Genomic DNA, 57,671 nt, shown 5'->3' on the forward strand with positions numbered 1-57,671 from the left:
TGACGGAGGAGAGGGTATTCTTCTAGTATCCTCTACCATCTATGGACCTCTTCACATCCCGGACGATCTCCCAGGTCGCCAGCGACTACTTCTACTGGATCTTTATCGGAATACTCCTGGTAAACCTCTCCCAGCGNCGTCACGGCATGAAGGCCCACAAAAAACGGCTCGCCACGTTTTTCTATGCCCTCACGGCCATGATCCTCTATTTTGGCGGGGTAACCATCGTCCGCTACGGAGGAAACGATCTCTGGTTTGTCGCCCTCGCGGTGACGGCGGTGCTGCTCCTGGGGGTCTTCCGGGCCCACACCATGCCCTTTACCTGGCGCTGCGTAAAAACGGGCAANCGCCTGGACACCCAGACCTTCCTCTACCGCGACTCCAACACCTTGCCCGAGGCAGAGGATACCACCGAAACCGGCGACGCGCCCCGGGACGGTTCCGAGCCCTGACCGGCCCTAGCCCGAGGAGGAGATAATCTCCCGGGGCTTGCTGCCGTTCTGGGGCCCCACGAGCCCCATGCGCTCCATCTCCTCCACCATTCGGGCGGCCCGGTTGTACCCGACCTTCAGGCGTCGCTGGAGGTAGCTCGCCGAGGCTTTCCGCGAGGTGGTGACGACCTCGATCGCCCGCTCCATGAGCGGGTCCTCGAGGACATCCGTCTCCAGATCGTCGTCATCGTCGTCGATAAAGATCTCGTCGTCGATGTAGTCGGGCTCGCCGAACTCCTTCACCTCCACCACCACCCGTTCCACCTCGTCCTCCGAGAGAAACGCCCCCTGCATNCGCACGGGGAAGGGGTCGGCCGCCGAGGTATAGAGCATATCNCCCCGACCGAGGAGCTTCTCTGCCCCCATGGAATCCAGGATGATNCGGGAGTCCACCTTGCTGGCCACCATGAAGGCGATCCGGGCGGGAATNTTCGCCTTGATCAGCCCCGTGATCACGTCNGTGGAGGGCCGCTGGGTGGCAAGGACCAGATGAATNCCCACGGCCCGGGACATGGCGGTGAGACGGGCCACGGTGCTTTCCAGCTCCTTGCCGCTGGTGGACATGAGATCGGCAAACTCATCGATGATCACCACGATGTAGGGGAGTTTCTCGGTGGCCATGTTCTTGCGCTTGATCTTGCTGTTGTATCCCCCGATATCGCGGGCTCCCATGCTATCCAGGAGCGCGTAGCGGCGCTCCATCTCGTAGATCAGGTATTGCAACGCCTGGAAGGCCCGCTTGGGATCGGTGATCACCGGCGTGAGCAGGTGGGGAATGTCGTTATAGAACTTCAACTCCACGATCTTGGGGTCGATCAGGATGAGTTTCACCTCCGAGGGGGGACGGCGGTAGAGCACGGAACAGATGATGGAGTTCACGCACACCGATTTTCCGCTCCCCGTGGCACCGGCGATGAGAAGATGGGGTGTCTTTGCCAGATCCACGATCTGGGCCTCGCCGGAGATATCCTTTCCCAGGGCGATGGGAATGGTCAGGGCGTCGCCGAAGAACTCATCGTCCAGGAGCAACTCGGCAAAGGAGACCAGGTGGCGCTGNCGGTTGGGTATTTCGATACCCACGGCGTGCTTTCCCGGGATGGGCGCCACGATACGGACGCTGGACGCGGCCAGTCTGAGGGCGATGTTGTCCGAGAGGTTGGTGATCTTGGCGAGTTTGACCCCCGGAGCGGGGAGTATCTCGAACATGGTGATCACCGGACCCTTGCGAATCCCCGTCACCTCGGCGCGGATTCCGAACTCCTCCAGGGTCACCCGCAGAACTTCGGCGGCGTCGCGGGTGTTATCGTCGATCTCCCAGTAGCGGCCATCGCCGTATTGCCGGAGCACTCCCTCCACGGGGAGGAAGTAGCGGCGTCCCCCGGNGGATCGCTCGGGGACGGTGCCCGGGGCGGAGAGGGGGTCGAATTCCGGGTCCTCGTCGTGTTCTTCCGGTTCTTCCTGGTAGAACGGCTCTTCCTGGTCGAACACTTCCTCCTGGTCGAAGGGTTCTTCGATACGGGCGATGGCGTCATCGTTGTCATCCGCGCTGTCGTGTTCTTCCTGGTCGAAGGGGCGATGGCGTCATCGTTGTCATCCGCGCTGTCGTTATAGGCGCTATCATCATCGGTGTCGTCATAGGCGCCATCATCGTCTGCGTCAGACTCGAGAGCGACCTCCCGGAGGAAATCGTCGCCGGGGTCATACGCNCTGTAGTGGTACCCGGAGGGGACTTCCTCCTGATCGGGCTCGCCTTCGATACGGTCGAGAGCGTCATCCGCCGCCGGGGGAACAGGGGCGCGCCGGCGATTCCTGAGGAAGAGGAGGAGGGGCGACTCCTCTCTCGCTTCCTGATTCTCCGGTTCAATGGGCTCTTCTCCCCCGGTTTCGTCCTCCCGATCCTCGCCAGCCTCGAAGGGCGAAACGCCCCGGGGCGGATCTTCTCCCGGAAGGGCCTCAGAATACGTTCTTTCTTCCTCGGGCGAGACCCACCGCCGGAGTTCTCCCAGGGCACGCGGAAAGTCCTCCTCGTCCCCTCCNACAAAAGGAGGGGGACCAAGAAGAATCCTTCGGGCCTCGTCGCCCTCCCCCGAAACAGCTTCTTCGGAATCGCTTTCCCCCGAATCGGAATCCCCCGGGTCCTCTGCCCGAGCCCGAAGGGGTTCGCGGCTCTCCTGCGGTTCGGGAGGAGGGGGAAGCACAGCCCGGTACCGGACCGTGTCTTCCCCGACGGAAGAGGGATCGGCTCCCGTCACGCGCCGCACGTAGAGCCACACCTGCACATAGGCGACTCCCTGGAAGAGCAGCAGAAGGCTCGTCACGAGGAGGGCCCCCCGGAGGGAGAAGCCCGCCACCAAGAGATCGATCAGCACCCCTCCCTGCGCGGGTATTCCGGGCCCGGGGCCTCCGGGAATCATCCCCCCCTGCGCNAGAAGCCGCACCATGGTTGCCACGGTGAGGACCGGTATGTGAAGAAGGTTCACCAGAAGCGTACCCCACCAGGTGAGGGACTTTCCCGACAGGGCCAGCCCCGCCAGAANCAGCAGATACGCAGGAACCCACCANGCCAGAAGATGAAACGAACGGAACAGCAGCCGCCCCGGCCCGGAAAAGCCGCCCGCTATGGCACCAGCGGGATCGACTATCGTTATAACCAGCAACATCGCCACCAGCGCAGCAGAAATCCCGAGAAAGAGACCTGTGATAATGCTGCCCGATCGGCTATTGGATCTTCCTTCCACGCGTACCCCTCCGAACTCATGTATCGGCATAAATTGCAACAGGCTTAGGGATGCCGGGAAAGAGCCCTGCCTGCTCCTACCGGAGCAGAGGCATCTCGGCCGGGTCGGTGCCATCGAGGAGATACTGATACCAGGCCGAGGAGACAGCGATTCTGCGGAGATACCAGCGAGTCTCCACAAAGGGGATCGCCTCTACCAGGAGCTCCGGCGGAAGATCGCCAAAGAGNGCCTGCCACCCCCGGCCGCGACCGGGCCCGGCGTTGTACGATGCTACCTGAAGAATCAGATTGTCGGGAACCATGGTTTTCAGCAGGTTCAGGTAATAGGCACCCATCTGCAGATTGGTAGAAACCCGTTCCAGGTTGAACGGCTGCGGCCAGCCCATACGGCGGGCGATATCGTCCCCCGAGGCGGGCATAATCTGGGAAAGCCCCAGGGCGCCCACGGGCGAGCGGGCACGGGGATTGAAGTGGCTCTCTTCCCGGACGAGTCCGTAGAAGACCGCTGCGGAAACCCCCTCCTGGGCGGCGGCGGACTCGATCTCCACCGAGAAGGGCCTGGGATAGAGAAGGGCTATCTCGCGCTCCCCCACAGGAAGATTCCCCCGGGCAACGGCCCTGCGGGCCAGCCCCAGGGCCGTCGAGGCGTGACCCAGACGGGAAAACTGCGAAGCCAGGGCCAGCGCCGGCTCTGCCTCGCCCGGATCCAGCGCGATCGCCATGGCCAGATTCCCCGCCACCTCGTGCTGACCCGAAGCGAGGATCGCTGCGGCGTGCTCCAGATCTCCCGAGAGCATCCCTCCCGAGGGCGTTTCCCCCGAAAGGGTCTCTCCCGAAAGAAGCGTGCCCGATGCGGAGAGCTCCCCCGACCGTCCCGAGAGACGCCTGGCCAGCAGCCCGTAATAATCCGTGGGCGACAACTCCAGGGCAATATCGAGACGATCCCCGCCGCCCCCCGGCAGTTCGAGAAAGCCCTGGCGAGCCGCCAGAACGGTNAGAACCGCCAGATGAGCCCGGGCGTGAAGCGCCCCGGCGGGAAGAGCCTGGTAGACCTCCTCCAATTCTTCCCACCGGCGGGCCCGGACAACCCCGGGGGCCANCCTGTCCAGGGCGGTGCGGAAGGCCTGGGGCTCCGCACCCCACTGCTTCAGNGCCTCCACCACCTCGGGCAGGGGAGCCCCCTCACGAATGGCCCGGGAGAGCCAGCTCTCGATCATGGCCTGATCGGCCTCATCCATGAAGGAGGCCATCTCCTCCCGGGAAGGAGCGTAGTGAGCCTGAGCCCGGGCNACTTCCCGCCCGATCTCCGCCCTGGTGTCCCCGGGGAGAGCCTCGCCCCGGACCTGGAACTCCCNCTTCAGGCGGACGAGCCACTGCCGGGTAGCCTGGCCCCCCTCACCCGAAGCAGCCTGCGTGAGGGAGGCCAGCACCCCCGGCGCCTCGTGGAGAATGCCGGCGAGCCAGGCCGGGTCGATCCTGCGAAAGAGCCGCTGCGCCTCGTCGTACTCCTCCAAAGCGGTACGGTACACCGCCTCCAGAAGCGCCCCCTCGTCCCGGGAAAAGCCCCTGAACCGGGAATCCCGGTAGTAGCGGAAGAGGTAGAGCCGGGAATGGATCGAATGTGCAGGAATCTCGAGAAAGGCCTGAAGAAACAGATCGTTGCTCCCCTCCTCCAGATGATGACCCGCCACGGCCCTCCAGAGAAGGCGCTCCGCCCCGAGGTCACCGGGGCTGTACTGCCCGCCCCGGGAGCCCCCCTCTGCCCGCGGCAGGAAGAGCGATCGGGGCATCTCATCGGTGAAGGCCAGCAGCTCCCGGTACTTCTCCTGCCGGTATAGGGCCTCGCCAAGGCGGAACCAGAGGTCCCGGTTTTCGGGCTCGAGCTCCAGACCCCGGGCGGCGTAGCCCTCCGACGCCAGCCATCGNCGCCGGGCGGCGGCAAGACGCGCCAGACGCAGGGCGCTCCGCCCCGCCCAGGAGGGCTCCCCCCTCTCGAGTTCCCACCGGTAGACCCGACGGGCGGTCTCCTGCAGGTCCCGGGCCTCGTAACCGCGCCCCAGGACGTAGGGAAAGGAGGGGTCGAGCCCCCGGATCTCCTCCACCAGCGCTTCCGTGGGGACCAGGGTGTCCAGAATATGCCCCTCCCCGAAGGCCAGCCGCTCCATAAGCGCCCGCCCCGACAGCCCCTGGGGGGTACCTTCGCTCCCGGGAAGGAGATCCCCCGTCCCGCAGGAGGAGAGGGAAATCGCTACAGTCACAGCCACACCCAGGGACAGAACCACAGCCCGAAGGCCCGAAACAAGCGATCCGGAGAAAGAGGCCCCGGACCTGGAAGCGCGAGAAAGAAGGTTGGTCATGACCCGAGACTACCGGAAAAGGCCGCTCCGGCGGAAGACGCTTCGCCGGGGAAAGCCCGGCGCGTTCCGCTTCGGGAAATCAGGCCCCGGAAAATCCCCCCCGGGAACGACAACCCCGGCGAGTCCCGCCCCGGCACGAAGGGGTCCGGGCACGAAGAGGACCACCGAGGCGGCCCGGAGGTCGGGGGCGATCCTTCCACCCAGGAAGGTCATGAAGCCGTAGGCCCCGAGCGCGAGAAGACTGAGGGTAATGAGAAGGATCGCCACGAGCACCGTCCAGTGGAAGGNCCGGGGCGGGTCTGAATCACCGCAGGAAAGGGNACTCTCTGCGGCGAGAGAACACTCCATCCGTTGCACCCGGCCGCCCCCCCCATCGAGACAGGCCGTAAGCACCCCCTGCTGATCTATCCCCAGAAGGAGCTCCAGGGGAGCATCGTCACCGGAGAAGGGCCCCTCCAGGATCAGCTCCCCCAGGACGTCCTCGTCTGATCCCTGGCGCCGGACGACAGCGACCCGCGCCCCGGGCTGATCGGTCTGTGCCGGGGTAAGGACCACNCGCTTTCGGCGGCGATCACCCTGGGAGAGAACGGGAAAAAACGAACCATCGGCAAGCTGGATTCCTATTTGGGTCACGGCGAATGCTCCTGCCTTTTACGCTATGTTTTTCCCCGGGCTTTGTCAATGTTCACCGCCCCCCCTGGCGAGGCCCTTCCCCTTCAGGGAGCACGGGACTGGTCGTTGACAGCAGGGCTACCCCTCACTGATAATGGGAAAATGCCGTTGCCGGTTTTGATCGTTCTGATGGTTCTGGGTGTTATGGGTCTCGCCCTTCTCTACTGGTACGCCTTTGGCCGTTCCGACGTGGAGGAGAAGCAGAGAAATCAGCCGAGGAAAGACCGGTCCACCCTCCTGAGGCAGGCCAACAAGCAGCTCGCGGCGAACCCGCGGGATCACAAGGCGCTCCTCACCCTGGCGGATATCTACTTCGCCGACCAGGCCTGGGAGAAGGCCATGAAGACCTACGGGATTCTGGTGGGGCTCTGCGCCACCAACCAGGATATCGAGGAATGGTTCGTNACGACCCGCTACGCCCTGGCTGCACTGCAGCTCAAAATGCCCGAGGAAGCCTACAAGTCCCTTATGGTGGCCCGCACCCTCAAGGCGGACTCCTTCGACATCAATACCAACCTGGGCTACCTGGAACACCGGCGGGGCAACCACGAGCGGGCCGCCCAGCTCCTGAATCAGGCGCACCAGGACTCCCCCGATCATATCCCCACACGCCGCTACNTGGGGCGGGCGCTCTTCAAGCTCAACCGGTATCAGGACGCGGGACGCCACCTGAAGGCTGTGATAGACCAGGATCCGAGCGACAAGGAATCCCTCTTCTACCTNGGTCAGGTCTACTCGGAACTGGGCCGGAGCGATCAGGCCCTGATCATTTTCACTCACCTGAGGCCCGATCCCGCACTGGGCCCCAACTCGGCCCTCTACGCAGGAACGATCCGTCTGGCAAAACGGGAATCTGACAAGGCTGCCCTGGACTTTGAGCTGGGCCTCCGCCACGAGAACATCCCCGAACAGGTGGAGCTGGAACTGCGCTACCGCCTGGCCCAGGTCTATACCAGCCAGCAGGAACTGGGCCGGGCCCTGACCCAGCTCACCGAGATAAACAAGAAGAACCCTGGCTACAAGGACGTGGCGAGCCAGATNGCCCGAAGCAAGGAACTACACAGCAACAAGAACCTCCAGACCTATCTGATATCCTCGACGAGTGAGTTTTCTGCGCTCTGCCGGAGGATGGTGAACACCTTCTTCAAGAACGCCACCATCAAGATCACCGATATCGCCATGCACAAGAACGACTACGCCGATATCCTGGCCGAGGTCGAGACCGCCCGGTGGGAGGACATCATCCTCTTCCGCTTCATCCGGGGCTCCGGTCAGGTGGGGGAACTGGTGGTGCGGGACCTCAACGCCCGCCTCAAGGAGACCCATTCGGGGCGGGGGTTCTGCATAACGGCGGGGACCTATTCNGAATCGGCGGTGCACTTTGTAGAGGCCCGACTCATCGATCTCTTGGACAAGGATCAGCTCTTGGAGATATTCAACCGCCTGGAGTAGAAACCCGATCAGAACCCAGGGTGCCCGCGCCGGGGCGCGTTATCCTGAGGACTCTATCCTGAAGACCAGCAAGGATCGCTCCCGCTCCAGAAAAGGCACAGTCACCCCCTGGACCTCCTCCAGAACCGTTCCGGGAAAGGCCCGGATCACCCGGGCGTCTTCGCGAGCAGTCTCGAGACGCCCCTTCCAGGCCACCACGGTGGTTCCCGCCGGGAAGACCCTCACCAGCCCCTTGAGCGTTTCCGGTGTGGTTTGCTGGTACGCCCGGAAGACCACCACCGGAGGAGGCCCCTCGCGGAGAAGCGCCTCCAGGGCCGGCCCCGGCCGCTCGGCATCGGCCTGAAGCACCTCCAGAGCCGGGACCCCCAGGGGAGCGATAACCCCCCGGAGGAACCGGACCCGCCGCTCCCGCCGCTCCACCAGACAACACCGGTCCAGGAGGCCCTCCAGGAGAACCGCCAGGGGTATCCCCGGAAGACCGGCGCCTGACCCCAGATCGCAGACGACCCGGGAGCCTCCCTGATCCAGCGCATCACGGACCCGGGGGACACCGGCGGCGCTGTCCAGCACGTGCCGGATCGCGAGCATCTCGGGGTCCGCCGCGTCCTCCCGGGAGACGAGCCCGAAGAGAGGGTTCAGGCGGTAGAGCTCCTGGAGGTACCGCGAGAGCTGCTCCAGGGTTCGCCGGGAATCACCCTGCTCGGGGAGCCCCGGTATGGCCGCGAGCCCCCGGGCCAGGAGATCTTCCACGGATTCCGTCATGCCGCAGAACTCCCTTTTCGCCGGGGATCGAGCATCACCATGAGGACGGTGATGTCGGAATTGCGAATGCCCGGAATCCGTGAAGCCTGCCCCACCGAGAGAGGCCGCAGGGTGGAGAACTTTTCCCTGGCCTCGTTGGAGATCCCCTTCACCAGGGAATAGTCGTAGTCGGGGGGAATCCGGAGCGACTCCAGCCGGCGAAAGCGGTGAACCATCTTCTCCTCCCGCGCCACGTAGCCCTCGTACTTCACGTCCAGCTCGACCTGGCGGAGCCATTCCGGGGGGATATCCCGGGACAGATCCTCCAGGAAGGGCAGGAGCATATCCAGGGAGACCCGGGGGTTCTTGAGAATCTGGTGCAGGCTCTTGCCCTGCTGTCCCTGGAGCACCTCCAGGGAGGGCTCGTCGCGGTCGCGGAGAAACCGCTGCTGCAAGGCCCCGGTGATACTCGCCAGGGTTTTCCGCTTCTCCTGGAAACGCTGCCAGGCCCCCTGGTCGTGCATGCCCAGGCTGTGGGCCAGCTCAAAGAGCCGCATATCGCTGGAATCGTGGCGCAAATTCATCCGGTGCTCTGCCCGGGAGGTGAACATCCGGTAGGGTTCCTTCGTACCCAGGGTCACCAGATCGTCGATCATCACCCCGATATACGCCCGGGACCGATCCAGAAGAAGGGGTTCCTCCCCCGCCAGGGTCCGGGCCGCGTTGATCCCCGCCACCAGGCCCTGACCGGCGGCCTCCTCGTAGCCGCTGGTTCCGTTGGTCTGGCCCGCCAGGTAGAGCCCGGGGAGCATCTTGGCCTCCAGGGTGGGGTAGAGCTGGGAGGGATCGATATGGTCGTATTCCACGGCGTAGCCTGGCCGAACCACCTGGGCCTTTTCGAGGCCCGGAATGGTATGGATGAATTCGCGCTGAACCTCTTCGGGAAGGGAGCTGCTGATCCCGTTCAGGTAGAGCTCGCCCGTGGAACGCCCTTCGGGTTCAATAAATATCTGGTGTCGGTCGCGGTCGGGAAACTTTACCACCTTGTCCTCGATGGAGGGGCAGTAGCGCGGCCCCAGCCCCACGATATCCCCCGAATAGAGGGGGGACCGATCGAGGTTCTCCGAGATAACCCGGTGCGTCTCGGCGGTGGTATAGGTGATGTAGCACTGAACCTGTTCCCGGGTGATACGGCTGTGGCTGTAGGAAAAGGGGATGATCTCGTCGTCGCCGAACTGGGGTTCGACCCTGGAATAGTCCACGGAATCGGCCATGATCCGGGCGGGGGTCCCCGTTTTCATGCGGCCCAGCCGGAACCCCACCGATGCCAGGGCCTTGTCGAGACCGTAACTGGCCGGTTCACCCAGACGCCCCCCCTCGGCCTGGTAGGACCCCACGAAGATGCGCCCCCTGAGGAAGGTCCCCGTGGTGACCACCACGACCCGGGCCTGAATCCGGTTTCCCCGCTCGGTTATCACCCCGGCGAGTCGGCTTCCTCCGGGCGTGTAGAGAAGATCCACCACGGTGTCCTGCAGGAGCGACACCCCCGGTTCATCCTCCAGGGCCCGTTTTGCCGCGATCTGGTAGGCCTGTTTGTCGGCCTGGGCCCGGGGCGCCTGCACGGCCGGCCCCCTGCTCCGGTTCAGCACCCGGAACTGAATCATGGTCTCGTCGATCAGACGGGCCATGCGCCCGCCGAGCGCATCGATCTCCCGAACCATATTCCCCTTGGCGAGGCCCCCTATGGCGGGGTTACAACTGAGTTTTCCTATGGTATCGAGATTCTGGGTGATCATGACCACGGGGAAGCCCAGGCGGGCGATCGCCAGGGCCGCCTCGATTCCGGCGTGGCCTCCCCCGACTACAACGGCATCCACTTTCATAGGCGGGAAATCTACCATTCATGGGTGTTTTGGTCTACTTTCCCACGCAGAACTGCTGAAAAACCGCGTCGAGGATATCTGCCGAGGTGACCTCTCCGGTGATCTCCCCCAGGGCGTGGATCGCCTCCTGCACGTCCAGGCTCAGCACATCCACGGGCATCTCTTCCTGGATCCCCCGCTCGACCTCGAAAAGCGCCTGGGCGGCCCGTTCCAGCAGGTCCCGCTGGCGGAGAGAATCGATCACGGGGCTCCCCTCCCGGTACCGCCCTTCCGGAGTCACCTGGCGCCGGACTTCCTCCAGAAGGGCCTCGATTCCCTGGAGCGTCCGGGCGCTCACGGGGAAAAATCCCTCGGGAGCGGGCAGACAGGCCCCATCGTCGGCCTTGTTCCACACCGGAACACAGGGAGGCCCCTCCCCCGTCGCTGCCCGGGCGAGGCGCTCCGTCTCCTCCCCCGTGACCCCCCGGGTGCCATCCACGAGGTACAGAACCAGGTCGGCAGATTCCAGAAGCTGGCCGGTACGGCGAATTCCCTCACCCTCGAGGATCTCCCGGGTCTCGCGCAGCCCCGCCGTGTCGAAGATTCGCAGGGGGATCCCCCCCAGATCGAGGGAGCTCTCGATATAATCCCGGGTTGTACCGGGGATGTCGCTCACAATCGCCCGGTCTTCCTTCAGGAGGGCGTTAAAGAGAGAGGACTTTCCGGCGTTTGTCTTTCCCGCCAGGGCGATGGTCACTCCCTCCTGGTAGAGTTTTCCCGCGCTGTAGGAGGCCGCCAGCTGGAGCAACCCCTCCCGAAGTCGAGCCACTTCTTCCCGGTCCAGGGGGATCTGACCGGTCTCCTCCTCGGGATAGTCCAGTTGCAGGGCGATCCCCGCCATCACCCCCACGAGGCGATCCTTGAAACGGTTCACCTCGGCCTCGACGCTCCCGCCCAGACGTCCCAGGGCAAGTCCGTGACCCCGGGCGGTGCGGGACGAGACGATCTCCTGAACCGCTTCAGCCCGGGTAAGATCGACCTTGCCCGCCAGAAAGGCCCGGAGCGTGAACTCTCCCGGCTCGGCCCGGCGGAACCCGCTGCGAAAGAGCAGCGCCAGGATTTCCTGAACCCCGGGAACACTGCCGTGACAGAAAAGTTCCACCGCCTCTTCTCCGGTATAACTGCGGGGAGCGCGAAAGATACCCAGCATGAGATCATCGAGAAGGCGCCCCGATTGGGGGTCGCGCAGCTGGGCCCGGCGGATCCGGCCCCCGGGGCACCGGGCAAGCGACTCGGGCCTGTCCGTGAGGGCCGCCACGGCGGCGACGCAACCGGGACCGGAGGTACGAATCACGGCCAGGGCCGAGGACCCCAGCGGTGTAGCCAGGGCAGCGATCAGATCGTTTTCCTGAGAGATGATGTTGCTGTTCACGGGGCCATTCTCCCCCAGAAGGAGATATTACGGAAGCCCCGGGGTGCTCTCAGGGGAGCTGGGGAGCCAGCTGCCGCGCAGCGCGCCTCCCGGCAGAGAGGAAGGCCGAGCGGATCGTGTTCCGCGCGTCCCGCCCCGAGACACGCTCTTCCAGGTGCACCCGGGCCAGCTCCCGGTCTCTTCGCATATCGTAGGCCGTCACCTCCAGAGAAATAACCACCGTAACCCCCTCGCTCTCGTCAAAGCGGAGGATCGAGGCCGTTCCCAGGACGATCCGCTCCGCCGAGGAGAGAATCTCGAAGGGCAGGAGATCATAGAGATCGGCGATGGTGACTTCCGGCATATCCGAAAGGGCCCGGACCGTGGAGGAGGGGAGGTCGGTGGAAACGAGGGTGAACCCCTCTTCCTGAAACTGCTGGGTCGCTCCCCGGGCAGATTCCCGGGAGGGCATGGGCAGGCCCGCGATATCCCGATCGATCATGATGATCGCCGTGGGTATTTCGGCGGCTCCCGAATCAACCCGCAGGCGCACCTCGGCGGTGAGACGCGCTTCCAGAGCCTGAAGCAGGGTACGTTCGGGATGCTCCCCCTCGGGATCCTCCCCCACCTCCTCGTGCCAGCGTTGCAGGGCCACGTCCACCGCTTCGGGGCGAAAGAGGACGGTGGTCGTCCCCGCCAGGGAGGGCTCGGGTATCCTGAAGGAACCAACTCCGGAACTCCCCGTATCGACCGATGCCCGCTGCCGTGAGACCCGTCCGTCCAGGGGGGGCTCCCGGAGAAGCACCGCCAGGGGAACCCCGGGCAGATCTTTTCCCAGGTTCTGATCGGAGAGCCGCACCAGCAGGGGTTGCTCCAGTGGCCTGCCCAGGGCGGTGCGCACCTCACCGGGCGTCGCCGTCATGGTCAGCCGGGCCGCTGCCGCGAGGGCCCGCTCGAGCCGAACCATCCGCTCCTCCCGGGATGGGGGGACGGGACCTTTCANGAGCGCCTCCACCAGCTCCAGGGCATCCTGCTCGCGGGAAGGNTCCTCATCGTCTGCCTTCCGGCGCTCCTGATCCGGGTCACCCCCCGGGTCNGCCTCCTGCANGGCGAGGCGGTTGGCGATGCGGTCCAGATCGGANCGGATGTCCTCTTCCTGGTACAGCAAAAGNAGAAATCGCTCGTGNCTTCCGTCGGCCCGGATCGCCCGGAACGAGTCCTGCCGGAGCAGNTGGTGGCGCCGCTCCCGGGAGAGCAGCAGGAGCACCTCCCCCTCCCGATCGGTGAGCCCCCGCGCCCGGGGGTCAAAACGGGCCACAAGAATCTGGAGGATCTGGTCCTCGATATCCCGATATACGGCCTGGGTGGCGGCGCCCCGGGTCTCCCCCGCGCCGTAGCCCACCAGAAAAACCCCTTCATCGCTGGCAGCAGGGGGACGTTGCACCCAAACCGGCAAATCCGAGGGGTCCTGCACCGTGGTGGCACACCCCCAGAAGATCCCCGCCAGGGCCAGACCCAGAACAACCCGAAACTCTCGTCTTCCCATCATCGCTCCGTTCTCTCGTTGCACACGTTCCATCCATCATCCCTGCGTCCCGGGATTCTTCCAGTGTACCACCCCGGAGGGAGAGAATCAGCTTTTTTCGGGAACCTCCTCCTTCCAGAGCCTGACCAGGTGAAGGATCGTCTCCGTGGCCCTTCGCAGGGCAGAGAGGGGAATCCACTCGTAGCGGCCGTGAAAGTTGAACCCTCCCGCAAAGATATTGGGCGTGGGAATCCCCATCTCGGTGAGACGTGCTCCGTCGGTACCGCCCCGGATCGGTTCAAGAACCGGCTCGATCCCCGTGGCACGAACGGCCCGCCCCAGGACATCCATGATGAACGGGTAACGGGAGATGGTATCGTACATGTTCAGATACTGCTGCGTGGCCTGAACCGTCACCCGCGCCCGGGGATAGGCCATCTCCAGGGTTTTACCCAGCTCCTTCAGATAGGCCACGCGCCGTTCAACCTGGGCCTGGTCAAAATCCCGGACGATCAACTCGATCTCGGCCCGGCCGTAGTCACCCCGAACCTCCACGGGGCAATAGAACCCATCGCGCCCCTCGGTTGCCTCGGGGCTCTCGGCCTGGGGGATCGCCGCCAGATAGCGCCCCGCCAGGGCCACGGCGTTGACCATCCGGTTCTTGGCGCTCCCCGGGTGGATCACGTACCCCTCGATCTCTACCGTGACCTGCCAGGCCGAAAAACACTCGGCCTCGATGCTCCCCTGGCGGCCTCCATCCAGGGTGAAGCCGAAGCGTGCCGTGATCCAATCCAGGGGAATTTTATCGACGCCCCGGCCGATCTCTTCGTCGGGCGTAAAGATCACCTCGATCACACCGTGCTCGATCTCGGGGTGATCCTGGAGGAACCTGAGGGCGCTCATGATCTCGGCCACACCGGCCTTGTCATCGGCNCCCAGNAGGGTGGACCCGTCGGTGGTTATCACCGTATCACCCACGTAATCGAGCAGATCCGGGTATTCGGCGGGGTCCAGACGGTATCCATGCCCCAGATCGAGGGGGGAACCGTCGTAGGATTCCCAGAGCCGGGGCGAGACGCCCTCCCCCGAGAGGTCCGGGGCGGTATCGAGGTGCGCCAGCAAGAGCAGGGGTGGCGCCGTTACCCCCGGGGAGGCCGGAAGACGGGCCGTGACGTAGCAATACTCGGTGACGGACACCTGGGGTATCCCCATCTCCTCCAGTTCCCGGGCCAGGAGGCGGGCCAGGTCGAACTGCCGCTCCGTGGAGGGCGTGGAGGTGCCGTGACGGTCGCTGGTGGTATGNACGCGAACGTACCGGAGNAACCGCTCCCGTACATCGGCGGTGATCAGATCATGATATTGTGCAAGATTCATGCCCCATGATAGACGGGTTTGATACTCTCCGGCAAGTTTCCGTATATTGTAGCCATGATAATTCCCCCATACCCCGATCTTGCTCCCCTGGGCCTCGGCCAGCGTGATGCCCTGCACCCGCGCCTGGCACTTCTTCCCGAGGGGATATCGGAGTTCACCTTTGCCGGCCTCTATCTNTTCCGGAATACCTACAACTACCAGATCTCGACCCTNCCCGACGATCACCTGCTGATAGCGGGAGAACGGGAGGGACACCCCTTTTGCATGCTTCCCTGCGGAATCCCCCGCGACCCGGAACTTCTCCGGGAATTGCTGGAGCGGTTCCGGTATATCAAGGGCCTGGGTGAACCCCAGGCTGACTCGGCCTGGGTAAGGCTGGAGCAGGAGGGGTATACCATCCAGGAGGACCGGGACAACTTCGACTATCTTTACCTCAGGACCGACCTGGCCGAGCTTCCCGGCAAGCGGTACCACAAGAAGCGAAACCACGTGAACGCCTTCATCAACAACTATCTCTACGACGAACGCCCCCTGACAGGGGAAAACCGGGACGACGCCCTGGCCGTCCTGGAGCGCTGGCAGGAAACCCGGGAAGACCAAACCGACTACGCGGCAGCCCGGGAAGCGCTGGAACGGTTCCAGGAACTCGATCTGCGGGGCTATCTGGTCTATGTGGATAACGAACCGGCGGCCTGGACCCTGGGCGAACCGCTCATGCGGGGCACGAGCTTCGTGGTTCACTTCGAGAAAGCCCTCGATCAGTACCGGGGGATCTACCAGTTCATTAACAAGGCCTTCGCCACGATCCTCCCGCGCCACTACACCTGGATCAACCGCGAGCAGGATCTGGGGGACCCGGGGTTGCGGCAGGCCAAGATGACCTACCGGCCCTGGGGGTTTGTCAAAAAGTACCGCGTCACCGCCGGTGGGGAGGTGAGCCGTGGCTGAAGAACGGGTATCCATCTCGGACCTTCTCCTGCCCGGCCCGGACGATGCCGGCTCGGCCCCCCACGACCAGGGAGCCCCCGACCTCTACGGCTTCACCCTGCATCTCAAGGACGCGCCGGGGCTCTTCAGCTATATCAGCGGGGTTCTGGGAGCCCGGGGGTTCAATATCCTGGAAGGAGAGATCACCACAACCGGGGGCTTCGCCCGGGATACCTTCCGGGGTGCCCTCTCCCGGGAAACCCTGGAAGAGGCCGGGGGCTTTGCCCCCTGGCTGGAAGAGACCCGGCGCGATCTGGAAACCCTCCTGGCTCCTCTCTACGGCCCCTCGCCCGATCCCGCCAGCGTCCGCGATGCCGTGGCCGAACGGGTAGCGCAGGCCCACCGGGAGCAGACCGNGGAACAGGACCGGCAGGAACCGCTCCTGCCAATCGAGATAGAGATCACCGACGACGATGAGACCACCCGGATCTCCGTGGAGTCCCAGGACACCTCGTTTTTCCTCTACTCCCTGGCCAGCGCCCTGGCACTCCAGGACCTCCTGATTCGCAACGTCCAGATCGAGACCCGGGATCACCTGATCAGGGACGTCTTCTGGGTCACCACCCGCTCGGGCACAGCCGTGACACGCCAGGAAGATCTCCGGCGGCTGCGGCTCTCGATCCTGGTGACCAAGCAGTTTTCCCACGCCCTCCACAGCGCGGCCGATCCCCAGGAGGCCTTTCTCCGCTTCGAGGAGCTGGTCCGCCAGGTGGCGCTCGAGGATGAGGGCGACCGGTTCCGGGATCTTCTGGCGAANCCCGGGGCGCAGCGGAAACTGGCCCGGCTTCTGGGGGCGAGCGANTTTCTCTGGGAAGATTTTATCCGCCTCCAGTACGAAAACATCCTCCCCCTCCTCCAGGTGTCCCGGGAAAACAGNCCCCTGAGTACTCCCGGAGAGCAGCTGGCCCCGGCGCTGGAANCGGCCCTGGAAGCGGCCTCATCGCCCCGGGAGGAGAAGCGGATTCTGAACCGCTTCAAGGATCAGGAGGCGTTCCTGATCGACGCCGACCATATTCTGCAAAAGAACACGGANTTCTTTTTCCTGAGCCACCGCCTCACCAGGCTGGCCGAGGTGGTGGTCGATCAGGCCTACCGGCTGAGCTGGAAATACCTGACCCACCGCTACGGAACGCCCCGGACCGCAGCGGGGCTACCCGCTCATTTCGCCGTCTTCGGGCTGGGCAAGATGGGAGGAAGCGCCCTGGGCTACGCCTCGGACATCGAACTCATGACCCTCTACAGCGANCGGGGAGAGACCGACGGCCCCCAGGTGATCAGCAACACCGAGTTTTTCGAGAACCTCGTCCAGGGTGCCCTGGGGCTGATCGAGGCGAAGCGGGAGGGAATCTTCCGGATAGATCTCCGGTTGCGTCCCTACGGCGAGGACGGCCCCCGGGCGGTCCACATCGAGACCTTTATCGAGTACTTCGGCCCTGCGGGGAAGGCCCACAGCGCCGAACGGCTTGCCCTGATCAGGCTGCGGCCCGTGGCGGGGGACCCCGAACTGGGGCGCCGCGTCACGGCGATCCGGGATCAGCTGGTCTACGAGACCGATTCGATCTCCACCGCCGAGATCAGGGAACTCCGGCTCCGCCAGGCCCGGGAGAAGGCCGGCGACGGCCGNCTGAACGCCAAGCTCAGCCCCGGGGCGCTGGTGGATCTGGAGTACAACGTTCAGCTTCTGCAGGTCTCGCGGGGCAGGACAAACCGGGCGCTGCGAAACCCCGGAATCCACGCCACCCTGCGGGGTCTCTCCCAGGAGGGGACCCTGGACCCGGAAGAGACCGAGGCGATGATCCGCTCCTACCGCTTCTTCCGGACCCTTATCAATGGCCTGCGCATGCTGCGGGGGAACGCCCGGGACCTCTTCCTTCCCCGCTATAACACCCCGGAGTTCATCCACCTGGCCCGCAGGATGGGCTACAGCGATACCGAGGAGATCGGGAGCGCCGATCAGCTCCGGATCGATTTCCAGGTAGANACCGCCGCGATCCGCAGCTTCGTGGAGCGCCACCTGGGGGAAGAGGCCCTCCCCGAGGCCGCCCGGGGCAACCCGGCCGACCTGGTCCTCTCCGAAGCGGTGAGCGAGGAAAGAAGCGCCGAACTCCTCACCGAGGCGGGGTTCCGGAATCCCGCCCGGGCGATCGCCAACATACGCCGCATCGCCCGCTCCCCGGCGGAGCGGGACACCTTCGCCCGCCTCCTGGTCCTGGCCTGGGATTACCTCGCGGGCTCGAGCGACCCCGACATGGCCCTGAACAACTGGGAACGCTTCACCGAGGAGGTGAGCGACCGCCCCAAGTTCTTCTCCCAGCTCCTCTCCCAGCCCCGGCGCATGGAGATCATGCTTCGCATCTTCGCCGGGAGCCAGTTCCTCTCGGACACCCTCATCCGAAACCCCCTCTTTCTGGAATGGATCAGCGATCCCCGGATCGTCACAACACCCCGCGATCAGGCCCGGATGGAAGCGGAGCTGCGCCAGAGTCTCGCCGGGGAAACGGACCGGCTCGGCCGCCTCGGTGCACTGCGAAAGTTCCGCAAGCGGGAGATCCTGCGGATCGGAACCCGCGATATCTGTCTGGGAGGGGACTTCCAGGAGATCATCCGGGAACTGAGCGCCCTGGCCAGGGCCGTTGTGGAGGCAACCCTCGGGGAGGTTCTGCGCCACCACCCCCGGGGGGAGGCGCCCCCGGGACAGTGTACCATTCTGGCCTTCGGGAAACTGGGTGGCCGGGAGCTCAACTACAGCTCCGATATCGACCTGCTGGCAATCTACGAACCTCCCCGGGAAGCACCTCTCCAGGGAAGCGACCAGAAAAGCGGTTGGGGGGGCAGCCAGCCACCCGGCCAGAGGGCGGAACAGTTCTGGAGCGAGGTCTTCCGGCAGGTCGTGCGGGATATCTCGGATTTCACCGTGGACGGCCAGNCCTACCGGGTAGACCTGCGGCTTCGTCCCTGGGGACCGGAAGGCCCCCTGGTCTCGAGCCTGGAGCAGATCCTGGAATACTACAAAACCGGGGCGGAGCTCTGGGAACTGCAGGCGGCAATAAAACTCGCCCCCATAGCGGGGGACCCCGATCCGGGGATGACCTTCCTGGAAAGACTCCGGCCGATCCTCACCCGTCGCCTCCAGCGGGCGGGTGAGAAGGAGATCCTGGCCACGGTGCGGCGTCTGCGGAAACGGGCCGTGAACCAGTACGCCACCGACCCGGCATCGCGGGACGTGAAAAACGGCGAGGGTGGAATCAGGGACATCGAGTTCCTCCTCCAGGCACTTCAGATGCTCCACCACCACCGATACCCCGGCGTGATGACCGGCAATACCCTGGAGGGGCTCTCCTGCCTGGAGGAGGCGGGGCTCCTGGAACCGCACCAGGCGGCGCAGCTCAGGGAGGACTACCGGTTCCTGCGGCGGATCGAGCACTTCCTCCAGGCCTACGAGGACCGGCAGCTCCACACGCTGCCGGCGGAACCCCGGGCCCGGGAAAAGCTCGCCCGCATCGTCCTGGAACCTCCCCCGGCAGACCGGACGGGCCCCGACCGGACCGAAGAGCTCCCCACGTCGGAGCTCCTGTCGGCGCGCCTGCAGGAGACGCTCCAGCGAGTCCGGGCCGAGTACGACCGGATCCTTACCGGATCTGCTCCATCAGATTGACCATCTCGATCAGCCCCAGGGCGGCGTCCCACCCCTTGTTGCCGGCCTTCGTCCCGGCCCGTTCCAGGGCCTGTTCGATCGTATCGGTGGTGAGGACCCCGAAGGTNACGGGGATCCCCGTGGCGAGGCTCACCGAGGCGATTCCCTTGCTCACCTCGGCCGAGACGTAGTCAAAATGGGGGGTGGCGCCGCGGATCACCGCACCCAGGCAGATCAGGCCCTGGAAAGAGCCGCTCCGGGCCATCTTCTGGGCCACCAGAGGGATCTCCCAGGCTCCCGGAACCTTGGCCAGGGTGACCGAAGCGGGGTCGGCACCGTGACGCGTCAGACAATCCAGAGCTCCCTCGACTAGCCGGTCCGTGATAAAGGAGTTGAACCGGGCAGACACCAGCCCTACACGCAAGCCCTCGGCAGAGAGCGTTCCTTCCAGCACAGGATATTCCATTACTCGTCCTTTCCCAGGTGTCCCATCTCCTCGAACTTTGTCCTCAGATAGGCCTGGTTGTGTTTTGTTTGCCCCGTCAGGAGGGGAATCCGTTCGGTAACCTCAATTCCACCGGCCCTCAGGGCCGCCTGTTTCTCGGGATTGTTCGTCAGAAGTCGAACCCGCCCGTACCCTCCCTGGCGCAGGACCGCAGCGGCGGCTCCGAACCGCCGGAGATCGGCCTGATGGCCCAGGGCGAGATTCGCCTCGATTGTGTCGAGTCCCTGATCCTGGAGGGTGTAGGCCCGAATCTTCTCGAAGAGGCCGATCCCGCGCCCCTCCTGGCGCAGGTAGACCAGGGCGCCCCCCTGGCGGGCGATCTGTCCCAGGGCGTTCTGGAGCTGGGGGCCGCAGTCGCAGCGGTGGCTGTGGAGGGCCTCTCCGGTGAGGCATTCCGAATGGACCCTCACCAGGGGGGGATCGCCCGAGGGTTCCTCACCCGGGTGCTCCAGCAGAAGGACCTCGGGGGTGGCGGGGTCGGCCGTTCTGAAGGCGCGCACCCGAAAGTCGCCAAAATCGGTGGGCAGCAGCGCCTGCGACGAGGGCTCCAGAGCTATGTCCCCCAAGGCATCGCGGTAGGCGATCAGGTCGGCCACGGAGATCAGGGGGAGGTCGAACCGCCGGGAGAGGGCTTCCAGGTCCGGCCCCCGGGCCATGGTTCCGTCGTCGTTCAGGACCTCACAGATCACCCCGCTGGGGACAAGACCGGCCAGCCTCGCCAGATCGACCGCTGCCTCGGTGTGGCCGGGCCGTACCAGGACNCCACCCTCACGCGCCACCAGGGGAAANACGTGACCGGGCCTGCGCAGATCGCCGGGGGTTGTGCCGGGATCGATCACGGCGGCGATCGTCCGGGCCCGGTCCGCTGCGGAGATGCCCGTGGTGACTCCCTGGCGGGCGTCGACGCTCACCGTGAAGGCCGTGGAGAGTCCATCGGTGTTTACCGGAGCCATGGGCCCCAGCTCCAGNCGAGCTGCGATCGCTTCGGTCAGGGGCTGGCAGATCAGACCCCGGCCGTGGACCGCCATGAAGGCGATCAGGTCCTCCGTGGCGTGTTCGGCGGCGCAGACCAGATCCCCCTCGTTCTCCCGATCCTCGTTGTCCCGGACCAGGATCATTCCTCCCGTCCGAATGACGTCGATCGCCCGGGCCACCTTTTCCAGTCCGGGGGACCGGTCCTGTTCTGCNGATNTCCTCCCTGTGGATCTCCTGTCGACCGATGTCCTGTCTGCGGATGTCCTGTCTGCGGATATCCTGCCTGTCACCGTATCTATAGTTGTATCCGAGGCTGCCCTCTCCGTGGTTGTCGTCATTTCTGTATCCTCCCCTGGAATGTTCCCTGTGCACGTCTGTGGTGCCCGGGTTGCGCTCATTCTCTGGCCTTCCCTGACCGTCACGGACCGAAGCCCCAGGCCGCGAGACGATCCCGGGAGATCCCCCCCGGGGAGCCCCCTCCCAGGAGGCGCTCCACGTAGCGGCCGATGATATCCACCTCGATATTTACCAGATCGCCCGCCCGGCGGTCGCCAAGAACCGTCGTTTCCCGGGTCAGGGGTATCAGATTGACCGTAAGACTCTCCTGATCGAGCCCGGCGATGGTGAGACTCACGCCGTCGATGGTGACAGACCCCTCCCGAACGCAATACCGCAGCAGATCCGGCGCAAGGCCCGCCCGCAGGAAGCCGTTGGGACCGTTGACGCGGGATTCCAGGACCCGGGCCGTACCATCCACGTGGCCCTGAACGAGGTGTCCCCCCAGCCGCGACGAGAGCGAAAGCGCCCGTTCCAGGTTAACCCGGTGACCGGGACCGAGCGTTCCCAGGGTTGTCTTGTCCAGCGAGACCTTGAGGGTCTCCACGGTGAAGGTATCCCCCTCGAGGTCGGTCACGGTCTGGCAAACCCCGTTGACGGCGATGGAATCACCCCGGGCCATCCCCTGGAGCACGGCAGAGGCCCGCACCTGAAGACGCTGGTAATCGCCCCGACGCACCACCTGGCAAACCCGGCCTGTTTCTTCGACAAGTCCCGTGAACATCAGCCCCCTCCTGCCCGCGACGCCGCCGCGATCTCCCCGGCCCAGCCCCGGCGATACCCGTCGAAGCACTGCTGATCCCCGATCGAACGCCACCGCACCGCCTCAAAGGCCACGGCCCCATCAATCTCGAGAATCCCCAGATCGCCCACAGCTTCCCGGCCCGCGCCCAGCACAAGAGGAGCCACGTAGGCCGTGAACCGGTCATAGAGACCGGCCCGAAGGAAGGAGGTGATCACCTGCCCTCCCCCCTCGACCAGAATCGAGGATATTCCCTGGTTCCCCAGGTTGAGGAGCAGATCCTCCAGGTCCAGGCCCCGGTGAGGGTCCTCCCGGCAGGCCAGCACCGTGACGCCCCTCTTCCGCAGGGCCTGGACCGACGGNGCGGGCGCTCCTGCGGAGNCGCAGAGCAGGAGGTCCCCGGCGCGATGGGTCACGAGAGCGCTCTCTCCCGAGAGGCGGGCCTGGCTGTCCAGAACGATGGCCCGGGGCTGCCCCCGGGGTGGCAGCGGTGCATCCCGGACAGTGAGAAGAGGATCGTCCCGTTCGGCGGTCTTTCGNCCCACCAGCACGGCATCGCAGGATCCCCGCAATCGGTGAACCTCGGCGCGGGCTCTTTCATCGGTGATCCACCGGGAGTCCCCCCGGGCGGTGGCCAGACGGCCGTCGAGCGAGATGGCGCACTTGAGGTGGATAAAGGGCCGTCCCAGGGCCATGGTGGTATTGAAGGCCCGGTTGTGGCGAAAGAAGGGAGCGGGATCGTCGGCGCAATCCACGATGATGCCGGCCTCGCGAAGACGGCCGATCCCCCGTCCGCGCACGGCCGGGTTCGGGTCCTGCTGCCCCACTACAACGCGGGAGATTCCGGCGGCGATAATCGCCTCTACGCAGGGGGGCTGATGTTTTCCCGNCCCCCCNTGCGAACANGGTTCCAGATTACAGTAGAGCACCCCTCCCCGCGCGGCTGAACCGGCCCGGGCCAGGGCCTCGGCCTCGGCGTGGGCCTCGCCGTAGCGGCGGTGGAAGCCTGTCGCGATAACCTCTCCGGCCTGAACAATGACAGCGCCGACCTGGGGGTTTGGTTCAACCCGGCCAGCGCCACCCTGTGCGAGCTCGAGAGTCTGGACAAGCCTCCGATCATCCTGATCGTCAAGCATGGTCACCTCCCGGCTCGGGGCGCATCTGTGGAAGCCGCACAAAAAAACCCCGGNTGTTCCCAAGGGAACAACCGGGGCGTATTGCACGACGGGAGACGGTCCCCCCTGCACCAACGAGCGCAAGAACNCACCCGCAGAAGAGCAGACAGAACACGCGGTTTTCTCCCCTCCGGACTATACCGTCGGTACCGGAATTTCACCGGTTCAGCGCCACCGGGAACCCCCGGGAAGCACTCGCGGACTATAACCGCCGGTCGGGAATTGCCGACATAAGCCGACGCACCCTGCCCCGAAAACCGGGGTCAAGGTAACCCGGGGAGCCCCTCCCGGTCAAGTCACAGGGACCGAACCGGGCAGGATTTTCACCGATCAATCGTAGAGCAGACCCTTGATATCAGCGTCGTTCATGTTCTCGTGGGTGTAGAACCGGGCCCCCGTGTCGACATCGGAGACGCTCATACCCTTGTACGCTGCGTGAGCCAGGGTCACCGCCTGGTAGCCGATCGAGAAGGGATCCTGCGTAACAGAACCCAGGAAGAACCTGTTTGCCACGGCGTCCTTCTGGGCGCGCCCGGCATCGAACCCGATGGCAATCAGGCCGGGGTACACTACGGGCAGGTCGGCACCGTCGTCGGTGGCCGAGAGGAGCCCCCGAACCGTTCCCTCGTTGCTCATGAAGATACCCCGAATGTTCTGGTCGCTCACCCGGTTCAACACCGCCTGGGCAGCCGAGGTGGTATCCTGGGCGGAACCCGATGCGGGAACAACCATCTCGATGATCAGCTTCTCACCCGTGGTGGGGTTGTGACTGTCCACAAAGGCGGGGTTTCCCGTGACGCGAATGTCGGACTTNGCCAGGGGAGACCGGCTCGCCACGACGTCCACCAGGGTATCGCGGAATCCCCGTCCCCGGCTCAGGAGCGATTCACCGCGGGCATCCTGGTTCAGAACCACGATCCGCACGGGGCGCGCTGCCGTCGCTGCGGCGATCTCATCGGCCAGCGCTTCGTACATCTTTTCGGCAGCCAGACCGGCAGCGGCAAAGTTATCGGTAGAGGCGTTGGCGTAGATAACCCCCGCGGGAGCCTCGGGCACACCCGAGTCAAAACCGATCACGGGGATGTTCTGGGCCCCCAGGGACTCCAGCTGATCCAGTACCGAGGCGGTATCGAGAGCGGCCAGAGCGATCGCAACGGGACCGCGGGCGATGGCGCTGTTGAGCATCTCTACCTGAATCTGGACATCACTCTCCGAAGGAGGTCCTTCGAAGGTCATCTCGACTCCCAGCTCCTCGGCGGCCGTGGCTGCTCCCAGGCGAACCTGCTGCCAGAAATCGTGTTGCTCGCCCTTGGANACCACCGCGATATACGGTACCTGCTCTCTTTCTCGTCCACCCCCGGCAAAAACAGGCAGAACCGTTACGAACGCCAGCACCAGGGCAATCGCTGCACAATACCCTCTTGAACCCTTCATACACCAACCTCCTATGCATCTTTCTCCGGGCACCCCGTGGCCCCGGTCTTCTTCTGTATCGAAACCGGTCTGGACCAGAAACCTGGTTGTATCAGAACCGGTCCGGATCCCGGCTGACNGGAGGGCTACTCCCGTTCCTTTCTGACCATCGCCCGGAACTCCCGCTCTGCAGCCCTCTCCTCGGCCTCGATCCGGGCCGCCTGGGCTTTCTCCTCGCGGCGCATACGGCGGTAGGTCTCCTTCATCTCCCGCTGGAGTGCCTGGATCTCTTCCCGCCCCGCCTGGCGCCCCCCGGGCCCATCGCCTTCGGAAGAATCGTTCCCCGAGGACGAGAGAGCTTCTCTGGCCTGATCGATCTTCCGTTGCATGTCGGCCCGGTAGAGATCGGCCGGGGTAAGAACCTTCACCTCCGAGGTTTTTTTGGTCCGGTAGATATCGAGAAGCACCGCCGCGATCACCACAATTCCCGTGAAGAAGGTCTGGTAATGGGCCTGCAGGTTCATGGCGGGCAGTCCGCTGCGAAGCACGGCCATGATGAAAACACCGATCAGCGTGCCGAAAACGGACCCCACACCACCCGAGAGCGACGTTCCCCCGATAACCGCCCCGGCGATAGCAAAGAGTTCGAACCCCTGNCCCTGGGCTGGCATGACCGTGGTATACACCGCAGCGAAGGAAATACCGCTGATACCGGCGGCGATACCGCTCACGATATAGGCTGACATCTCCCAGCGATCGACCTTGACCCCCGACAGGCGGGCTGCTTCCTTGTTGCTCCCGATGGCGAAGATGTAACGCCCCATCTTGGTGCGGGTAAGGATAATATGAAAGATGATCGTCACCCCNAAGAGAACCAGGGCCCCCGTGGGTATCGCTACACGATCGGGAGAGATGTACTTGAAGATATTCCGGAACCACCCCGAGGGATCGGACCGGGGAGGAAAGGCCGCGCTCCGCACGTTGGAGACGATCGAGCCGATTCCCATGGAGACCATCATCATTCCCAAAGTCGCGATAAAGGGAGGCAGCTTCAGCTTTGCCACCATCAGCCCGTTGATCACCCCGAAGAGGGTGGCCACTGCCATGATCAGTACCAGCGAGGGCCCCATGGCCCAGCCCCAGGTACGGAAGGCCGTGCCCCCCACAATTGCCGCNCACATGGCCACGGTCCCCACGGAGAGGTCGATCCCCCCCGTGATGATCACGAAGGTGACGCCCAGGGCGAGAAACCCTATGTAATAGGAGGCGTCAAAAATATTGACCAGTGTGTTATAGGAAAAGAAGTTCCGTCCGAAAAACCCGAAAAAGAGATAAATCAATACCAGCGCCAGGGGCGCCAGCAATTTCTGCAACCCCTTGTCACGAAGGGCACGCCACTGTCTTCTGTCCAACCCTGTTCCTGCCATCCTGTCTACTCCTGGTTTCTCATGGTAGCGAGTTTCATGATCNATTCCTGGCTGGCCTCGGAAATATCCAGCTCTCCCGTGATTCGCCCTTCGCACATCACCACAATCCGATCGCTCATACGGAGCACCTCGGGCAACTCCGACGAGATCATGATGATCGACTTGCCCTGCTCTGCCAGCTCGTTCATCAGCGCGTAGATCTCGCTTTTGGCACCCACGTCGATTCCCCGGGTGGGTTCGTCAAAGATGAGAATATCGCTGTTCCGGATCANCCACTTGGCGATAACNACTTTCTGCTGGTTCCCCCCCGAGAGGTTCCGGATGATCTGGTCGATCGAAGGGGTCTTGACCCGAAGTTTCGCGATATAGGTCTCGGTTTCGGCGGCGACCTTCCCGGAGTGAATGAAAAAGTGCTTTTGGAACCGCTCCAGNGCAGCCATGACGGCGTTCTCCCGAACACTCAGGTTCAGGGCCAGACCAAAGCGCTTCCGGTCCTCCGAGAGGTACCCCAGCCCGTGGGCCACGGCATCGGCGGGAGTCTTGATCCAGACAGGCCGCCCCTTGATCTCGATCATGCCGCTCTGGATCGGGTCGGCCCCGAAGATCGCCCGGGCCGTCTCGGTGCGCCCCGCCCCCATGAGCCCGGCGAANCCGAGGATTTCCCCCCGGCGGAGGACGAAACTTACGTCCTTCACCATACGGCCCGCCTTGAGATTATCCACCTTGAGCACCACGGGAGCGTCGGCGGGGACGGAGCTCTGCTCCTTGGGGGTCTCGTAGATAACGCGCCCCACCATCATGTTGATGATTTCGTCGGTGGAGACCTCTCGGGTGACCCGGGTCCCCACGTACTCGCCATCGCGCATCACCGTGACCCGGTCGGTGATCTCACCGATCTCGTCCATGCGGTGGGAGATATAGATCATCCCCACGCCCTGGCCGGCCAGCCCCCGCATGATCGTAAAGAGCTCCCCGATCTCGGTACTGGTGAGTGCCGCTGTGGGTTCATCGAGAATGAGAACCCGCAGGTCGTGGGAGACGGCCTTGGCGATCTCCACCATCTGCTGCTTCCCCACGGTGAGCGTTCCCAGGGGAACCGTGGGATCAATCTCCATATTCAGGCGTGCAAAGAGTGCAGCGGCCCGCCTGTTTTGCTCACCCTCGTCCAGGAGGACCCCTCCCGCACGGGTCGATTCCCGGCCGATAAAGATATTCTGGGCCACCGTGAGGTGATCCATCATGTTCAGTTCCTGATGGATGATGCCTATTCCCGTTTCCAGGGCGTATTTTGGATCGCGGGGATTAAAGAGTTTTCCCCGGTAGGAAATCTCCCCGGCGTCCTTTTTGACGATCCCCGTGAGGGCCTTCACCAGGGTGGACTTGCCGGCACCGTTTTCACCCACCAGGGCGTGGATCTCTCCCCGGCGCAAGGAGAAGTCCACTCCCTTCAGGGCCCGGACGCCCGTGAAGGTCTTCTCGATTCCCTTGAGGGAGAGAATCTCTCCCTTCGTCTCAGCTTCTCCCATGTAGATCCTCTTCTTCGTATCCCTTCCGCCGTCGGGCCGCCCCCCGAGGCATCTTCCGAGATTGTGTACCCGGAAATCCGCCAGCGCAATGCGCGATATGCGCAGTTTCTATGCCGTTTTACGAAATGCCGGAACGCTCCCTGATATACATGGTCCCGGCTGGGAGGATGCCATCAGCCCCCTCCCTTATTTCAGGGTACCACAGGGAAGCCATTTGTCAACTAATTATTTTACATATTTACCATGAAAGCGTTTTGGCATATACCAAAAAGGAGAAGCCAATTATCGCAGAGAGAGTTCCCTTTTGCGCCCCTGCAGGGCGTTTCATGATATAGTTCATGCCAATGAAGAGGATCGCCCTGGGACTGGCCCTTTCAGACTACTACGACCACGGGATCGCCCGGGGTATCGTCCGGTACGCCAGGATGAAACCGGGGTGGCAGCTCTTTGGCCACGGCTGGATGTTCTCGCCGCTGGAGGATCTCACCAGCTGGCGCGGAGACGGGGTGATCACCCGGATCGAATCGCTCCGGGAGATCGAGGTGATGAAAAACCTGCCCTGTCCGGTGATCGATGTGGCCAACGGGTCCCGCACGGAGGGAATTCACCGCGTCTACAACAACGATATCGCCACGGGCCGGATCGCGGGAACCCACTTTATCGGGAACGGCTTCCGCTCCTTTGCCTATTGCGGGATCAGCGACGGCCAGTGGTCCCGGGAACGGCGCCAGGGTTTTCTGGAAACGATCTCTGCCATAGCCGATGCTCCCGATGTACCCCGCTTCGAACGCCCCCTGGAGTGGTGGCTCAAGGAACCGTACAGCTTCGAACTGGCCCTCTTTCTGGCCAGGCTGCCCAAACCCACGGGGCTCTTTGCCTGCAACGACAAGGCGGGGCTCCGCGTGAGCATCACCTGCGCATCCCAGGGGATCGCCGTCCCCGAGGATATCGCAATTCTGGGCGTGGATAACGAGGAGATTCCCTGCGAGCTGGCGAATCCCTCCATGTCATCCATAGAGTTGCAGCTCGAACGGATCGGNTATTCGGCGGCCAGGGTCCTGGACAGGCTCATCTCGCCGGGGTCGTCTCCGGCCCGGGAGGGGGACACGGATATCACGATTGACCCCTTTCAGGTCATCGAACGGCGCTCCACGGCGCTTTACGCCAGCGAGGATCCGCTGGTGGGAGAGGTCTTCCGCGTTATCCGGTCCGATCAGGGGCACACCCGCTCGGTCTCGGAGATCGCCANCGAGCTTGCCGTGGGGCGACGAACCATGGAGAAGCACTTCCGCGAGGAGACGGGAAGGACCGTTCACGGGGCGATTGTGGAGCAGCGGGTCCGGGTGGCGGCGCATCTGCTCAAGACAACGCAACTCAAGACCGAGGCCGTGGCCAGGGAGGCGGGGTTCGGCTCCATGCAGCGCTTCTTTGCCCACTTCCGGCACCACCTGGGGGTCACGCCCCACCAGTACCGGTCACGGTAACCCCGACTTCGGCTAGATCTCGCCGGGCCCCCTCCCGTAGCGGGGATCACCNGGGTCGAGAACCCGGTAGCCCTCCCGCTGGGTTGTCAGGGCTACGACACCCCCTCCCCGCAGGTATACCCGGGGCAGCCGGGGAGAGAGGCCGCAGGTAATCTCGTAGGGGATCGTCCCCGTGAGGCGGGCGAGCTCGCCCGCTCCGATCTCATCACCCAAGAGAACCACCTCGTCACCCCGCCGGACCCGTGAGGCCAGGGGCGTGAGGTCCAGGGTGATCGCGTCCATGGAGACCCGTCCCATGACGGCCACGCGCCTTCCCTGAATCAGCACCTCCCCNCGGTTCGAGAGCGCCCGGGGGTAGCCGTCGCCGTAACCCANGGGCACAACCCCCACGGTGGTTCCCGCCTTGACGCGCCAGGTTCTGCCGTACCCCACCGTCCAGGGGCGGTCGTAGGAGGTGATCTTCACGATACGGCTTACAACACGCAGGGCGGGCCGAAGCTGAAGGGNCTGATCCACCTGGTCGCTGGGGGAAATACCGTAGACGGCGATCCCCGGACGCACCAGATCGAGCGAGACCCGGTCGGGAAAATCGATCAGGGCTCCGCTGTTGGCGATGTGGCGGTACCGGATGGGGATTCCCGCCCCATCGGCCCCCCGGAGGAGTTCCTGGAAGCGGTTGAGCTGTTCCTGCGAGAAGGCCGGGTCCCCCTCGTCGGAGGAGGCAAAGTGAGAAAAGAGCCCTTCCAGACGGATCCCCGGCAGGGCAGCTATATCCAGCAGGTCCCCCAGCGGATCCGCTGAAAAGAGGCCCAGCCGCCCCATGCCCGTGTCCACGTTCAGGTGAATCACGGCGGTGGTCCCCTCCTGGCGAGCCAGCTCGCCCAGGAACCGGGCGTAGTCCCCGGACCCTGCGGCCAGACGGGCCCCCAGACGCAGCACCTCGCGGGCCTCCNCGGTNAAGAGCTCCCCCAGGATCAGGACGGGCAGAGCGATCCCCTGATCCCGAAGAATGAGAAATTCCTCGGCCGTTGCGACGGCCAGCATCGTCACGCCAAAGCGCTCCGCNGCCTGTGCCACCGGAATCAGGCCGTGGCCGTAGGCGTCGGATTTCACGGCGGGCATGAGCCCTGCTCCGGGAACCCGGTTCGAGAGAATTTTCAGGTTGTGTTCGATTGCATCCAGATCGATCCAGGCACGGCTGTGCCGGAGGGGGCCTTGCGCTGCGTGGTCCATGGGATAGAGCCTATCCCGAAACCCTCGACTTATTCGAGTCGTCTTTCTCCCGGAAGGGCCCTTTCCCGAAGGGGCCATCCTGACAGACGGCCATCCCCGGAACGACCGATCCCGGACAGGGCGACCACCGTCACGACACCAGGTCTTGCAGGGACGCCCGATGTCCAGCGGTCAGACCGGCAGCTGCGGCGCCTCCGGCACCGGAGAGAGGCGGGCAGAGACTCACAGGTACCGGGAAAACCATCGGGCCAGGCCCGTACCGTAGCGACCGGAGAAATCNCGGGCTGCCTCGTCGGCCGTTACCAGGGGGTTCCGCTGCTGCAGGTAGTACCAGTGGCTGGAGACCGCCAGATAGAGCTGCCCCCGGGTTTTTCCGGGAAAGGCCCCACGCACTTCCCAGTGGTCGATCGCCCTGTTGAGGGGGGTGTAGACGTTTTCGTACCAGGAGAAGATCGCGTCGTCCCAGGTGATGGTCCAGGGGATGCTCTGGTTGATCAGGAACTTGTGGACCTCCACGTGTTCGGCCAGGGCCTGCCAGTCCTCATCGCGGTGGAGCTGGAGATGCTCATCCTGCAACAGCAGCTGCAGATCTTTCGTCCGGTTGCGCGTGGCAACGGTGTTTCGTACATCGGTTTGTGTCATGCTATTACCTCCATGTAACGCTTCATGTAATCGTTTACCTTCCGATGAACACAATATACCGCAGGAAGAAAAAATGTTCAACTTTTTTCCTTGACAAATTTTTATTCTGACCCTCTATTGGTTTTTCGGGCTATTCCCGGCTTCTTTTTCAGGGTCTTCCACGCCCGTCCGGGCTCGTCCGGGCCGTTCCGGCTCATCCGGGCCGTCGAAGGCCCCTGGAGCGGCCTGACCGACCTGATCGGCTCGCCCTGGCCTCCCCGACCTTCTGGCCGTGTTACTCATGGCCCGGGGCATTTTCCGGGGAGCTCAATCAGAACCTGTCAGAGGGGGGGGTGCCAGGCCCACTTGCCAGCAGGCAGGTGCGGGGGATCGATTTAACTTCAGGCGGCGAGATACAGACCTATGACTTGCCAGCAGCAGGTGCGGGGGATCGATCCCTTTGACCTCAGGGCCGGACCTGGACTAGGCTGGGGCATGGCCCATATCGATTACCACGCCGTTCTGGAGGCGCTTCAAAACCACCGGGACCGGTGCCCGCTCTGCTGCTTTCTGGAAACAGCCGAGAGTTCCTACTTCGATTCGCTCCTGTACAGCTGGGTCGGAACCGAGGGGTTTCAGGACCGGTTCCTGGCAAACAACGGATTCTGCCCGGCCCATGCCCATCACCTGAGAGAAGAGAACGACGGCGTCGCCGTGGCGATGCTCTACGCGCCGCTGCTCAAGCACCGCCTGCGGTGGCAGCGACGCCGCCACAGGCCGTTGCGATTGCTTCGGGCCCTGCCTCGACCCAACCTGCGCCGGGACCGGAGCCCTGCAGCCCGGGGCTACCAGGCCCACCTCACGGACTGCCCGCTCTGCGACCAGATCGCCCTGTGGGAGACCCATTTTCTGCACAACCTTCTTCGACACCAGAAGGATCCCGCCCTGCAGGAGGCCTTCCGGGGTGGAACGGGTCTCTGCCTTCCTCATTTTGAGCGGCTCCTCTGGGGTGCGGGGAAGGTCCCGGCCTGGCTTGCCAGCCACCAGGACGAGCGTGCCCGGACCCTCCAGGAGGCGGTGGAGGAATACGCCGCGGGAAGCCGGGGACGGGACTCTACCGTCTGGAGGGACTTGCTCGAATACATGGAAGGCCCGGCCCGCGCCGTCCGTCACAGGCAGCACCGCAGGAGGTTTCGATCATGACCAGCCCCACAGGACGATACCGGAGATTCCACCCAGGCCGTGGGACGAGCCCCTGCGCCCCTGCCGNGCGCCCTCTCACCGNACCAGGAGCGCCCGGCCCCGGACGCCCCCCTCTGGCGGGGCTTCTCCTGGTNCTGGNCCTCTGTATGATCGCCCCCGCTACGGTTCGGGGAGATATCCCCCGGCTTCTTCCCGAGCTGAACCGCCTGGACGAGGGAGGGTATCTGCTCCTGGTTCTCGCAGAGGACCAGAATGACGATCGCCTCTTCGAGGTCCATCTGACCCTCTCGAACCGCTGGAATGCCCTGACGAGGCGCCGGATTCTGCCCCTGGACGCGCTCCCCCGTCGGCACGACGTGGCCGCCCTGGCCCGGCTCACGGGCGTCCAGGGAAGCGATTTTGCCCTGGTACTTCTGAATCACCGGGGAGAGGTGCTCTTCCGGAGCACCGACCCCGCCCGGGTGCTGGAGATCCTTCCCGNCGTCGATGCGGACCGNCGGGAGCAGTAACCCCTGCTCCCGTTCAGGAAGAGCNCTCAGTTGGAACGGGGCGGCTCCGATCGGCGACGATGCTCCTCGAACGCCCGCTGCTGTTGCTCCTGCCAGATCCGGAAGTCTCCCTCTACAACGCCATCCCAGGTTTCCCAGGGCGAATCGCGCTCGCGTATATAGCTGCTGCGGGCAGCNGCCCGGGGTGTTGCTGCCGGGGCGCTCTCCTGGAGGGTTCGCACCAGCTCTCCCGATTCCCAGCGCCCCTCCAGAATGTCACCCGAGGCNGNCACGAACCGACCCTCACCGTGCATCTCCCCTGATCGGAATCCCCCCCGATAGCGGTCGCCGTTCGCCCAGGTGTAGGTTCCCGTACCCTCGAAGAAGCCCTGCCGGAACTCTCCTTCGTAGTGATCCCCGTTATTCAGATCCATNGTTCCCCTGCCGTGGGGCTCACCGTTATCGAGGTCACCTGTGTAGGTACCCTGGGAAAACCGGATCGCTTCATTCGGGGCTACCCGCGCCACCGGAACGGGGTCGGGCAGCACCCGGGAGGAGCTGTAATAACGGGTTGACCAGTAGCGGGCGCTCAGGGGGGTGATGGTAACACCCCGGTTGGGACCGTTCGAGATGGCGTGGATAATCGAATCCTGTCCCATGTAGATGGCCACGTGGGTCACCACGTCGGACCGCCCCCCGGTGGCAAAGAAAACCAGGTCCCCCGGCCGAAGTGATTCCCGGGGTACGGGCTGGCCCACGCGGGCCATATCCCGCGATACCCGGGGAAGATCGGGGACGTGATTCCCGTAGACCCGCAGGACAAAGCCGCTGCAGTCAAAACAGGGCGGAGAGACCCCACCGAGACAGTATTCCGCCCCGGCGTAGGCCTGGGCCGGCCGGAGGATATCGCGCTGTACATCCACCGCTGCAAGGGGCGCAGCCAGCACTACCGCCAGGACGATAGCAATCGGGGCAATCCCTCTCGTTCCGAAAATTCTCGTTTTCATGGGCCCTCTCCTTTTTTCTTCTCNCTTTAATCATATCCCCCACGACAAAGTTGTCCAGCTTTGTCGGCTGGTNGACAGGATAATCACAAATGATAATCATCGGGAGGNCTCGGNCGGCTATGACCGGTTGTGAAAGACCCTGCTCCGTATTACAATCCGTCAATGCAGCAGNCTGACCGACCGGTCCGCCCCGGAGGGCGCCGGGTTCTCTTTGTCGATCCACCGAGCGTTATCAGGGAACANATGGTTCGCTTCCTGGTCACCGCCCAGTACGAGACGGCGATTGTCAAGGATTACCGCGCCATTCAGACCGTCCTCTACAAGTTCCCCGGGTCGGTGGTCTATTTCAACGCCGACACCCGCATGCCTGCGGGAACCCTGGACCAGGTGCTCAAGACAATTCTCTCCAGCAAGGAGAAACACGGCGCCGACGTGGGGCTCCTTTCCTACAACAGCGACCCCGANCAGGCCCGCCGCTANCTGCTGGACATCGGAATTACCTGCGGCTATATCACCCTGAACATCGGCTTTGAGAAGAGCGCCCGGATCATCATAAAGGCCCTGGAGGCGGCCGAGGCGCGGGGCGACCGCCGCTTTGTACGGGTNNGGGTTCCCCGGGGAAAGGCCTCCCTGAATATTATCACCAAAACCGACGGGCGCCCCCTGTCGGGAACGATCCTGGACATCAGCGAGGTCGGCATGGCCTGCATCCTCGATGCGGATTACTCCGTGGGAACGGTCTTCCCCGACGTCCAGCTGCGCCTCTGGGGCTCCCTCTGCAACGTCTCCGCCACCATCGCGGGGAGGCGGGAGACCCCCCAGGGAAGGGTCAGCGTCCTCCTTTTTGACAAAATCACCGACGGCGATGTGCGGGGCAAGGTCTACTCCTTCCTGCAGCGCGTGATGCAGCACGAGGTTGACGCACTCCTGTGATCGTTCATCTGGCCATGACCACAACGATGATCCTCTGGGGCGTCTCCTTTGTGGCCTCCAAGCTGGTCCTGGAGGAGATATCCCCCCTGACCTACATGGGNGTGCGTTTTCTGCTGGCCTCGGTGTTGCTCGCCGGGGTCATGGCTCTCCGTGGACGTCCCCGATTCCCCCGGAAAACCCACGGCATGATCGCCCTGACCGCCCTGGCAGAACCGGTGGCGTATTTCCTCTTCGAAACCTTCGGGCTTACCCTCCTCTCCCCCTCTATCGCCTCGCTGATCATCGCCACCACACCCCTGGCGGTGATGCTTCTGGCTGCGGCTGTGCTGGACGAGCCCCTCTCCCGGCGGGGGATCGCNGCTGTCTTTTTTTCCATCACCGGGATATCCCTCCTGGTTCTGGGGAACGGCAACGCCGGAGCTCTGGGGGTCCCTGAACCCGGGCAGNTCCTGGGCATCTTCCTGATNTTCGGAGCTGTCCTCTCGGCGGCCTGCTACATCACCCTGGCNCGAAGCCTGACCCAGCGCCACGACCCCGTCAACCTCACGGTGATCCAGACCTGGTGGGGAGCGGGGGTCTTTATCTTCCTCTGGCGGATACAGCCAGCCCCGGCGCGGGCCCTCTCCCTGAGCCCCCTGGGGTGGGGAGCGGTCATCTTTCTTGCCGCAGGGGCCACGGTGGCGGCCTTTCTGCTCTATAACTGGGCCCTTCGCTACGAGACGGCGGGGAGGGCCTCCCTCTACATAAACGCGATCCCCGTAATAACGGCCATAACAAGCTGGTTTGTTCTGGGGGAACGATTGTCCGCTGTTCAGGCAACCGGGGCGCTTCTGGTGCTTCTGGCTGTCCGCTTTTCGTCCCATCCCAAGGAGGTCCTGGTTGTCCCACCAGAAGGTTAGTCATTCTTCGTCTTTCGCCGATCCCTCTTTCACCGATCCCTCTCTCGCAGGGTCGTCCCTCGCAGANCCCCCTCACCCGCCCCTCCACCACTGTCCCCATTGCGGCAGGGAGGGCTTTTCCTTCGACGGAAGAAACCGGTTTTTCTGCGAGACCTGCGGATTTGTCTATTTTCACAACACCGCGGCCGCCTGCGGGGCGATCCTCACCATCTCCCAGGGGCCTTCCAGGGGACGCATCCTCCTGCTCCGCAGGGGCCAGGAACCCCGGGCGGGGATGCTCGACTTTCCCGGGGGATTCATCGATCCCGGGGAATCGGCCGAAGAAGCCCTGCTTCGGGAAATCAGGGAGGAGGTCAATCTGACGGCCCGGAACCTGCGGTACTTCTTCTCCGCCTCGAACCGCTATCTCTACCGGAATGTCCCCTACACGACCTGCGATCTTATCTTCACCGGGACCCTTCCGGGCCCCCCCGAGTCCGTTCAGGAATCGGAAATCAGCGGCTTTTCCCTGCTTCTGCCGGAAGAGATATCCCTGGACGAGATCGCCTTTCCCTCGCTCCGGGCAGCCATGGCCCGATTCCTGCAATTCCCGCCGGACCAGGAGCAGACCCCGGAGAACCAGGAGCAGAACCACGAGACCAGGCCTGAATGTTCCCGCAGACAGTGATATCCTGTACCCTGCGGTATACCCGATGCAAAGGAGCCCTATGCAACCCTTCGATCTAAGTTCAATTGAAGGCCCCCACGCAGGACAGCCCGTGATCACCGAAGGACCGGGCCCCGGAAAGGCAGCGGCAGCGCTGATCCTGCTTCACGGAAGAGGATCGGGAGCGCAGCAGATCCTCGGGCTGGGGAGAAAGATCGTTCACTCCCTGGGTCGCCGGGATCTTCTCCTCCTGGCACCCCACGCCATGCGATCGACCTGGTATCTCCCGCGCTTTGCCGAGCTCACGGACCCTCTGGACCCCTGGCTCGTTTCGGCCCGCCAGGCCGTGGATGCGCTTGTAACACGCATGACTTCGGGCGGTGTTCCCCGGGAGAAGGTCTTTCTTCTGGGTTTCAGCCAGGGGGCGTGCCTCGTGGCCGACAGGGCCCTGAGGGTCCCCGGACGCTACGGGGGGCTCTTCATCCTGAGCGGGGCCGCNCCACCCCTGCCGGGCCAGCAGCGGGAAGAGGAATCGTCTTCTGCCAGCCTGGAGGGAACTCCCGTGTGCATCGGCTGCAGCCAGGAAGACCCCCATATTCCCCTGGAGCGCCTCAGGGCAACCGAGCAGGCCCTGTGCGAGGCCTCAGCCACGGTGGAGTCCTTGATATATCCCGGCGCGGGCCACAGCGTGACTCCCGAGGAGCTCACAACGGTTCAGGACATACTCACCCGCGGGCTCTCTTCCTGAAAAGCCGTCCCCCAAGGAAGGCGAGTCCCTCGGAAAGGCCCAGCGAGACCACCACCGTTACCGTCACCGCCACAAGAAACCTCACCCCCGGGGGAACCCGGGGAAAAGCCCCAAGCAGCACCACCAGGGGCGCCAGCACCAGCGGATGCAGCCAGTAGATACCCCCAGCGTTTCTGGCTACCCGGCGCCAGAGCCCACCCCGCCGCTCCAGGAGCGACCTGGCACANGAGAGCGCCACCATGGACCAGGCAAGAACCACCCCGCCCGCAAGAAGAGCCGTAGCAGCCTGAACCAGCGCCTCACCCCGTTCTTCCGGCACCACCCCCAGGCGGTTTGCCCCGTACCCCAGGAGCAGGACGATCGCCGGAGGGAGCCACCGCGAGAGCCGGGGCCAGGCCTTCTCGTCGCGCAGCCACTCCCGGTGGAGGAAACGCCCCCTGCCGGCGAGGAGCCCGTAGAGAAAATACCCCCCGTAAAAGGGAACCGCCAGGGGCTGAGCCATAAAAAGATAGTTCCAGTGGGCCCAGCTGCCCAGCGGAACCTCCCGATGGACCAGAAAGAACCCCAGCGAGGTCAGCCCATAGAGCAGGAGAAGCCCCTTCCAGCGGTCGCGACGGCACCGCTCGCAATCCCGGGGAGGTTCCTCATCGAGCCACCGGGCGAAGGCAGGAATCAGCGCAGCCCCGGCGAGGATCAGAAAAAAGAAGAGGAGCAGACCAAAAAACCCGTACACCGACTGGTGATAGCGGGAGGAGAAGAACTGGTGCCGCCAGAAGGCGGGAAATCCCCCGGCACCGCCCCCTGCACGNTGTCCCAGGTACACGGGAAGGGGAGCCGCCACGAGAACACCGGCAACCCAGAGCGGTGCCAGACAGCGCACTTTCTGTACGAGAAAGCCCCCGGGTCCGCGACGACTCACCGAGAAGACAGCGAAGTACCCGGCGATGAAAAAGAGGAGTGGCAGCAGGGGCAGCTCCAGCAGAATCCCCAGAAGCCCCACCCAGGACGAACCGGGATCATCCCTCACCACCCACCAGGCAGAGCCGGGCATACCGTAGCTCAGGGTCCCCTGGACCACCACCACGAGCAGAACCAGAACAAGACGCAGGTTATCGATCCCCTCCAAACGAGGTGCAGCCTCTCTCATATCACCGATTGTAACCGAGGAGGATCGGCGAGTTCCACCTGAACCTCGCCAAAAGAGAATTCCCGAGCCCCCCCGGGGGTGCGCTCAAGGGGAACACGCAGACGCCAGATCGTNCGACGCCGCCAGGAAGAGGTTTTGCGCCAGTCCCGGAACATGTCCTTCGAGACGATCAGGGCCGGGTCTTCCTCGGCCCGTTCCAGGATGCGCAGATCCGCCGGTGTTCCCCGAGGCACGACCTCCACCTTCTGAACCAGGGCCTCCAGAGCGGACAGTTCCTCCCGGGAGATGANCTCCAGGACGTTCGCGTCTGCCAGGAGGAGCATATTTCTCACCCCGTAATCCCGGAGCGCCTGAATGACTCCGGGTGCAGCGGCGTACCCCAGGGTCCAGAGGAGGTTATTCAGGTCCACCACGGCGCCGAGCCGTTCCCCGGGGGAAAAACGCCGCCGCAGGCAGACCAGCTCCCCGGGAGATGGCCCCGGCAGGGTNCCCGTACAGGCCAGACGGGAGAGGCGGCCCGAAGAGGCCACAGCGCGGACCAGCGCTCCGGGCACCCGCAAGAGATCCCGCAGCTCCCCGCAGGAGATCCGGTTTTGCAGGAGCCTCGCGGGGCGCACCCGCTGGCCCGGNTGAACCGACTCGATCAGGCGCGCCAGCTCCTCTTCTTCTGCAACAGCGAGACATTCTCCCGCTGCGATGCCCGCCCCGGAAGCAGGAGACCTCCCGGCGGCGAGGGGTTCCCCGAACNAGGGGGAGACGATCCCACGATCTACCTTCACCGCTCCGAGTGTATCACCCTCCCCAGGGGTGGAAAACCCCGGTCGCCAGCGGCCACGGTCGACCGGGCCTCACCCCCAGAATGACTATACCCCCCGGAGCAAATCGGAGTAGGCTTTCCCCATGGCATTACCATCGAACCCTCACAAGGAAACAGCCCTCTTCAGCCTCCTTCTGTGGTTTTTCTGGGCAGGAATCGTGAGCGTCGAGGGGTTTCTGCTCCCCTACCTGACGGAGCAGGGGTTCTCCCCGAGCCAGGCGGGGCTGGTTATGTCCGCGCTCTTTCTCTGCGCGATCCCGGGGCAGCCCTTCTGGGGGCACGTCTGCGACCGCCTGGACACGCACCGGCCGATCTTCCTGGCGGTCATCCTCGTAGGGGCCGGGGCGCTCCTCCTCGTTCCCCTGGCGATTCCCCGGCTGCCCCTGGTGATCGGAGCGGTCATGATCTACTCGGTCACGGTGAACTCCATGCCGGGGAATCTGGACGGCTGGATCATGGCGCGCCGGAGGCTGGTACCCCGGATCGAGTACGGTTTTGCCCGCGCCATGGGATCCTTCGGCTTTGCCCTCTGCGCCATCATCCTGGGGACCCTCTACGACCACTGGGGCCTGCACCTGATCTTTCCCGTCTTCGGTATCTTCGCGGTTCTCGCGGCGGGANTCGCCCTCTGCACNCCCGACAGCGGAAGCCCCGGCATCAGCCCCTCCTGGAGGAGCTGCCCTCCCGGAGCATCGGATCCCGCCTGGGCATCGCCCGGGNCANCCGATTCCACAGACTGCGGAACCGCCACCTCGGGAAGATCTCCCGGAGAGAGCCCCCCTTCGGGGCCTGGCTCCCCGCCAGCGCCCTCGTCCTTCACCCAGGTGATCCGCCTGGTCTGGAACCACCGGCAGTATCGAGTCTTTGTCCTCTGCTCAATCCTGCTCTTCACCGCCTTCCGGGCCACCTATACCTTTCTCCCCCTCCTGGTTGCCCAGGTGGGCGGGGGAAACCGCCACATCGGGTGGGCCCATTCGGTGGGGGCCGCCACGGAGATCCCCGTGATGATCNTGGCGGGGGTCCTCCTCCGCAGAGTCCGGCCGGAGAAAACGATACTCGCAGCCATGGTGATCATGACCATCAGGATGTCCTTCTACGCCTTCGTCGGAACCCCCGGTGCGATCATCGCCCTCCAGAGCCTCCACGGCCTCTCGTTCGGGCTCTTTCTGGCCTCCTCGGTCTACTACATCGAAGACATAGCGCCGGCAGGGTCAAAATCGCTTTTTCAGGCTCTGGCCCCCTCGATGTATTTCGGTCTGGGAAGCGTCCTGGGGAGCTCCCTCGGAGGGGTTGTGGTAGACACCCTGGGACTCCGGACTCTCTTCGGCCTGGCCCCCCTGGGCATGGCCGGGGCAGCGGTCCTCTTTTACCTCACCTCCCGCCCGGGAGCAGGGCGCTCCCGCCGGAAATCGCTTCTCTCCCGACCGTGAGCGCTCCCGGCCGTACACGCTCCCGGCCATAGGCGCTCCCAACCTACGGAAGACGAACCTCCAGCCGTGACCGGGGACACCCCGTTACTGAACGGGGGCAAAGAGATAGGAGACCCGCGAAGCCAGACGGAGCCGCAGAGGCATCTTGCTCACGTCCTCGGGGATCATCTCGCGGGAACGGGAAAAGTCACCCAGAAGCATCCCCCGAACCCGCCCGGCAAAGCGGCTTCCCAGAACGATCGCGGTGATCTCGAAGTTCAGCCGGAAGGAGCGGTTATCCAGATTCACCGTGCCGATCCCCACCACCTGATCGTCCACGAGGAAGACCTTCTGGTGAAGAAATCCCGGCAGGTACCGGTAGACCCGCACGCCCGCCTCGAGCATGGGTCCCAGAAAGGCAAAGGCCGAAAAAAAGACCAGCATGTGGTCGGGTCGATCGGGGATAAGAATCCGCACGTCCACGCCCCGCAGAACAGCCAGCTTCAGGGCGTCCTGGACCCCCTCGTCGGGGACAAAATAGGGGCTCGCGATCCAGAGGACCCGCTGGGCCGAGTGAATCGCGTGCTGCACCATGAGCCCCGCCGTGGGGAACTCGTCGGCCGGCCCCGAGGGAACCACCAGGACGTTGTGCCCCTGGGGATAGGTCTGTTCCATCACCTCTTCCCAGTCCAGATCGAGGTATTCTCCCGTAGCCCAGTGCCAGTCTTCCACAAAGGGGAGCTGGAGCCCCACCAGGGCCGGCCCGGCGATCTCCAGGTGAGTGTCTCTCCAGGGGCCGAACCGGGAGGTCTCTCCCAGGTATTCCTCGCCCACGTTGAGCCCCCCCACGTACCCTACCCGACCGTCCACAACCAGAACCTTCCGGTGGTTCCGGAAATTGATCTGAAAGCGGTTCCGCTTCCCCCTGGTGGAGGAAAAAGAGGTCACCCGGACCCCTCCCTCGCGAAGGTCCCGCAGATACCGTCCGGGCAGCTTGTAGGACCCGATCTCGTCGTAGAGGAAGAAAACCCGGACCCCCGCAGCGGCGCGGTCGAGGAGGAGATCCCTCAGCTCGAGCCCTACCCGGTCGGCCCGAACGATGTAGAACTGAACCAGCACGTAGCGCTCGGCCCGGCGGATCGCCTGGAACATCCGGCGAAACCCGTCCTCACCGTTTTCCAGAAGCTCCACNGCGTTGCCCCCGGTAAAAGGAAGCTCGGCGATTCGTTCAACCGCCAGGATTCGCCCCCCCGGCGTATCGTTCTGGTAGCGTCGGGACTTGAGCAGGTTCAGGAGCCCCATGAGNCGATCCTGGTGGCGGCGGAACTCGTGGTCCACCGCCTTCCGGGAGTCCACGTATCCCTCGAAGCGGGAACGCCCGAAAATCCAGTAGAGAGGAACAGCCAGGTAGGGAAAGGTGTTCAGCGAGACGATCCAGGCGATCGCCCCCTGGGATGTCCGGGCCGTGAGAAGAGCAGATACGGATGAGAGAACCCCCAGAATCTGGGCCAGGGCAATAACCAGAGCAAGAACCATGCCTCATGGTGCCCCCTGAAGAGCCTCCGGTCAAGCCGTCCCGGCAGGGGGCACCAGAGCGACCTCCGAAGCCCGCAAAAGGTCTTCACTCTTGAAGCAAATCCGTACTACCCTCGGGGNNCCCCCCGGGGGAACTATGAAAGAAGAGGCTCACGGCACATCCCGCACATCCTTCGTCCCACCTCGTTGCCCGGGCCGTGCCGGAGCGGTCGCCTTTCTCTCCGTGGGGGCAGCCCTCGCCGCAGCGGTCTTCTCTGGCATCTCCTGCCCGACCGGGGTCTGTCCGCAGGGTCCGATCCTCTTTCTGGCGGTATCTCTCCTGGCGGGGTTTCACCATCTCCTTCTCCTTCACCTTCGGGAGACCAGGGGTGAACACCTGCTCTTCGCCTCCTTCGCCCTGACACTCCTGTTGCACTCCCTGGTATCACTGACAGAGGCGGGCCAGCTCCTCCCGACCCTGCCGGGNCGCCTCCTGACAGCGGGATATTACGCCANNGCCCTGGGGTGCATCCTGGGGGGCGGGTGGTTTCTCACNGGCCGCCTTCGCCGGGGAGAGANGGGCAGCCTTATCTGGGCAGCAGCCCTGGGTCTGGGAAGTCTTCTCCTGATCCTGGCAGGCCCCCGAACCGGCCNGACCATCCCAACCGTCGCCGGGATCGCGGGATTTCTGGCGNGCCACGGGCTGGCGGCAACCGCGACAACCCGAGAGATCACCGCAGAAATACAGGAACTTCTTCGGGGGCTCACGTCCCAGACCCGGGAGAGAGATCAGCTCTTTATCCTGGCCGGTAAAGACGAGCTGACGGAACTGCATAACCGCCGCCGGGGCAACGAGGCCCTGACCCACGAGATACACCGCTACGTCCGCTACCAGACACCCCTGGCGATCGTGGTGATCGATCTGGATCACTTCAAGCAGATCAACGANACCTGGGGACACCAGGTGGGGGACGAGGTCCTGCGCGGCTTTGCCGGGATACTCCGGGCCAACACCCGCTCCTCCGATGTCCTCTGCCGCTGGGGCGGCGAGGAGTTTCTTGTGCTGCTCCCCGACACTCCACCCGCTGCGGCCGTGAACCTGGCAGAAAAACTCCGGGCTGCAACGGCCCGAACACCGCTGGAAACCCGTGCGGGCGCCCTGAAGATTACCCTCAGCGCTGGCGTGGCGGGTCTCCAGGCACGATCTTCTGCAGAGACCAGGGAGATCCCCCTGCGCCCGGGCGACGCAGCGCTGATCGCCGATGCACTCCTGCGGGACGCCGACGGCGCGCTCTATCAGGCCAAGGAGGAGGGCAGAGACAGGGTCTGCCTGCCCCGGACGACCTCCCAGGGAGCCGTGCCATCGCCCCTGTGATGTACCCCCTGGTGCTGCTCCTGGCTTTTGCCCCCCTGCTGGGTGGTGCCGAGCTGGTTGTCCGCGGCGCCCGGGGCGTGGCCCGGGGGCTGGGCGTGCCGCCCCTGGTGGTGGGTCTCACGATCCTCGCTTTTGGAACCTCGGCGCCGGAGCTGGTCATAAATATCGCGGCGGCCCTCAGGGGAAGCTCCCAGATCGCCCTGGGAAATATCCTGGGGAGCAATATTTTCAACATCGCGGGTTTGCTGGGTCTGCTCGCTCTCTGCCGGAACCTTCCCGTGGGACGCTCCACCACCTGGGCCGAGATTCCCCTGGCGATCGTCTCGGCCCTGCTGCTGTTGCTGGTCACATCGAACGGGATCATCAGCCGTGGCGAGGGGGGCCTTCTGCTGTTCTTCTTCGGGGGGTTCCTGGTCTACGTGGGCGTGCTCTCCCGGCGGTCCAGGGAGCCCCTTCTCCCGGAGGAGGCCCACTGCGGCGCGGCCCCCAAGGGCTCCTGCCAGCAGGAAAAAACCTGCTGGCTTCGATCCGCCCTGGTCATGACGGGGGGGCTCGCGCTCCTGACAGCGGGGGGTCGCGGTGTGGTTCTGGGAGCTCTGGGAACGGCCCGCCTGATCGACCTCCCCGAGTACGTCATCGCGGCGTCGATCGTGGCGATCGGCACCTCCCTGCCGGAACTGGCCACGGGGATAACGGCTCTCCGTCGCGGTGAAACGGACCTGGCCATCGGCAACGCCGTGGGGTCCAATATCTTCAACGTTCTTCTCGTGATCGGATCAACCGCCCTGATCACCCCCGTTGCGACGGGGCCCCGGCCCCTGGATCATGGCGCCCACCTTCTCTCGACGGGGCTCCTCTTTCTGTTCATCTTCACCGGCAAAAAGAGCGCCGCCCCCGGGCCTGCCGGGCCTGGCGGGCCTGCCGGGCAGAAAACGATACGCGCTGGCCAGGTAGAGCGCCTCGGCCAGATAGAGCGCCCCGAAGGGGCAATCCTTCTGGGGCTCTACCTGATCTACGGGGTCACCTTATTTCTCACGGCCTGAATCGCGCAGGAACTCCGCCACGTCCTTGTCGGCAAGAAAGGCGCCGTAGAGCTTGTCGCACTTCTTGATGTGGTTCGTGATCCACTCACGCAGNAACTCCATCACCTCAACCGCCACCAGGGGTTTCCCCTTCTCGAGATCAGCCCGGAGCTCTTTCACCCGAGCCACCAGGAGAGCGTGCTCTTCCTTGTGCTTGGCGCACTGTGGATACGCGAAGTGCTCCAGGGTGGCCTCCTCGGCGGAGAAATGGTACCCCGCATAGTCTATCAGTTCATCAAAGACCGATCTGAGCACCNTTCCGGCAGCCCCCTCCTGGAGGGCCTTGTAGAGCTTGTTGATCAGGGAGAAGAGCTTCTTGTGATGGCTGTCAAAGGAAGGAACCTGCACAGCCACGGCAGGGGTCCACTCCACGGACGTCGAGGTATAGGTCGCGGTAAGAATCTCGGTTATCACGTGGGAGGCCTCCAGGAGCGCCTGGAACGACTCCTCGCGCTGCGACGGATCGCGATCCCCCTCGGGGCGGACCAGTTCGGCCACCAGGCCGTGCAGACGACGGTGGGTTTCGTCGAGTCGCTGGAAGGTCTGCGCCGAGGGAATAGCCTGCTGCCCCTCCCGGGCCAGCCATTTTCCGAGCTCGCACGCCTTGTGGTCCCGCAACTCCTCGGGAGGGATCGATATCCGACCGTCCAGAACCATCCGCACCCGGGCGACCCAGGACATGTGTTTCAACATGATCGAGGCCATCTGGAGGCGCTTGCGCGCTTCCTCCTCGACCTGGTCGGCGTCGGTCTGATATCCCTGAAGAACCTGGATCAGACCATCGATCTGGCTATTGTTATCCATGCTCAGGGCAGAGATCCGCTCGGTCGACTCCGTAACGTCCGTGGCGGCCTCGCTCACCTCGCCGATCATCACCACCGTGTCCTGCGCGGCGCTGCGGGTATCGCTGATTACCCGGGTAACCTCCCGGGCCCCAACGCTCATCTCTTCGGCACTGAAGGAGAGTTCCCGTGAGATCGTCTGGAGGGATTCTGCCGCCGAGAGCACCTCCCGGGTCCCCGTGGAGAGCTCTGCCGTGGCGGCCCCGATCTCCCGGAAGGCCAGAGAGACCTCCCGAGCCTCGGTNTCGATCCGTCCAAAGGAGCTGTCGATCGCCGTGCCGGCGCTCTGGGCGTCCTCTATCTTTTTGCCCAGGGTCGCCAGATTATCCGAGATATGGCGGGCGTTGGCGGCGGTTCCCTCGGCGAGCTTCCGTATCTCTGCGGCAACAACGGCAAATCCCCGGCCCGAGGCCCCGGCGTGGGCAGCCTCGATCGCGGCGTTCATGGCCAGCAGGTTCGTCCTGGCGGCGATATCGTTGATCACATCGATCATCTGGTTGACCGCACCCACCCGCTCGACCACCTCACCGATGATCGTGCTCGTGGCCGTCACAGCCCGGCGCCCCTCCTCGGTNGTGGCCAGCAACTGGTCGGCGGCCTCCCGCTTCTTCTCTGCCACCTGGGCAACGCTCTCGATCGACGAAGACATCTCCGTCACAGCCGAGACACTCTGTTCAACCGAGGCACCCTGCTCACCGATTCGCCGGGCCAGACTCTCCACGGAGGCCTGGATCTCCTCAACCGCTGCGGCTCCCTCCTCGACCTGCCGGGAGAGGCTCTGGACCCGGGCCGTTCCCTGGGCGCTGCGCGAGGAGATCCGTGCCGTAGCGGCCAGGGTATCGCCTACCTGAAAGGCCAGTCTGCGTCCCGCGCTCTCGCTGGCCATGGCCGATTCTGCCACCCGGGAAACAACCCGGAAAAGATCCCCTCCCGTATCCTCATGGGCATCGCCGAGGCGGTTCAGAAGTTGCCGAAGGCGGAAGGCCCACCCTGCCAGCAGAACCAGCCCCAGGGGAAGGGCTCCCCAACGGAGCAGAAGCCCCAGTGCGGAGCCCTCCTCGGGGCGGGGAAACGACACCAGAAGCAACAGTGCCAAGACCGCTGCGGAACCGGCCATCTGCAAACGGCCCACGGCACGAACCGCTCCGCTTCCTGCATTATTCTTCATACCAAACTCCCTTGTTGACTGTTCCAGGTTTGTTGTCCCCGATTTACTGTTCCAGCAGCGTCGCCCAGCCCGCCTCNTCCAANCCGATCAGACCGGTAGCGGGAAGNCGCCGGGCAAGTTCGATCCAGCGGGGATCTTCCCCGGCCAACTCCTGCAGGGCCCTGCGGCCCGTGGGGATGTCACCCGCTGCAGCCCGGCCCAGGGCCTCCCAGAACCGGAGCTCCCGGTTCTCCGGAGCCAGCCGACGGGCCTCGCGATAGGCCTCGCCTGCACCGGTGATATCTCCCCGGGCGAGGGCATCATCGCCCTCTTCGGCCGCCGCGTAGGCCCTGTGGAGGGCAATCAGCCGCGCCAGCTCCTCCAGCGGTTCCCGGGCATCCTCCACACGCAGATCCAGTAGTCGCCCCTCCCGTACCGGGGCAACCCGATCGAGAGAGACGATCACCATCGCTGCCGACTGACGGCCCCGCAGGTCACCCCCAGCCACCTCGGCCGCCTGAAGAGCCCCCAGAAGCCGTTCCGCCAGGGCACCCCGAGACTCGGTGTAGGCCCGAGCCATCGCCTCGGGTACGCCGGGGCGGTCCATCATGTTTGCCTGCACCGAGAAGCCGGGCTCGCGCAGATGCCCTGCCTGGGCAATGCAGCGATCCCCCGTGTGGGCAGCGCTCTCGCCCGTAGGAGCGATCACCGCGAGCTGCCGCACCTGGGGATGCTCGTCTCCCACCAGGAGCATGGCCATCACCGCCGGGGGCGCCAGCCCCTGCCCGAGCAGGGAGAGGCCCCACGGCCCGAAGTCGGCCTGTACCACAGACTGGGTGACCACCACCCCCACGCCGGGCTGCGCCCAGGGAACCACGGAACCCACGGAAAAATAGTGGGACTGGACGGCGGCCCCCATGGTTCGCGTCTCGTGATCCACCGCCACGATCGAATAGGTAGCAGCAAGTTTGTTCGTCCAAGCCATAGATGCGGATTATCACCCGCAATCACCCCGGCAGGCAAGGTCTTTCCCGGAAGAACCAGCCGGGGCGAGCTCGGGATCCCCGGCACCACTGCCCCNTTCCGGGCGGGAGGAGAATCCGGGCGGGATCAGGATTCCAGACGNGNCCGGCAGTCCAGAAGAAAAAGAAACTCCTTCACCCTGCCCGGTCGGCTGCGAAGGTTCCTGCTTCCCCGAAAAACTGCGTAGGACGTCTCCAGAACTTCCACCGGTCCCAGCTCCCGGAGCATCTCCAGGATATCCTCCCGCGAGAGAAATCCCTCGCTGTTNAAGGATACCAGGACAAAGCGGGCCCGGAGGGACTGCACGAGCGCTTCCAGGGCTCCGGCAGCCCTGCGCCGGATGTTGTAGACCGACCGGTTCCAGTCGGGGGGAATCCCCGAGACGGGGCTCACCTGAAGCGGCTCCCGGTATCGGGCGATCAGATTCAGCATGAAATAGTTCGAACCGTAGGGGTGCTGGTTATAGGGAGGGTCCAGATAGACCAGATCGAAAATCTCCCCTTCCCGGGCAAGGCGCGGGGCGAGTTCGTTGGCGTCCTCCCGAAAGACCCGCCAGGAGCCTTCCCGGGGAGAAAAACAGGGGTAGTGCAGCNCGATATCCCCCCGGATGCGGGCCAGGGCGTCCTGGCCCGCCCCCCCGAACCGGCCCAGGCCGGTTCGCTTGTCCTTGTAGAACCCCTTGAAGACCCCGGCGGTGTTCGCGTGGACCGAGGCCTCTGCCAGGAGGGGAGCCAGAAAAAAGGGTTGAACCTCCTTCTCCAGCTCACCGATGTAGGAGCGGGCCGTGTCGATGAAGCAGGCGTTGCGACGCGTGTAAAAAACCCGCTCCCCGGACTGAATGTTCTCGTCGTCGGCGGGGGCGTAGTTCCGGGCGATGAATCCCTCCCGCAGANAGCCCCTCCGTTCGTCCTCGGCGAGCTGCTGCGTCAGGTCCCGGTGCAGGTTCCCCAGGCGCCCTTCGTCAAGATCGCCTCTGTTCGCCAGGTAACACCGGTTGATCACTTCGCTGTAGTATTCCAGATCGTTAGCCACCAGACGATGGCAGACGGTCTTGAGATAGCGCGTCACGATCCCCGACCCGGAGAAGAGATCGGCCCCGGCGAGAGAGGATCGGCCCAGACGACGCAGAACCTCCCGGACCGCCTGGTCTATCAGCGGAAGCAAGGCTCGCTTGTTCCCGATGCAGGTTATCAGTTGATCCCGGAGGAAGGGCTCGTCCCGCACAGAGGGCTCGCCCTGTAAAGAGGTTTCATCCTGTAGAGACGGCCTGTCCTGCAGAGACGGTTTACCCTGCACAGGCCGTTCCTCCCGCAGAAACAGCTCATCCCGGGGAAANAATTCATCCTGTAGAGACGGTTGGGACACCATAGCGATCCAGCCTATACTGCAGCGATGGAGCATGACAACGCGCTGCGCTCAACCCTGAAAATACTCTGGCCCTTTCTCCGCCCCTACCGGCTTCACCTGGCCGGCGCCTTCGGTGCGATGTTTCTGGTGGACGGCTTTGCCTATATCGTGCCGGTCATCGTCGCCTACGCCACGGATCACATCTACCCCTCCCTGGGGGAACCGGCAGGGCTCAGACGCCTGGCAGCTCTCTCGGGAGGCCTCCTCGCTCTGGCGTTCCTGCGGGGGATAGCGGTTCACCTGATGATCCGCGCCTTCTGGTTCACCGCCGAGGCGGCGGTACGGGACCTGCGCAACAGCCTCTACCACAAGCTCCAGCACCTGGAGACAGCCTTCTACGACCAGGCCCGAACGGGCGATCTCATGTCACGGGCGACCTGGGACATCCAGCTGATCCGGAACTTTATCGCCTTCGGNCTGGAACATCGCCTGCGGATATCCCTCATATCGGGAACGATCTTCCTCCTCATGCTCTTCCAGGACTGGCGCCTTGCCCTGGCGGTCTACACGGCGATTCCCCTCTTCATCGTGGCGATCATCTCCTACAGCCGGCGGATGCGCCATGCCGGCGCGGCCCAGCAGCGCGAAATGGGTCGCCTCAATACCCACATCCAGGAAAACATCACGGGAATACGCATCGTGAAGGCCTTTGCCCTGGAACAGGAAGAGACCGAACGCTTTGACCGGCAGAACAAGCGGATGCTCCAGCGCGATCTGGAGTCCTCCCTGCTCCAGGCCTGCCTGAACCCGATCCTCCTGATCACCGACGGTGCGGGGGCACTGATCGTCCTCGCCCTGGGAGGATACCGGGTGATCTCGGGCCAGATGTCCCTGGGAACGCTCCTGGCCTTCATTACCTATCTACCTCAATACCCACATCCAAGAAAACATCACGGGAATACGCATCGTGAAAGCCTTTGCCCTGGAACAGGAAGAGACCGAACGCTTTGACCGGCAGAACAAGCGGATGCTCCAGCGCGATCTGGAGTCCTCCCTGCTCCAGGCCTGCCTGAACCCGATCCTCCTGATCACCGACGGTGCGGGGGCACTGATCGTCCTCGCCCTGGGAGGATACCGGGTGATCTCGGGCCAGATGTCCCTGGGAACGCTCCTGGCCTTCATTACCTATCTCTCGGTCATGGCCTTCCCCCTGCGAATTCTGGCCTTCAACACCGCCCTGGTGAACCAGGCGGCCAGCGCGGCCAATCGGGTCCGCCAGATCCTGGAGAGCCCCGACCAGAACCAGCGGAACACCGGCCNGTGCCGCAGACCCATCGAGGGGGCGATATCCTTNCAGNGGGTGNGCTTTCACTACCAGCCCGACACCCCCGTGCTCAGAGACGTCTCCTTCCAGATAGAACCGGGCGAACGGGTGGCGCTCTTCGGCCTCACGGGGGCGGGCAAGAGCACCCTCATATCCCTGATTCCCCGATTCTACCCCCCCAGGGCGGGAACGATCAGGATCGACGGAGAGAAGATCGAGAACTGGGACCTGCCCTACCTGCGCTCCCGGATCGGCACGGTTCTGCAGGAGACCTTTCTCTTCTCTGCCACCATACGGGACAACATCGCCTTCGCCCGCCCCGATGCCTCGGATCAGGAGATCCAGCAGGCTGCCCGGTATGCCCAGATTCATGATTTCATCATGACCCTCCCCCGGGGTTACCAGACCCCCGTGGGTGAATACGGGACGGGTCTCTCGGGAGGCCAGCGGCAGCGGATCGCCATCGCCCGGACCCTTCTCCAGAACCCCCGAATTCTCATTCTCGACGACTGCACCTCCAGCCTCGACGCGGTGACGGAACGGCGAATTCAGCAGCAGCTCCATACCCTCATGGCGGGACGGACCACGATCATCATCGCCCAGCGGGTCAGCTCGCTGGCACTGGCGGACCGGATCATCGTACTGGACAAGGGCACCGTTCAGGCCGTGGACTCCCACGAAGCCCTGCTGGAGCAAAACAGCCTGTACCGGACGATCTACGAGAAACAGGAGACCTGACCCATGCTCAATAAAGGCAGCACCCGCCACATTTCGATTTCCCCGGAGTTTTCTCCGGAAAAAGATTCCCGGAGTTTCGACTGGACCATCCTGAGGCGCCTTCTGGGGTACCTGGCGGGCCATGGGCGCGCCCTGGTNCTGATGTATACCCTGGCGATCATCGCCGTGGGATGCACCGTGGCAATTCCGCTTCTGCTCCAGATCGGCATCGACCGCTTCATTGTACCNGGCGATCNCGGGGGACTGGTCCGGCTTCTGGCCCTCCTGGCCGCGCTCCTGGTCCTGCTCTACTNGAGCAACCGCTACCAGGGGATACTCATGATGAAGATCGGCTACGGCCTGCTCTCGTCNCTCCGCAAGGATCTGGTCACGAGACTGCAGTATCTGCCCTTCCGCTTCTACGACACTCACCAGGCGGGGCAGATCATGAGTCGCGTCACCAACGANATCCAGGTTCTGGAGGAGCTGCTCCGGGCCGGGCTGGACACGGTGGTGGTGGACGTTCTCACTCTGGNNGGGCTGATCGCGGCCATGGTCATTCTTGATGNNCGNCTNAGCCTGGTTCTGGTGGTTACNCTGCCNCTTTTCTGNACCCTGGTCTTCGGCCTTCAGGGACAACTGATCGAGCGCGGGCGACGGATCCAGCATACNCTCTCGATCGTGAACGCCTTTCTGAACGAATCGATCTCGGGAATCAAGGTGATCCGGNCCTTTGCCCGGGAAGAGGAGAATATCGGAAACTTTGGCCGGATAAATCAGGAGTACTATCAGGAGGCCCGGACCTTTTACCCCCTCAACGCCCTTTTCTGGCAGAGCGTNGTCACCCTGGGGCTCGCCGGAACGGCTCTGGTTCTTCTGGGAGGAGGAATCCTGCTGCACCGGGAGGCGATCTCCCTGGGGGTGATCGCCGCCTTTCTGGTGTATATCAACCGCTTCTTCCAGCCGCTTCAGAAAATCAGCAACATGCTGAACCAGATGAGCCGCGCCATGGCGTCGGCGGAGCGTATTTTTGCGCTCATGGACGAACCCCGGGAGGNTTCCCACGAGGAGCCCTCCCGTGATTTTTCCCCCTCCCGACCGATGCGGGGAGAAGTTTCNTTCCATCAGGTCTGGTTCGCCTACGAGGGAGAAGACTACGTTGTCCAGGATATCTCCTTCACGGCCCGGCCCGGAGAGACCCTGGCCGTGGTGGGCGCCACCGGCGCGGGAAAGAGCACCATCATGAATCTCCTGTGCCGCTTTTACGACCCCCTGCGGGGAGAGGTTCTGGTGGACAACCACGATCTGAAAACCCTTCCGCAGCAGTGGTTCCGTTCCCGGATCGCCCTGGTCATGCAGGACGCGGGGATCTTCTCGGGAAGCATCGCCGAAAACGTACGATTCGGTGCCCCCCGGGCCTCGGAGGAGGAGATTCTTCAGGTCTTCCGGGAGATGGGCGTTCAGGAAATGATCCNGTCTCTCCCCGAGGGAATCCATACGCCAGCGGGAGAACGGGGGAACAATCTCTCCATCGGCCAGCGCCAGATCGTTGCCTTCGCCCGCGCCCTGATCCGGGACCCCACGGTGCTGATCCTGGACGAGGCCGGCGCGTATCTGGACATCAAAACAGAGCAGCTCGTCCACGGAGCCCTGGAACGGCTCCGCCGGGGACGGACAACCTTTGTCATCGCCCACCGCCTGGCCACGATCCGCGGGGCCGACCGGATTCTGGTGATGCACCAGGGGAAGATCGTCGAGGAAGGGACCCACCAGGAGCTGGCAGCCCGGAACGGGCGCTACGCCTGGCTGCTGCGGCACCAACGATAGCCCCCCGGCGTTCCTCAGGAGGGGGGCCGTTCCGGTGCCGCTGCGGAGGGGCGCTCCGGACCGGGCGATAACTCCAGCACCGGGGGCTCGCCCGACCCCGGGGAAACCTGACCGGNTCCGCTNCAGAGGATCTCCGGTCGGGCATAATGGAAGCCCTGGGCGATGCTGCAAAAGGTCTCCTTCAGCTTNTCNGCCTGCTCCTGGGTCTCCACCCCCTCGGCNACNATGGTAAGGCCGTAGAGGGTCGCCACAGAGCAGATCAGGTGAAAGAGCTTGAAGCTCTTCTCGTCGCTNCAGATATGCTCCACAAAGGANCGGTCGATCTTCAGTTCTGTAAAGGCCAGGGAGNGAATGCAGTAGAGCGAAGAGAAACCCGTGCCGAAATCATCCAGCGAGACCCCCACGCCGAAACGGGTGAGNTCGCAGAGCACCTGCTGCATGGCGGGCATATCCTCAATAAGAACGTCCTCGGTAATCTCNAAGATGATCTGCGACGGATTCACCCCGGCCCGCGTTATGGTATCGATTACATACTGACTGAACCCGGCCATACCAAAAAAATGCGCCGAGGCGTTGATCGCCACGGGGGTTCCCTGGCCGTAGTTTCTCTCGATCTCCGGCATCTGCTCCAGAATCATGGTAAAGATCAGGCGNCTGAAGGGTATGGTCAGNTGGGCCCGAAGAATGGCGGGGATGAAGATGGNGGGGGAGACCGAACCGAGTTCGGGAGAATCCCACCGCGCCAGGGCTTCCACGCCCAGAATCTTTCCGGAATGGACATCCACCTTGGGCTGGTAGGCGATACGGAACTCCCTNTGCTGGATCGCCCGCTCCAGGAGGTTCTGGAGACGCAGGGTCTCGTCGGCCCCGGCGAGCATCTCGGGAGCAAAGAAGACCATTCCCTCCCGCAGATGCTCCTTGGCCCAGCGAAGGGCGATGCTGGCGCGCCGCCANCAGACCTCGANGCTATCGCCGTCGTCAGGGTAGGAGGAGACACCGCAGTAGTAGGATATCCGGTGGCCGTGACGCGCCGCCGGAAAGGCCCGGTCCGTGGCGGCACAAAANCGGCNGAACTCCCGCTGGAGCTCCTCGCCGTCGACCCCTTCGATCCAGAGGGCGAACTCGTCGCCGCCGATCCGGGCGTAATACTGGGGGTGGGCTTCCTCAGCCTGCAACAGCTCCGCCACGGTCCGNAGAACCCGGTCTCCCCGGTCGTTTCCGAACATGGCGTTGATCACCCGAAAGGCCTTGATGTCCAGCAGCACCACGAAGCCCTTCACCCCCCTCCCGGAGAGGCGCTCCCGAAGGTACTCCTCGAAGCGATGGCGGTTGGGCAACCCCGTGAGGGAATCGAAAAAAGCCAGCCGTTCCACACGAGCCCGGGAGCGGTCCAGCTCGTGGATATGGCGGAGCAACCTCGACCTGAAGGTGTTCACCGTGATACCACTGATACAGGCAAAGCCGGTCATGATAATTCCGTGGAATATCCAGGTCAGGGGACTGTTCACCCGCAGGGCAGCCTGGGGAGCGTAGGAGACGACCCCCAGAAAAACCAGAAGCGCCAGAAGGGGAAAGACCAGGAGCANGCTCCCCACGGCAACCAGAGCCACCCGGGGCCTCACGGTGACGACCACGATCATGATTACCGTGCAGATCAGGATGGTGCCGCTCCCCAGAAGGCCGTTATAGATNAAAGAGAGCGTCGCGATGGGCGTTACCACCAGGATAATCAGTGCGAGCTTTTGCGGAGGCCCGAGCAGCCTCCGGAAGGCCAGCCCCGCCAGAAGAAGCAGAACCGACAGGCCATCGGCCCCCAGCATGACCAGCGCCTGCCGGTCGGGGCCGTAGAGAAGGGCCGTCAGGGCATGAATGACCCCTGCCAAAAGGAGGAACACCACCCCCAGAAGAAGATAGAGATCAAGGAGCGTATTGATCTGATCTTTTATCGGNGCCGAGGGAAATGCCTGCGACCCGCCCCCGGGGGGGCCTTCCGGTAACCACGCCACAATACCTCCGGTATCAGACTCTGATGCCTTACACTATAGCGCAGGAGCGCCCGTTTTTCGAATGTCGCCCGGTCTGCTCCCGGAAATTCCCGGCCGGGGACCCCGTTACGGGGAGGTGCATCACTCCCCGTAACGGGCCTGGCCGGTCCTGAGATACCCCAGGGGGTGCAGCGAGACCCCCTGCCATCCCCGGGAGAGGGCCAGGGTCTCCTCCTGGTGGTAGAGGAAAATCCCGGGGGCGTCCTCCCCGATCTTCCGGAGAACCTCGGCGTAGATCTTCTGTCTGGCCTGACGGTCAGGCTCTTGCCGGCCTCGCAGGAGGAGGTCATCCACCAGGGTGTTGGCGTAAAACCCCCGGTTGTTGCCTGCCGGAGGCAGGGCTTCGCTGTGAAACTGCGGGAAAAGCCCCCAGTCGGCATCCAGCGTGGCCGTTTCCCACCCCATAAGATAGGCATCGTACCCAGCCTGATCGGCCGGAAGCGAGGTGAGCTCCAGAAAGCGGGGCAAGCTGTAGCTCTCCAGCCGCACCCGAACCCCCACCTGGAGCAACATATCCTGCACGGCCCGGGCTACGGCGACCTCCCGGGGATGCTGTCCCAGGGGGTGATAGAGAACCATCTCGAACCCCTCGGGGAATCCGGCCCGGGAGAGAAGCTCCCTGGCCAGGGCAGGGTCGTAACCGTAGGGGTCGGCAGGGGCGCTGCCGAAGACAACCGGAGCCAGAGGCCCCCGGGCACGGGTNGCAGCTCCCTGGAGGGGCCCTTCCAGGATNCGNTCCCCCTGCACGGCGTGGTTCAGGGCGCGGCGCACCAGGGGGTCTTTCAGGGGGCCCCGGGTAGTATGAAAGCCAATATAGGTCGTGTGGGGGCTGGTCCGGCGAATCAGGGAAAGGTCGGCCNTCCCCACCGTCTCCCTCTCTCGCCCGGGGGGTATCTCCAGGGCCACATCGACCTCGCCGCGCTCCAGGGCGGCTACCCGCGCCGAGGCCTGGGGAAGAACGGTAAAGACCAGGCGCGATACCCCTGGAGGGGGTCCCCAGTAGCGCCGGTTCACGGTCAGGGAGATCTCTTCGCCCCGTGCCCAGCGGTCAACCACGTAGGGTCCCGTTCCGGCGGGAACGGCAGAAGGGTCCTCGGGGGCGATATCCCNNAGCCAGGCGGGGCTCACGATCCCCGGAGCTGCCCGGGCGAGTCTGAAGGGAATGTCGGCGCAGGGGCGGGAGAGAACGATCCGGATCGTGTGGGACCCCGCCTGCTCAATCGCTTCGATCGGTTCCAGGAGGGCGGCCCGGGCCGGAGCGAAGGGAGAATCCCTGAAGCGCTCGAGATTTACCAGCACAGCCCGGGCGTCGAGGCCGGTGCCGTCGTGGAAGACCACGCCCCGGCGAATCTCAAAGGTCCAGATCGTGGCATCGTCATTGCGCTCCCAGCTTTCGGCGAGGGCCGGCACCGGCGAGAGGCCTTCTCCGGGAAGGGTCTCCTCCAGGCTGACAAGACCCTCCATCAGGTGGGTCCTCACGGAATCGGCCGAGGGCNTTCCGGGCCAGACCGGATCCAGCGATTCCGGCTCCTCCACCAGGGCGATGGTGAGAAGGTCGGGCCCGGCGGGAATCTCGGGGGCTCCCGCAGCAAAGACGGGGCCACCCCAGAGCACCACCGCCCCGGCCAGAAGCATCGGCAGAGCGCGTAAAACCGGCGCGGGCCGCAAGACCCGCTCAGCCCGCAAAACCTGCGCAGCCCACAAACCCTGCGCAGCCCACAAAGAAGAACGAGGCCCCCCGATCAACCTCCGCACTATCGCTACTCCACGCTCACTGATACCTGTAGCGCTTGATCTTGAAGGTGGGCGTCTTCTCGAAGGGTTCGCGCTGCTCCACCACCTCGGTGAGGCGGGAGAAGGAGCTGAGTCTGGCGTTTACCTGGCGACGGATGTCCTCCAGATAGGCTGCAGTGTTCCCGGCGTGGCCCTTCATCTGTTCCGTCACCTGTTCGGCGAGTTGCTCGTAATCCAGAAGAACCCGGGCGATCAGACGACCGCTGCGTTCGATCACCAGGGACTCCACGACGCCCCTGAACTGGTTGATCAGGGATTCGATCGCCTCGGGATAGATGTTCTCTCCGCTGGCCCCGACGATCACCGACTTTTTCCGCCCCTTCACGTAGAGCCGTCCCTGGGCATCGAAGGCCCCCAGATCACCCGTGCGGAACCAGCCGTCCTCGGTGAAGACCTCGGCGGTCTGTTCGGGATCGCGATAGTAACCCTTCATCACGTTGGGGCCGCGAACCTGGATCTCACCGTCCTGGATGCGGATATCCACGCCGGGAACGTTCACACCCGTGGAACGACGGGTATTCGCACCGGGGCTGGTCCCCGCCAGGAGCGGTGCGGTCTCGGTGAGGCCGTAGCCGATCGCGTAGGGAAAACCCATGCGGAAGAGCACGTCCTCCACATCCGCCGCCAGGGGAGCCCCGCCGATCCCGAAGAAGCGCAGTTCCCCGCCGAAAGCCGCCAGAAGCTTCTTTCCTGCTGCGCGATAGATGATCCGGTTAACCCCGGGAATCATCCGGATGATTCGCACCAGGGGCTTGTTCAACTTGGGCATGATCCGGGCCCGCACCATCTTCTCGATGAGCAGGGGCACGGCCAGCATCAGGTCGGGCCGAACCTCCTTGAGGGCGCTCATGAGAACCGAGGGAGAGGCGGGCCGGTCCAGATAGGTTACGACCCCGCCCATGGTGAAGGGAAGTATCATCCCCAGGGTACACTCGTAGGTGTGAGCCAGGGGGAGGAGCGAGAGCATGCGATCACCCGGTTTGATTCCCCCTGCNGCAAAGCCGTTGGACCCGAAGACATTGGAACAGATGTTACGGTGCGAGAGTTCGACACCCTTGGAGTGCCCCGTTGTCCCCGAGGTATAGATGATCGCCGCCGTGTCCCCGGGCTCCAGCTCCTGGGGGTACTCCCCGGGAAGCGTCGCCTGCCCTCGGAGGACCTGCTCCAGCAGCTCTTCCAGAACCAGCACGGTGAGGTCCAGCCCCTCGAGCTGGCTCCCCAGCCGCTCCTGGTGCCGGAGAGAGACGATCAGNACGCNGCTTCCCGAGTGCTCGATGATTCCCTGCACGTCCTCGGGAGTAAACTCCGTGAGAATGGGCACCACCACGGCGCCCCAGGAGGTGATCCCCAGATAGGCGGCAGGCCACCCGACCTGGCTCTCGCTCAAAAGCGCAACCCGGTCTCCCTTTGTCACGCCCAGGCGGGCCAGCTCCTGCTGAACCCCGGCGATGGCGGTTCCCATCTCCCGATAGGTGTGCCCGGTCGTGCCGGTCATCCGGAAAGCCACCAGATCGGCGTGGCGCTCGACAGACTGAGCAACAATTGCACGAATAGTTTCTGGTTGATTCATGATTACAGGCTACACCCGAGGCCTCGCTTTGGCAAGAAAGCAAAATTTGGTTTATGATAAAGGTATGATACATTCTGGAATTATCG

38 protein-coding genes, 1 pseudogene and 1 riboswitch (1 of these 40 only partly in view) are annotated in these 57,671 nt (G+C 64.1%); of the genes and pseudogenes, 15 read left to right on the forward strand and 24 right to left on the reverse strand.

Going from position 1 to position 57,671, the window contains the following annotated elements; genetic code table 11:
• Positions 1-458: 458 nt before the first annotated feature.
• Together B071_RS17725 and B071_RS0113260 are read right to left on the reverse strand one after the other, a co-directional pair.
• Positions 459-1,805 (reverse strand): annotated as a pseudogene (locus B071_RS17725) (DNA translocase FtsK); the annotation flags it as partial.
• 1,500 nt (positions 1,806-3,305) lie between these two features.
• Complete coding sequence (locus tag B071_RS0113260) at positions 3,306-5,585, reverse strand: flagellar assembly lytic transglycosylase (RefSeq protein WP_018527554.1); 2,280 nt, start codon at positions 5,583-5,585, stop codon at positions 3,306-3,308.
• Positions 5,586-6,725: 1,140 nt separating this feature from the next.
• Here B071_RS0113260 and B071_RS0113270 point away from each other — a divergent pair.
• Entirely contained in the window at positions 6,726-7,709 is a 984-nt protein-coding gene (locus tag B071_RS0113270; protein ID WP_438829723.1) for a tetratricopeptide repeat protein, read from the forward strand.
• Between the two features lie 39 nt (positions 7,710-7,748).
• On the opposite strand, the gene B071_RS17730 is transcribed toward B071_RS0113270, so the two are convergent.
• From B071_RS17730 to pepT, 5 genes are all read right to left on the reverse strand, one after another.
• The gene (locus tag B071_RS17730) at positions 7,749-8,471 is read right to left on the reverse strand and encodes an RsmG family class I SAM-dependent methyltransferase (protein ID WP_018527556.1); all 723 of its coding nucleotides are present in this window, start codon (positions 8,469-8,471) and stop codon (positions 7,749-7,751) included.
• On the reverse strand, positions 8,468-10,333 hold the full coding sequence (mnmG, locus tag B071_RS0113280; RefSeq protein ID WP_018527557.1) for a tRNA uridine-5-carboxymethylaminomethyl(34) synthesis enzyme MnmG: 1,866 nt from the start codon (positions 10,331-10,333) through the stop codon (positions 8,468-8,470). Before mnmG ends, B071_RS17730 begins: the two co-directional genes overlap by 4 nt.
• A gap of 34 nt (positions 10,334-10,367) precedes the next feature.
• Positions 10,368-11,744: a tRNA uridine-5-carboxymethylaminomethyl(34) synthesis GTPase MnmE gene (gene mnmE, locus B071_RS0113285; protein ID WP_018527558.1), complete on the reverse strand. Its 1,377-nt coding sequence runs from the start codon at positions 11,742-11,744 to the stop codon at positions 10,368-10,370.
• A 49-nt stretch (positions 11,745-11,793) separates the two neighbouring features.
• A complete protein-coding gene (locus B071_RS20670; protein ID WP_018527559.1) occupies positions 11,794-13,302 on the reverse strand; it encodes a hypothetical protein in 1,509 nt (502 codons plus the stop codon).
• A 54-nt stretch (positions 13,303-13,356) separates the two neighbouring features.
• Positions 13,357-14,622, reverse strand: coding sequence for a peptidase T (gene pepT, locus B071_RS0113295; RefSeq protein ID WP_018527560.1), 1,266 nt, complete (start codon positions 14,620-14,622; stop codon positions 13,357-13,359).
• Positions 14,623-14,676: 54 nt separating this feature from the next.
• Here pepT and B071_RS0113300 point away from each other — a divergent pair, with 54 nt between their 5' ends.
• Entirely contained in the window at positions 14,677-15,570 is an 894-nt protein-coding gene (locus B071_RS0113300) for a DUF2156 domain-containing protein (RefSeq protein ID WP_051075318.1), read from the forward strand.
• Positions 15,571-16,318: 748 nt separating this feature from the next.
• Positions 16,319-19,264 carry a [protein-PII] uridylyltransferase family protein gene (locus B071_RS17735; protein WP_438829724.1) on the forward strand — a complete coding sequence of 982 codons (2,946 nt, stop codon included), beginning with the start codon at positions 16,319-16,321 and terminating at the stop codon, positions 19,262-19,264.
• On the opposite strand, the gene ribH is transcribed toward B071_RS17735, so the two are convergent.
• The 7 genes from ribH to B071_RS0113340 all read right to left on the reverse strand — a co-directional run bounded on the left by ribH (position 19,239) and on the right by B071_RS0113340 (position 27,342).
• Positions 19,239-19,709 (reverse strand): 6,7-dimethyl-8-ribityllumazine synthase, encoded by a 471-nt coding sequence (gene ribH, locus B071_RS0113310; protein WP_018527563.1) that lies wholly within the window; start codon positions 19,707-19,709, stop codon positions 19,239-19,241. The two genes, B071_RS17735 and ribH, sit on opposite strands and share 26 nt — an antisense overlap.
• The gene (gene ribB, locus B071_RS0113315; RefSeq protein ID WP_438829713.1) at positions 19,709-21,121 is read right to left on the reverse strand and encodes a 3,4-dihydroxy-2-butanone-4-phosphate synthase; all 1,413 of its coding nucleotides are present in this window, start codon (positions 21,119-21,121) and stop codon (positions 19,709-19,711) included. Before ribB ends, ribH begins: the two co-directional genes overlap by 1 nt.
• Positions 21,122-21,141: 20 nt before the next feature.
• Entirely contained in the window at positions 21,142-21,783 is a 642-nt protein-coding gene (locus B071_RS0113320) for a riboflavin synthase (protein WP_018527565.1), read from the reverse strand.
• Positions 21,783-22,937 (reverse strand): bifunctional diaminohydroxyphosphoribosylaminopyrimidine deaminase/5-amino-6-(5-phosphoribosylamino)uracil reductase RibD, encoded by a 1,155-nt coding sequence (ribD, locus tag B071_RS17740; RefSeq protein ID WP_018527566.1) that lies wholly within the window; start codon positions 22,935-22,937, stop codon positions 21,783-21,785. Before ribD ends, B071_RS0113320 begins: the two co-directional genes overlap by 1 nt.
• Before the next feature lie 153 nt (positions 22,938-23,090).
• Positions 23,091-23,238, reverse strand: a riboswitch (FMN riboswitch).
• A gap of 68 nt (positions 23,239-23,306) precedes the next feature.
• Positions 23,307-24,410, reverse strand: coding sequence for an ABC transporter substrate-binding protein (locus B071_RS0113330; protein ID WP_018527567.1), 1,104 nt, complete (start codon positions 24,408-24,410; stop codon positions 23,307-23,309).
• Positions 24,411-24,535: 125 nt separating this feature from the next.
• On the reverse strand, positions 24,536-25,816 hold the full coding sequence (locus B071_RS17745) for an ABC transporter permease (RefSeq protein WP_051075315.1): 1,281 nt from the start codon (positions 25,814-25,816) through the stop codon (positions 24,536-24,538).
• Positions 25,817-25,821: 5 nt separating this feature from the next.
• Positions 25,822-27,342, reverse strand: a complete 1,521-nt coding sequence (locus B071_RS0113340; RefSeq protein ID WP_018527569.1) for a sugar ABC transporter ATP-binding protein — start codon at positions 27,340-27,342, stop codon at positions 25,822-25,824.
• A 545-nt stretch (positions 27,343-27,887) separates the two neighbouring features.
• Between B071_RS0113340 and B071_RS0113345 the strand changes: the two genes are divergently transcribed.
• Entirely contained in the window at positions 27,888-28,826 is a 939-nt protein-coding gene (locus B071_RS0113345) for a substrate-binding domain-containing protein (RefSeq protein WP_438829725.1), read from the forward strand.
• Positions 28,827-28,838: 12 nt separating this feature from the next.
• Here the strand turns inward: B071_RS0113345 and alr are convergent, their stop codons facing one another.
• Entirely contained in the window at positions 28,839-30,137 is a 1,299-nt protein-coding gene (gene alr / locus B071_RS17750; RefSeq protein ID WP_083914979.1) for an alanine racemase, read from the reverse strand.
• A 966-nt stretch (positions 30,138-31,103) separates the two neighbouring features.
• On the opposite strand from alr, the gene B071_RS0113360 reads away from it, so the two are divergent.
• Complete coding sequence (locus tag B071_RS0113360) at positions 31,104-31,883, forward strand: DUF6062 family protein (RefSeq protein WP_157703238.1); 780 nt, start codon at positions 31,104-31,106, stop codon at positions 31,881-31,883.
• 535 nt (positions 31,884-32,418) lie between these two features.
• On the opposite strand, the gene B071_RS18720 is transcribed toward B071_RS0113360, so the two are convergent.
• Complete coding sequence (locus B071_RS18720; RefSeq protein WP_018527575.1) at positions 32,419-33,378, reverse strand: NlpC/P60 family protein; 960 nt, start codon at positions 33,376-33,378, stop codon at positions 32,419-32,421.
• Positions 33,379-34,325: 947 nt separating this feature from the next.
• On the opposite strand from B071_RS18720, the gene B071_RS0113380 reads away from it, so the two are divergent.
• The 3 genes from B071_RS0113380 (at position 34,326) to B071_RS0113390 (ending at position 36,604) form a co-directional block, all read left to right on the forward strand.
• A complete protein-coding gene (locus B071_RS0113380; RefSeq protein WP_438829726.1) occupies positions 34,326-35,210 on the forward strand; it encodes a DMT family transporter in 885 nt (294 codons plus the stop codon).
• Positions 35,191-35,877, forward strand: a complete 687-nt coding sequence (locus tag B071_RS17760) for an NUDIX hydrolase (protein ID WP_018527578.1) — start codon at positions 35,191-35,193, stop codon at positions 35,875-35,877. Before B071_RS0113380 ends, B071_RS17760 begins: the two co-directional genes overlap by 20 nt.
• A gap of 40 nt (positions 35,878-35,917) precedes the next feature.
• Positions 35,918-36,604: an alpha/beta hydrolase gene (locus B071_RS0113390; RefSeq protein WP_018527579.1), complete on the forward strand. Its 687-nt coding sequence runs from the start codon at positions 35,918-35,920 to the stop codon at positions 36,602-36,604.
• Here B071_RS0113390 and B071_RS20340 read toward each other — a convergent pair.
• Positions 36,582-37,751 (reverse strand): acyltransferase family protein, encoded by a 1,170-nt coding sequence (locus B071_RS20340; RefSeq protein ID WP_169336360.1) that lies wholly within the window; start codon positions 37,749-37,751, stop codon positions 36,582-36,584. The genes B071_RS0113390 and B071_RS20340 overlap by 23 nt on opposite strands.
• Positions 37,752-38,651: 900 nt before the next feature.
• Between B071_RS20340 and B071_RS0113405 the strand changes: the two genes are divergently transcribed.
• Positions 38,652-39,998, forward strand: coding sequence for an MFS transporter (locus B071_RS0113405; RefSeq protein WP_018527582.1), 1,347 nt, complete (start codon positions 38,652-38,654; stop codon positions 39,996-39,998).
• An 84-nt stretch (positions 39,999-40,082) separates the two neighbouring features.
• On the opposite strand, the gene cls is transcribed toward B071_RS0113405, so the two are convergent.
• Positions 40,083-41,513 (reverse strand): cardiolipin synthase, encoded by a 1,431-nt coding sequence (gene cls / locus B071_RS0113410; protein ID WP_018527583.1) that lies wholly within the window; start codon positions 41,511-41,513, stop codon positions 40,083-40,085.
• A 136-nt stretch (positions 41,514-41,649) separates the two neighbouring features.
• On the opposite strand from cls, the gene B071_RS18725 reads away from it, so the two are divergent.
• Positions 41,650-42,867 (forward strand): GGDEF domain-containing protein, encoded by a 1,218-nt coding sequence (locus B071_RS18725; protein ID WP_083914985.1) that lies wholly within the window; start codon positions 41,650-41,652, stop codon positions 42,865-42,867.
• Positions 42,867-43,910 carry a calcium/sodium antiporter gene (locus B071_RS17770; protein ID WP_018527585.1) on the forward strand — a complete coding sequence of 348 codons (1,044 nt, stop codon included), beginning with the start codon at positions 42,867-42,869 and terminating at the stop codon, positions 43,908-43,910. Before B071_RS18725 ends, B071_RS17770 begins: the two co-directional genes overlap by 1 nt.
• Here B071_RS17770 and B071_RS0113425 read toward each other — a convergent pair.
• From B071_RS0113425 to B071_RS0113435, 3 genes are all read right to left on the reverse strand, one after another.
• Positions 43,893-45,959, reverse strand: coding sequence for a bacteriohemerythrin (locus B071_RS0113425; protein WP_018527586.1), 2,067 nt, complete (start codon positions 45,957-45,959; stop codon positions 43,893-43,895). The two genes, B071_RS17770 and B071_RS0113425, sit on opposite strands and share 18 nt — an antisense overlap.
• A gap of 43 nt (positions 45,960-46,002) precedes the next feature.
• Positions 46,003-46,923: a DUF1028 domain-containing protein gene (locus B071_RS17775; protein WP_018527587.1), complete on the reverse strand. Its 921-nt coding sequence runs from the start codon at positions 46,921-46,923 to the stop codon at positions 46,003-46,005.
• A gap of 125 nt (positions 46,924-47,048) precedes the next feature.
• Positions 47,049-48,362 carry a DNA adenine methylase gene (locus tag B071_RS0113435; RefSeq protein WP_438829715.1) on the reverse strand — a complete coding sequence of 438 codons (1,314 nt, stop codon included), beginning with the start codon at positions 48,360-48,362 and terminating at the stop codon, positions 47,049-47,051.
• An 84-nt stretch (positions 48,363-48,446) separates the two neighbouring features.
• Here B071_RS0113435 and B071_RS0113440 point away from each other — a divergent pair, with 84 nt between their 5' ends.
• The 3 genes from B071_RS0113440 to B071_RS17780 all read left to right on the forward strand — a co-directional run bounded on the left by B071_RS0113440 (position 48,447) and on the right by B071_RS17780 (position 52,176).
• Positions 48,447-49,319, forward strand: a complete 873-nt coding sequence (locus B071_RS0113440) for an ABC transporter ATP-binding protein (RefSeq protein WP_438829727.1) — start codon at positions 48,447-48,449, stop codon at positions 49,317-49,319.
• Positions 49,276-50,370: an ABC transporter ATP-binding protein gene (locus B071_RS0113445; RefSeq protein WP_018527590.1), complete on the forward strand. Its 1,095-nt coding sequence runs from the start codon at positions 49,276-49,278 to the stop codon at positions 50,368-50,370. The genes B071_RS0113440 and B071_RS0113445 overlap by 44 nt, the downstream gene beginning before the upstream one ends.
• A gap of 141 nt (positions 50,371-50,511) precedes the next feature.
• Entirely contained in the window at positions 50,512-52,176 is a 1,665-nt protein-coding gene (locus B071_RS17780; RefSeq protein WP_438829728.1) for an ABC transporter ATP-binding protein, read from the forward strand.
• A 14-nt stretch (positions 52,177-52,190) separates the two neighbouring features.
• On the opposite strand, the gene B071_RS0113455 is transcribed toward B071_RS17780, so the two are convergent.
• From B071_RS0113455 to B071_RS0113465, 3 genes are all read right to left on the reverse strand, one after another.
• Complete coding sequence (locus B071_RS0113455) at positions 52,191-53,996, reverse strand: putative bifunctional diguanylate cyclase/phosphodiesterase (protein WP_438829729.1); 1,806 nt, start codon at positions 53,994-53,996, stop codon at positions 52,191-52,193.
• 306 nt (positions 53,997-54,302) lie between these two features.
• A complete protein-coding gene (locus tag B071_RS17785; protein WP_018527593.1) occupies positions 54,303-55,856 on the reverse strand; it encodes an ABC transporter substrate-binding protein in 1,554 nt (517 codons plus the stop codon).
• A 136-nt stretch (positions 55,857-55,992) separates the two neighbouring features.
• Positions 55,993-57,585: an AMP-binding protein gene (locus tag B071_RS0113465; protein ID WP_018527594.1), complete on the reverse strand. Its 1,593-nt coding sequence runs from the start codon at positions 57,583-57,585 to the stop codon at positions 55,993-55,995.
• A 64-nt stretch (positions 57,586-57,649) separates the two neighbouring features.
• Between B071_RS0113465 and B071_RS0113470 the strand changes: the two genes are divergently transcribed.
• A protein-coding gene (locus B071_RS0113470) for a Gfo/Idh/MocA family protein (RefSeq protein WP_018527595.1) crosses the window boundary here: on the forward strand, positions 57,650-57,671 show its 5' portion. 977 nt of this gene lie beyond the right edge of the window; 22 of the gene's 999 nt are visible here — the first part of the coding sequence; it begins with the start codon at positions 57,650-57,652; its stop codon lies off the right edge, out of view.

Source organism: Alkalispirochaeta alkalica DSM 8900 (genome assembly GCF_000373545.1).
In the GTDB taxonomy this organism is placed as follows: Bacteria; Spirochaetota; Spirochaetia; order DSM-27196; family Alkalispirochaetaceae; genus Alkalispirochaeta; species Alkalispirochaeta alkalica.

Coding starts and splice junctions, on each gene's coding strand:
- B071_RS17730 (WP_018527556.1), bottom strand. CDS start 8,471: ATGACGGAATCCGTGGAAGATCTCCTGGCCCGGGGGCTCGCGGCCATA.
- mnmG (WP_018527557.1), bottom strand. CDS start 10,333: ATGAAAGTGGATGCCGTTGTAGTCGGGGGAGGCCACGCCGGAATCGAG.
- B071_RS0113320 (WP_018527565.1), bottom strand. CDS start 21,783: ATGTTCACGGGACTTGTCGAAGAAACAGGCCGGGTTTGCCAGGTGGTG.
- B071_RS0113360 (WP_157703238.1), top strand. CDS start 31,104: ATGACTTGCCAGCAGCAGGTGCGGGGGATCGATCCCTTTGACCTCAGG.
- B071_RS17770 (WP_018527585.1), top strand. CDS start 42,867: ATGTACCCCCTGGTGCTGCTCCTGGCTTTTGCCCCCCTGCTGGGTGGT.